Origin of the sequence: Actinokineospora bangkokensis (assembly GCF_001940455.1) — a bacterium.
In the GTDB taxonomy this organism is placed as follows: domain Bacteria; phylum Actinomycetota; class Actinomycetes; order Mycobacteriales; family Pseudonocardiaceae; genus Actinokineospora; species Actinokineospora bangkokensis.
In genome coordinates, this window is the sequence record NZ_MKQR01000013.1 from 112,767 (window position 1) to 169,476 (window position 56,710).

51 protein-coding genes (2 of these 51 only partly in view) are annotated in these 56,710 nt (G+C 74.7%); 27 read left to right on the plus strand and 24 right to left on the minus strand.

Annotation, left to right across the window (positions count from 1 at the left end; translation table 11 throughout):
* The 3 genes in view from BJP25_RS13375 to BJP25_RS13385 are tightly spaced (each overlapping or abutting the next) and all read right to left on the minus strand, a layout consistent with a single transcriptional unit that may run on beyond the window.
* Positions 1–746, minus strand: partial view of a carbohydrate ABC transporter permease gene (locus tag BJP25_RS13375; protein WP_075975227.1) — the 5' portion only. The gene continues 82 nt to the left of window position 1, outside the view; the window shows 746 of its 828 coding nt (coding positions 1–746); its start codon is at positions 744–746; the stop codon falls past the left edge of the window.
* Positions 743–1,705 (minus strand): carbohydrate ABC transporter permease, encoded by a 963-nt coding sequence (locus BJP25_RS13380; RefSeq protein WP_084793973.1) that lies wholly within the window; start codon positions 1,703–1,705, stop codon positions 743–745. The genes BJP25_RS13375 and BJP25_RS13380 overlap by 4 nt, the downstream gene beginning before the upstream one ends.
* Complete coding sequence (locus BJP25_RS13385; protein WP_075975228.1) at positions 1,706–3,037, minus strand: extracellular solute-binding protein; 1,332 nt, start codon at positions 3,035–3,037, stop codon at positions 1,706–1,708.
* A gap of 141 nt (positions 3,038–3,178) precedes the next feature.
* Here BJP25_RS13385 and BJP25_RS13390 point away from each other — a divergent pair, with 141 nt between their 5' ends.
* From BJP25_RS13390 to BJP25_RS13420, 7 genes are all read left to right on the plus strand, one after another.
* Positions 3,179–4,726 (plus strand): RecQ family ATP-dependent DNA helicase, encoded by a 1,548-nt coding sequence (locus tag BJP25_RS13390; RefSeq protein WP_233158063.1) that lies wholly within the window; start codon positions 3,179–3,181, stop codon positions 4,724–4,726.
* A 155-nt stretch (positions 4,727–4,881) separates the two neighbouring features.
* Positions 4,882–5,814: an esterase/lipase family protein gene (locus BJP25_RS13395; protein WP_143219055.1), complete on the plus strand. Its 933-nt coding sequence runs from the start codon at positions 4,882–4,884 to the stop codon at positions 5,812–5,814.
* A 180-nt stretch (positions 5,815–5,994) separates the two neighbouring features.
* A complete protein-coding gene (locus BJP25_RS13400) occupies positions 5,995–6,399 on the plus strand; it encodes an STAS domain-containing protein (protein ID WP_075975230.1) in 405 nt (134 codons plus the stop codon).
* A gap of 123 nt (positions 6,400–6,522) precedes the next feature.
* The gene (locus BJP25_RS13405) at positions 6,523–7,431 is read left to right on the plus strand and encodes an acyl-CoA dehydrogenase middle domain-containing protein (protein WP_143219056.1); all 909 of its coding nucleotides are present in this window, start codon (positions 6,523–6,525) and stop codon (positions 7,429–7,431) included.
* Positions 7,428–8,141 (plus strand): PIG-L deacetylase family protein, encoded by a 714-nt coding sequence (locus BJP25_RS13410; RefSeq protein WP_075975232.1) that lies wholly within the window; start codon positions 7,428–7,430, stop codon positions 8,139–8,141. Before BJP25_RS13405 ends, BJP25_RS13410 begins: the two co-directional genes overlap by 4 nt.
* Entirely contained in the window at positions 8,138–8,731 is a 594-nt protein-coding gene (locus BJP25_RS13415; RefSeq protein ID WP_075975233.1) for an SAM-dependent methyltransferase, read from the plus strand. The genes BJP25_RS13410 and BJP25_RS13415 overlap by 4 nt, the downstream gene beginning before the upstream one ends.
* Positions 8,725–9,378: a glycosyltransferase gene (locus BJP25_RS13420; RefSeq protein WP_075975234.1), complete on the plus strand. Its 654-nt coding sequence runs from the start codon at positions 8,725–8,727 to the stop codon at positions 9,376–9,378. The genes BJP25_RS13415 and BJP25_RS13420 overlap by 7 nt, the downstream gene beginning before the upstream one ends.
* On the opposite strand, the gene BJP25_RS13425 is transcribed toward BJP25_RS13420, so the two are convergent.
* A complete protein-coding gene (locus BJP25_RS13425) occupies positions 9,368–10,117 on the minus strand; it encodes a GNAT family N-acetyltransferase (RefSeq protein WP_075975362.1) in 750 nt (249 codons plus the stop codon). The two genes, BJP25_RS13420 and BJP25_RS13425, sit on opposite strands and share 11 nt — an antisense overlap.
* A 179-nt stretch (positions 10,118–10,296) precedes the next feature.
* Here BJP25_RS13425 and BJP25_RS13430 point away from each other — a divergent pair, with 179 nt between their 5' ends.
* The 4 genes from BJP25_RS13430 to BJP25_RS13445 all read left to right on the plus strand — a co-directional run bounded on the left by BJP25_RS13430 (position 10,297) and on the right by BJP25_RS13445 (position 13,504).
* Entirely contained in the window at positions 10,297–11,256 is a 960-nt protein-coding gene (locus tag BJP25_RS13430; protein ID WP_408607149.1) for an amino acid ABC transporter permease, read from the plus strand.
* Positions 11,253–12,017, plus strand: a complete 765-nt coding sequence (locus BJP25_RS13435; protein WP_075975235.1) for an amino acid ABC transporter ATP-binding protein — start codon at positions 11,253–11,255, stop codon at positions 12,015–12,017. Before BJP25_RS13430 ends, BJP25_RS13435 begins: the two co-directional genes overlap by 4 nt.
* 66 nt (positions 12,018–12,083) lie before the next feature.
* Positions 12,084–13,103, plus strand: coding sequence for a transporter substrate-binding domain-containing protein (locus BJP25_RS13440; RefSeq protein WP_075975236.1), 1,020 nt, complete (start codon positions 12,084–12,086; stop codon positions 13,101–13,103).
* Positions 13,104–13,228: 125 nt separating this feature from the next.
* Entirely contained in the window at positions 13,229–13,504 is a 276-nt protein-coding gene (locus BJP25_RS13445; protein ID WP_075975237.1) for a YggT family protein, read from the plus strand.
* Here the strand turns inward: BJP25_RS13445 and BJP25_RS13450 are convergent.
* The 3 genes from BJP25_RS13450 to BJP25_RS13460 form a co-directional block, all read right to left on the minus strand.
* Positions 13,449–14,507, minus strand: a complete 1,059-nt coding sequence (locus BJP25_RS13450; protein ID WP_143219057.1) for an FUSC family protein — start codon at positions 14,505–14,507, stop codon at positions 13,449–13,451. The two genes, BJP25_RS13445 and BJP25_RS13450, sit on opposite strands and share 56 nt — an antisense overlap.
* A 75-nt stretch (positions 14,508–14,582) precedes the next feature.
* Complete coding sequence (locus tag BJP25_RS13455; protein ID WP_075975239.1) at positions 14,583–15,410, minus strand: NmrA/HSCARG family protein; 828 nt, start codon at positions 15,408–15,410, stop codon at positions 14,583–14,585.
* 51 nt (positions 15,411–15,461) lie between these two features.
* On the minus strand, positions 15,462–16,394 hold the full coding sequence (locus BJP25_RS13460) for a LysR family transcriptional regulator (protein ID WP_075975240.1): 933 nt from the start codon (positions 16,392–16,394) through the stop codon (positions 15,462–15,464).
* Between the two features lie 90 nt (positions 16,395–16,484).
* Between BJP25_RS13460 and BJP25_RS13465 the strand changes: the two genes are divergently transcribed.
* Both BJP25_RS13465 and BJP25_RS13470 read left to right on the plus strand, forming a co-directional pair.
* On the plus strand, positions 16,485–17,318 hold the full coding sequence (locus tag BJP25_RS13465; RefSeq protein WP_075975241.1) for an alpha/beta fold hydrolase: 834 nt from the start codon (positions 16,485–16,487) through the stop codon (positions 17,316–17,318).
* Positions 17,319–17,323: 5 nt separating this feature from the next.
* The gene (locus BJP25_RS13470) at positions 17,324–18,676 is read left to right on the plus strand and encodes an MFS transporter (RefSeq protein WP_233158064.1); all 1,353 of its coding nucleotides are present in this window, start codon (positions 17,324–17,326) and stop codon (positions 18,674–18,676) included.
* A gap of 30 nt (positions 18,677–18,706) precedes the next feature.
* Here the strand turns inward: BJP25_RS13470 and BJP25_RS13475 are convergent, their stop codons facing one another.
* On the minus strand, positions 18,707–19,756 hold the full coding sequence (locus tag BJP25_RS13475) for a YihY/virulence factor BrkB family protein (protein WP_075975242.1): 1,050 nt from the start codon (positions 19,754–19,756) through the stop codon (positions 18,707–18,709).
* A 168-nt stretch (positions 19,757–19,924) separates the two neighbouring features.
* On the opposite strand from BJP25_RS13475, the gene BJP25_RS13480 reads away from it, so the two are divergent.
* The 4 genes from BJP25_RS13480 to BJP25_RS13495 all read left to right on the plus strand — a co-directional run bounded on the left by BJP25_RS13480 (position 19,925) and on the right by BJP25_RS13495 (position 23,400).
* Positions 19,925–20,317, plus strand: a complete 393-nt coding sequence (locus BJP25_RS13480; RefSeq protein ID WP_075975243.1) for an STAS domain-containing protein — start codon at positions 19,925–19,927, stop codon at positions 20,315–20,317.
* Between the two features lie 48 nt (positions 20,318–20,365).
* On the plus strand, positions 20,366–20,953 hold the full coding sequence (locus BJP25_RS13485) for a QsdR family transcriptional regulator (RefSeq protein WP_075975244.1): 588 nt from the start codon (positions 20,366–20,368) through the stop codon (positions 20,951–20,953).
* 183 nt (positions 20,954–21,136) lie between these two features.
* Complete coding sequence (bdeA, locus tag BJP25_RS13490; RefSeq protein WP_075975245.1) at positions 21,137–22,060, plus strand: bis(hydroxyethyl) terephthalate hydrolase; 924 nt, start codon at positions 21,137–21,139, stop codon at positions 22,058–22,060.
* A 101-nt stretch (positions 22,061–22,161) separates the two neighbouring features.
* Positions 22,162–23,400: an alpha-hydroxy acid oxidase gene (locus BJP25_RS13495; RefSeq protein ID WP_075975246.1), complete on the plus strand. Its 1,239-nt coding sequence runs from the start codon at positions 22,162–22,164 to the stop codon at positions 23,398–23,400.
* A gap of 6 nt (positions 23,401–23,406) precedes the next feature.
* On the opposite strand, the gene BJP25_RS13500 is transcribed toward BJP25_RS13495, so the two are convergent.
* Positions 23,407–24,132 (minus strand): SDR family oxidoreductase, encoded by a 726-nt coding sequence (locus BJP25_RS13500; RefSeq protein WP_075975247.1) that lies wholly within the window; start codon positions 24,130–24,132, stop codon positions 23,407–23,409.
* Between the two features lie 82 nt (positions 24,133–24,214).
* On the opposite strand from BJP25_RS13500, the gene BJP25_RS13505 reads away from it, so the two are divergent.
* Positions 24,215–25,099 (plus strand): LysR family transcriptional regulator, encoded by an 885-nt coding sequence (locus tag BJP25_RS13505; RefSeq protein ID WP_075975248.1) that lies wholly within the window; start codon positions 24,215–24,217, stop codon positions 25,097–25,099.
* Here BJP25_RS13505 and BJP25_RS13510 read toward each other — a convergent pair.
* A complete protein-coding gene (locus BJP25_RS13510) occupies positions 25,086–27,338 on the minus strand; it encodes an exo-beta-d-1,3/1,6-glucosidase (protein ID WP_075975249.1) in 2,253 nt (750 codons plus the stop codon). The two genes, BJP25_RS13505 and BJP25_RS13510, sit on opposite strands and share 14 nt — an antisense overlap.
* A 529-nt stretch (positions 27,339–27,867) precedes the next feature.
* Here BJP25_RS13510 and BJP25_RS13515 point away from each other — a divergent pair.
* A complete protein-coding gene (locus tag BJP25_RS13515; protein ID WP_075975250.1) occupies positions 27,868–28,713 on the plus strand; it encodes a poly(ethylene terephthalate) hydrolase family protein in 846 nt (281 codons plus the stop codon).
* Positions 28,714–28,821: 108 nt separating this feature from the next.
* Here the strand turns inward: BJP25_RS13515 and BJP25_RS13520 are convergent, their stop codons facing one another.
* The 6 genes from BJP25_RS13520 to BJP25_RS13545 are packed head-to-tail and all read right to left on the minus strand — an operon-like array spanning position 28,822 to position 34,052.
* Positions 28,822–29,397: a TetR/AcrR family transcriptional regulator gene (locus BJP25_RS13520; protein WP_075975251.1), complete on the minus strand. Its 576-nt coding sequence runs from the start codon at positions 29,395–29,397 to the stop codon at positions 28,822–28,824.
* A 1-nt stretch (position 29,398) separates the two neighbouring features.
* Entirely contained in the window at positions 29,399–30,697 is a 1,299-nt protein-coding gene (locus BJP25_RS13525) for an ABC transporter substrate-binding protein (protein ID WP_075975252.1), read from the minus strand.
* Positions 30,694–31,734 carry a branched-chain amino acid ABC transporter permease gene (locus BJP25_RS13530; RefSeq protein ID WP_075975253.1) on the minus strand — a complete coding sequence of 347 codons (1,041 nt, stop codon included), beginning with the start codon at positions 31,732–31,734 and terminating at the stop codon, positions 30,694–30,696. The genes BJP25_RS13525 and BJP25_RS13530 overlap by 4 nt, the downstream gene beginning before the upstream one ends.
* Positions 31,734–32,585, minus strand: a complete 852-nt coding sequence (locus BJP25_RS13535) for a branched-chain amino acid ABC transporter permease (protein ID WP_075975254.1) — start codon at positions 32,583–32,585, stop codon at positions 31,734–31,736. Before BJP25_RS13535 ends, BJP25_RS13530 begins: the two co-directional genes overlap by 1 nt.
* Entirely contained in the window at positions 32,585–33,277 is a 693-nt protein-coding gene (locus BJP25_RS13540) for an ABC transporter ATP-binding protein (RefSeq protein ID WP_075975255.1), read from the minus strand. Before BJP25_RS13540 ends, BJP25_RS13535 begins: the two co-directional genes overlap by 1 nt.
* 1 nt (position 33,278) lies before the next feature.
* Positions 33,279–34,052, minus strand: a complete 774-nt coding sequence (locus BJP25_RS13545) for an ABC transporter ATP-binding protein (RefSeq protein WP_143219059.1) — start codon at positions 34,050–34,052, stop codon at positions 33,279–33,281.
* A 282-nt stretch (positions 34,053–34,334) separates the two neighbouring features.
* Here BJP25_RS13545 and BJP25_RS13550 point away from each other — a divergent pair, with 282 nt between their 5' ends.
* The 5 genes from BJP25_RS13550 (at position 34,335) to BJP25_RS13570 (ending at position 37,704) form a co-directional block, all read left to right on the plus strand.
* Positions 34,335–35,555, plus strand: a complete 1,221-nt coding sequence (locus BJP25_RS13550) for a helix-turn-helix domain-containing protein (RefSeq protein WP_075975257.1) — start codon at positions 34,335–34,337, stop codon at positions 35,553–35,555.
* 171 nt (positions 35,556–35,726) lie between these two features.
* Complete coding sequence (locus BJP25_RS13555; protein WP_143219060.1) at positions 35,727–36,203, plus strand: Scr1 family TA system antitoxin-like transcriptional regulator; 477 nt, start codon at positions 35,727–35,729, stop codon at positions 36,201–36,203.
* Positions 36,204–36,332: 129 nt separating this feature from the next.
* Complete coding sequence (locus tag BJP25_RS13560; protein ID WP_075975259.1) at positions 36,333–36,566, plus strand: hypothetical protein; 234 nt, start codon at positions 36,333–36,335, stop codon at positions 36,564–36,566.
* Positions 36,563–37,072, plus strand: coding sequence for an HAD domain-containing protein (locus BJP25_RS13565; protein WP_075975260.1), 510 nt, complete (start codon positions 36,563–36,565; stop codon positions 37,070–37,072). Before BJP25_RS13560 ends, BJP25_RS13565 begins: the two co-directional genes overlap by 4 nt.
* A gap of 44 nt (positions 37,073–37,116) precedes the next feature.
* The gene (locus BJP25_RS13570; protein WP_233158065.1) at positions 37,117–37,704 is read left to right on the plus strand and encodes an MOSC domain-containing protein; all 588 of its coding nucleotides are present in this window, start codon (positions 37,117–37,119) and stop codon (positions 37,702–37,704) included.
* Between the two features lie 27 nt (positions 37,705–37,731).
* On the opposite strand, the gene BJP25_RS13575 is transcribed toward BJP25_RS13570, so the two are convergent.
* Both BJP25_RS13575 and BJP25_RS13580 read right to left on the minus strand, forming a co-directional pair.
* Positions 37,732–38,412, minus strand: coding sequence for a response regulator (locus BJP25_RS13575; protein WP_075975262.1), 681 nt, complete (start codon positions 38,410–38,412; stop codon positions 37,732–37,734).
* On the minus strand, positions 38,409–40,028 hold the full coding sequence (locus BJP25_RS13580) for a sensor histidine kinase (RefSeq protein ID WP_075975263.1): 1,620 nt from the start codon (positions 40,026–40,028) through the stop codon (positions 38,409–38,411). Before BJP25_RS13580 ends, BJP25_RS13575 begins: the two co-directional genes overlap by 4 nt.
* A gap of 174 nt (positions 40,029–40,202) precedes the next feature.
* Here BJP25_RS13580 and BJP25_RS13585 point away from each other — a divergent pair, with 174 nt between their 5' ends.
* The 3 genes from BJP25_RS13585 to BJP25_RS13595 are packed head-to-tail and all read left to right on the plus strand — an operon-like array spanning position 40,203 to position 43,236.
* Positions 40,203–41,189 carry a Bug family tripartite tricarboxylate transporter substrate binding protein gene (locus tag BJP25_RS13585; RefSeq protein ID WP_075975264.1) on the plus strand — a complete coding sequence of 329 codons (987 nt, stop codon included), beginning with the start codon at positions 40,203–40,205 and terminating at the stop codon, positions 41,187–41,189.
* Complete coding sequence (locus BJP25_RS13590) at positions 41,186–41,722, plus strand: tripartite tricarboxylate transporter TctB family protein (RefSeq protein WP_075975265.1); 537 nt, start codon at positions 41,186–41,188, stop codon at positions 41,720–41,722. The genes BJP25_RS13585 and BJP25_RS13590 overlap by 4 nt, the downstream gene beginning before the upstream one ends.
* Positions 41,722–43,236 carry a tripartite tricarboxylate transporter permease gene (locus BJP25_RS13595; RefSeq protein ID WP_075975266.1) on the plus strand — a complete coding sequence of 505 codons (1,515 nt, stop codon included), beginning with the start codon at positions 41,722–41,724 and terminating at the stop codon, positions 43,234–43,236. The genes BJP25_RS13590 and BJP25_RS13595 overlap by 1 nt, the downstream gene beginning before the upstream one ends.
* A 142-nt stretch (positions 43,237–43,378) precedes the next feature.
* On the opposite strand, the gene BJP25_RS13600 is transcribed toward BJP25_RS13595, so the two are convergent.
* The 6 genes from BJP25_RS13600 to BJP25_RS13625 form a co-directional block, all read right to left on the minus strand.
* Positions 43,379–45,178 carry a hypothetical protein gene (locus BJP25_RS13600; protein WP_075975267.1) on the minus strand — a complete coding sequence of 600 codons (1,800 nt, stop codon included), beginning with the start codon at positions 45,176–45,178 and terminating at the stop codon, positions 43,379–43,381.
* 46 nt (positions 45,179–45,224) lie between these two features.
* Entirely contained in the window at positions 45,225–48,665 is a 3,441-nt protein-coding gene (locus BJP25_RS13605) for a DUF5682 family protein (RefSeq protein ID WP_075975268.1), read from the minus strand.
* Positions 48,649–49,809 carry an ATP-binding protein gene (locus BJP25_RS13610; protein ID WP_075975269.1) on the minus strand — a complete coding sequence of 387 codons (1,161 nt, stop codon included), beginning with the start codon at positions 49,807–49,809 and terminating at the stop codon, positions 48,649–48,651. The genes BJP25_RS13605 and BJP25_RS13610 overlap by 17 nt, the downstream gene beginning before the upstream one ends.
* The gene (locus BJP25_RS13615) at positions 49,806–54,662 is read right to left on the minus strand and encodes a hypothetical protein (RefSeq protein WP_075975270.1); all 4,857 of its coding nucleotides are present in this window, start codon (positions 54,660–54,662) and stop codon (positions 49,806–49,808) included. Before BJP25_RS13615 ends, BJP25_RS13610 begins: the two co-directional genes overlap by 4 nt.
* Positions 54,659–55,513 (minus strand): DUF4132 domain-containing protein, encoded by an 855-nt coding sequence (locus BJP25_RS13620; protein ID WP_075975271.1) that lies wholly within the window; start codon positions 55,511–55,513, stop codon positions 54,659–54,661. Before BJP25_RS13620 ends, BJP25_RS13615 begins: the two co-directional genes overlap by 4 nt.
* A 342-nt stretch (positions 55,514–55,855) precedes the next feature.
* On the minus strand, positions 55,856–56,710 hold the 3' portion of the coding sequence (locus BJP25_RS13625) for a LysR family transcriptional regulator (protein ID WP_075975272.1). The gene runs 42 nt beyond the window's last position; 855 of the gene's 897 nt are visible here — the last part of the coding sequence; its start codon lies beyond the right edge, outside the window; it ends in the stop codon at positions 55,856–55,858.

The window sequence follows — 56,710 nt, forward strand, 5'->3', positions numbered from 1 at the left end:
GTGGCGATGAGGCTGGCGGCGAGGACGAGCTCCCACTGCGACTCCCCCGCCTGGCCGAACCGGTCCAGCACCACCTTGAGGCCGCGCGGCAGGGTGTAGAACTGCGGTTCGCGCAGGTAGATCAGCGGCTTCACCAGGTCCGTCCACGCGGCGCGCAGCTCGAAGACGAACACCACGACCAGCGCGGGCCGGGCCAGCGGGAGCGCGATCGAGGTGAACGCGCGCAGCGCGCTCGCGCCGTCCACCCTGGCCGCGTCGAACACCTCCGAGGGCAGGCCGAGGAAGAACTGGCGCAGCAGGAAGATGTAGAACGCCGACCCGAACAGGTTCTGCGCCCACAGGGGGACCTGGGTGGTGGCTAGCCCCGCGGCGTGCCACTCCAGGTACACCGGCACCATCGTCACCGCGCCCGGCAGCATCATCGTGGCCAGCACGAGCCCGAACAGCAGGTTGCGCCCGCGGAAGCGGTACCTGGCGAAGCCGTAGGCCACCAGGGAGCTGGAGATGGTGGCGGCGGCCGCCGCGGCCACCCCGACCGCTACGCTGTTGCCGATCCAGGTGAGCAGGGGCACGGCCCGCCACACCTCGACGAGGTTCTGCGGGGAGAACGGCGTGGGCCACAGGTTGTTGTCGAAGACGTGCGAGCGGTCCTTGAAGGCCGCGCTCAGCAACCAGGCGAACGGGTAGCCGAAGGCCCCCGCCAGCACCACCAGCCCGGCCAGTGCCCCGATCCGACGCGCGTTCACCGCGGTTCCCCCTCGTAGTGCACGAGCCGCCTGCTCACCCGCACCTGCACGGCGGTGATGACGGCGATGACCAGGAACAGCACCCACGCCAGCGCCGAGGCGTAGCCCATCCGCAGCGAGCCGAACGCCTGCTGGAACAGGTAGACGACGTAGAACAGCGCGGAGTCGTCGCGCGCGGCCTCGGTCTGGGCGTTGCCGTAGAACATCACGTACGCCTCGGTGAAGACCTGCAACGAGGCGATCGTGTTCACCAGGACGACGAAGTACAGCGTGCCGCTGATCTGCGGCAGGGTCACGTGCCAGAACCGCCGCCACGGGCCCGCGCCGTCGAGCGCCGCGGCCTCCAGCAGCTCCGGTGGCACCCGGCTCAGCGCGGCGAGCAGGATGACGGCGGTGCTGCCGACCGTCCACAGGCTCATCAGCACCAGCCCGGGCTTGACCCAGTCCGGGTCGGTGGTCCAGTTCGGGCCGGTGAACCCGAACCAGCCGAGCACGTCGTTGATGGCGCCGGTCTGCCCGTTGAGCAGCAGCAGGAACATCGCCGCCAGCGCCACGGGCGGGGTCATCACCGGCAGGTAGAGCACGGTGCGGAAGAACCCGGCCGCGCGCCCCGCCTTGCGCACCAGGCCCGCCAGCCCGAGCGCGAGCACGATCTGGGCGGGCACGTGCAGCACGGTGAAGAACGCCGTGTTCCACAGCGCGGTGGCGACCTTGGGGTCGCCCAGCAGCTCAGCGTAGTTGTCGGCGCCCACGTACTCGGGGGAGGTGAGCATGTCGTAGCGGGTGAACGACAACCACAGGCTGATCGCCATGGGGGCGATGGTGAACACGACGACGCCGACAAGCCACGGCGACAGGAACCACCACGCGGCCCGGTTCTCCTTGCCGGGCTTGTTCCTCCTGGGCGTCGGGGCGGTGACCGCGGGGGCGGTGGCGGCGGGGTTGTCCGTGAGCGCCATCTAGTCCCCCATCACCCGGGCCAGGGCGGCGTCCGCCTCGCGCTGCGCCTGGCCGAGCGCCTCGGCCGGGGTTTGCGCACCGGTCAGCGCCCGCGTCGCCGCGGACTGCCAGGCCCGGATCAGGTCGGGCCCCGCCGGGCTGGGCGGCAGGGCGAATGCGGTGTCCTGGAGGGATCGGACCACAGGTACCCCCTGTTCGAGGATGCGATTGCCGCCGGGCCGGTAGACCCGGCTGAAGATCAGCTCGTCGGCGGCGCGGTTGGCGGTGAAGGTGCCGCCGTAGGGGCGGCCCTTGGCCGCGAGCGCGTCGCGGCGGGCGGTCGCGGCGGTGACCCAGGTGTCCGCGGCGGTCATGGTGGTGATGAAGTCGCAGGCCCGGTCGGGGTGGCGGGCGCCGGTCGGGATGGCCCACGCCTGGCCGCCGAGCTCGCTGGTCGGGGTGCCCGCGCGGTCGGTGACGGGGACGACGGTGACGTCGACGTCGGGTGAGTTGGTGGCCAGGGTGTTGAGGTAGAACGAGTCCATCGGCATCGCCGCGAGCTGGCCCGCGGCGTACTCGTTGTCGGCGCCGAACTCGTTGAAGCCGTCCTTGAACGCCTTGAACGCGGCCCAGCCGCCCTGGGCGCGCACCAGGTCGGTGGTGAAGGTCAGCGCCTCGACCACCCGCGGGTCGTCCAGGCGCGCGTGCCGCCCGTCCGGGTCCACCAGCTCGACGCCGTTGAGCTTGGCCCACAGCGGCAGGAAGTCGGGGACCTTGGGGTCGAACCCGATGCGCCGCACGCCGTCGGCGGTGTCGGCCAGCCGCGGGGCCAGCCGCGCCAGGGCGCCCCAGTCGGTCGTGGTCAGCTGGGCCGGGTCGACGCCCGCCGCGCGCAGCAGGGGGTTGTTGATGATGAGCACGCGGACGGTGGCGAAGTCGGGGATGCCGTAGGGCACGCCGTCGTAGGTGATCTGCCGGACGGCGGCAGGCCGGAAGTCGGACAGGTCGACGCCGCGGGCGCGCAGGCAGTCGGTGATGGGTTGGACGGCGCCGCGCGCGGCGTAGGCGCCGAGCTTGGCGCGGTCGGCGTACACCACGTCCGGTGGTTCGCCGGAGACGACGGCGGAGAGGAACTGCTGCTCGTCGAAGGCGCCCTCGTTGACGTGCAGGTCGGTGTCCGGGAAGCGCTCGCGGAACACCGCGACCCGCGCGGTGGCGTGCTCGTCGGGCAGGCCGAAGCCCATGGTGCTCAGCGCGTTGGGCGCGTCCTCCGGCGAGTCCCCGAGGCCCCCGCACGCCGTGCTCCCCAGCAGCACCAGCGCGGCCACCACCGCGCGGAGCCCAGACCCCATGTGCTACCTCCTCGTCGAGACCCGAAAGCTGCCGCCGTGTTCCCCGGCCATGCGGCTTCAAACATCCTTTTCGGGGGAATGCCGCCGTTTGGCGCAGCGGGCCGGTGGTAGTCCCGCCGGGTGGCAGACCACTCTGGACGGTTGAGCGGGATCGCGCGCGAGCGCTTCGGCTGGGAGTTGACCGACGAGCAGCAGCGCGCCGCCGGGGCGGTGCTCGACGGGCGGGACGTGCTGGCGGTGCTGCCCACGGGGGCGGGCAAGTCCGCGATCTACCAGGTGCCGGGCCTGGCGCTGGACGGGTTGACGGTGGTGGTGTCACCGCTGGTGGCCCTGCAGCACGACCAGGCGGCGGCATTGGGCGAGGCGGGGGTGTGCGCGGTCGTGGTGAACGCCGACCGCTCCGCCGCGGCGGCGTGGGAGGCGGTCGAGTCTGGCGAGGCCCGGTTCCTGCTGCTCGCCCCGGAGCAGCTGGCCAAGCCCGAGGTGGTGGAGCGGCTGCGCGGCGCCGGGGTGGTGCTGTTCGCCGTGGACGAGGCGCACTGCGTGTCGGCGTGGGGGCACGACTTCCGCCCCGACTACCTGCGGTTGGCCGCCGCCGTCGAGCGGCTGGGCCGCCCGCCGGTGCTGGCGCTGACGGCCACCGCGGCTCCCCCGGTGCGCGACGACGTGGTGGAGCGGTTGGGGATGCGCGACCCGCTGCGGGTGTGCACCGGGTTCGACCGCCCCAACATCCACCTCGCCGCGCACCGCCACCCCTCCGAGCGCGACCGCCGCGCCGCCGTGCTGGAGCGGGTGCGCGAGCTGCGGGGGACCGGGCTGGTGTACGCGCCCACCCGCGCCGCCACCGAGGAGATCGCCGCCGAGCTGGGCGCGCGGGCCCGGTGCTTCCACGCCGGGATGCCCGCGGGCGAGAAGGAGCGGGTGCACGAGGCGTTCACCGCGGGCGAGGTGGAGGTGGTGGTCGCGACCTCGGCGTTCGGCATGGGCATCGACAAGCCGGATGTCCGGTTCGTCCTGCACGCGGGCTGCCCGGACTCGCTGGACTCCTACCACCAGCAGGTCGGGCGGGCGGGCCGCGACGGCGACCCGGCCACCGCCGAGCTGCACCACCGGCCCGAGGACCTGGCCAAGCAGCGGTTCCTCACCGCCACCGGCGTGCCGGAGGACGCCATCCGCGCCGTGGCGAAGGCGGTGCGCGCCGGGCGCGGGCCCCAGGACGTCGACCTGCCCAGGGCGCGGCGGACGCGGGCGGTGAACCTCCTGGTCGGGGCGGGGGCGGTCGACGGCGACCTGACCTGGGTGGGGCGCGACCTCGACGAGGCCGTCGCCGAGGCGGTGCGGCTGGCCGAGGTGCACAAGCGGGCGGTGCGGTCGCGGGTCGAGATGGTGCGCGCCTACGCCGAGGCCCCGGGGTGCCGCAGGCAGGAGCTGCTGGCCTACTTCGGGGAGGAGCTGCCCGAGCCGTGCGGCAACTGCGACGGGTGCGACGCCGGGCGGGCGGGCGAGCGGCGCACCAGCAGTGGCGGCTTCGACGTGCACGAGGGGGTGCGGCACGCGGAGTGGGGCCGGGGCGAGGTGATGTCGGTGGAGGACGACCGGGTGACGGTGCTGTTCGAGGACGAGGGGTACCGGACGCTGTCGCTGGCGGCGGTGCACGACCGCGACCTGCTGGTGCCCGACGCTTCTTGACACCTCGCCACAGCCCGCGCCCTCGGATCGCGCGCGTCCCGACAACGCAGGTCACGCGGGGTGCCCAACTTCCCCGGAAGCCACGATCACGCGTTTGGGTGCGCCCGTTCGGGGGAGACCTGCGTCACCAACCCCCCTCCCCCGAGAGGTCCCCCGTGCGCATCCGCCTTGCCTGCCTCACCGCCGCGGTCAGCGTCGCTGCGGCCCTGCTGCTGCCCGCCACCGCCGAGGCCCAGCCCACCCAGCCGCTCACCCCCGGCTTCGCCGTGACGTTCCTGCACAGCCAACTCGTCCCCGAGGCCAGCCCCGCCGGGGCGAACGACTGGTCGTGCGAGCCGACGGTCGCCCACCCGCGCCCGGTGGTGCTGGTGCACGGCACCTACGAGAACCGCTTCAACGACTTCGGGCGCATGGCACCCGCCCTGGTCCGCGCCGGGTTCTGCGTGTTCGCGCTCAACTACGGCGACGCCGAGGACAACCTCGCCGCCGTCCCGGAGGCGATCAAGGGCACGGGCGACATCCGCTACTCGGCGAAGGAACTGGCGGTGTTCGTCGACCGGGTGCTGGAGCGCACCGGCGCCGAGGAGGTGGACGTCGTGGGGCACTCGCAGGGCGGTCTCATGCCGCGCCAGTACCTCAAGGCCGAGGGCGGGGCGGACAAGGTGGCGAACCTGGTGACGCTGGGCGCGACCCACCACGGCACGTCGTTGATCGGCATCGCCTCCCTCGTCGACGCGCTGGGGCTGCTCGGGTTCACCCCGCCCGCGATCGGGGTCGCCGCCCAGCAGCAGGTGGTGGGCTCGGAGTTCCTGCAGGAGCTCAACTCCGGCGGCGACACCGTGCCCGGTGTGGCCTACACGGTGATCGCGACGGTGTTCGACGAGGTGACCACGCCCTACAAGTCCACCTACCTCAGCGCTGGACCCGGTGCCACCGTGCGGAACGTGACGCTCCAGGACGGGTGCGCGATCGACCTGTCCGACCACCTGTCGATGACGTACTCCCCGCGCGCCATCGGCATCGTGCGCAAGGCGCTGGACCCGGCCGCGCCGCAGCCGCCGTGCGAGCTGAACGCCCCTCTGCTCTGAGCCCCCGTTGCGCGCACAGCTGGTTACCCTCGGTGCGCGGTGGCAAACCCCAGCGGCGAAAAGGGCGGCGGGAGGGGCAGCGGAGGTGCGCGGCGCGTGAACGATCACTAGCCTGATCAGCACCCGGTCGGTGGCAGCAGACGCCGACGCTCCCCCACCCCCGCCGCTGGAGGCACCACCGTGCGCGCACCCCTGGCCGAGATCACCACGTCCCGTGACGGCGACCGCGCCGTGGTCCGCGTGCGGGGGGAGATCGACATGTCCAACGGCGACCAGTTCACCGCCGCCGTGCACGATGCCGCCGCCCAGGGCGCCGCCGCCCAGGATGCCGGTCCGCCCGCGAGAACCGTGGTGGTGGACCTCTCCAGCACCACCTACTTCGCCTCGGCGGGCTTGGCGGCGCTCGTCTCCGGGGCGAACCGCTGCGCGGCGGACGGGGTGGTGTTCCAGGTCGTCGCCCCGCCCCGCAGCGCGCCGCGGCGGGTCGTCGAGCTGACCAGGCTGCACGAGGTGTTCCCGGTCCTGGACGCCCTGCCCGACAGCACCACCGGCCCGCGCGCGGCCGCGGAGCACGGCCTGCGCTGATCGGCGCACGCGCAGTCCGGAACCATTCCGTTTCAGTGGATTGGAACCATCCCGGACAGGGAACTCGGTGACGGCGTGGGCGGCGGGCCCCGCTGTCGCGAGAGGACTGTGCAGATGGGGCGGATGGGCGCTGCCGAGCGGTTCCGGCACTGGGTGGACTCGGGCCGGGTGGACCTGCCACTGCCGGGAAGCGGGGACACGGGCAAGCGGTGGGCGGGCCTGGCCCAGCTCGGTTCCGCCGACCTCGCCGCGGCCCGGCTGGCCGAGGGCCACGCCGACGCCGCCGCGATCCTCGCTGAGCTGCACGCCCCTCCCCCTGCGCCCGGGGAACTGTGGGGGGTGTGGGCGGCTGTTCCGAAATCCCTCACGGCAGCGGAGGTGGACGGCGCCTGGCGCGTGTCCGGCGAACGCCCGTGGTGCTCCGGCGCGCACACGCTGACCCACGCGCTCGTGACCGCCGAAACCCCGGGCGGCAGCGCTCTGTTCCGCGTGCGGGTGGCCGACGCGACCCCGGTGGAGGGCACGTGGCCCGCGACCGGGATGGCCGACAGCGACAGCGGCGCGGTCCGCTTCGCCGAGACCCCGGCGGAACCGGTGGGCGAGCCGGGGGCCTACACCTCCCGCCCCGGCTTCTGGCACGGCGGGATCGGTGTGGCGGCGGTGTGGTTCGGCGCCGCCTGCGCGGTGGCCCAACCCCTCTACGACAAACGCGACCCGGACCCGCACGCGCTGGCGCACCTCGGGGCCGTCGAGGAACTGCTGGGCACCGGCGAGGCCCTGTTCTGCGACGCCGCGCGCGTCGTCGACGCCGACCCGGCCGCCGACGCCGAGCGGCTCGCCCTGCGGGTGCGCGCCGCCGTCGAGCGGATCGCGACCGGGGTGCTCGACCACGTGGGCCGCGCGCTCGGCGCCGGTCCGCTGTGCGCCGACGAGGCGCACGGGCGGCGGGTGGCCGACCTGACCGTGTACCTGCGGCAGAGCCACGCCGAGCGCGACCTGGCCCGGCTCGGGCAGCTGGCGGTGCGGTCGTGACCGCGATCGAGGGCCTGGGCACCAGCGAGGAGCTGTGGCGGGCCTGGCCCGCGCTGGACGCGCTGCCCCGCTTCACCTTCCCCGGCGGTCCGCTGGTGGTGGTCGCCCCGCACCCGGACGACGAGGTACTGGGCGCCGGTGGCCTCATGGCGCTCGCGGGGTCGGTGCACCTCGTGGCCGTCACCGACGGCGAGGCGTCCCACCCCGGTTCCACCGTGCTCGCGCCGCGGGAGTTGGCGGCCGTGCGGGCGCGGGAATCCGAGGCGGCGCTGGACGTGCTGGGCGTGGACGCGCGGGTCGACCGCCTGGGGATGCCCGATGGCGGCATCGACGAGGACGCGCTGGCGGCGGCCCTGGTCGAGCGGCTGCCCGCGGGCGGCTGGTGCGCGGCGACCTGGCGCGGGGACGGCCACCCCGACCACGAGGCCGTGGGCCGGGCGGCGGCCCGCGCCTGCGCCGAGGTGGGCGCGCGGCTGCTGGAGTTCCCGGTGTGGGCCTGGCACTGGTCACGCCCCGACGACCACCGGGTGCCGTGGTCGGCGGGCCTGCGCGTGGACCTGCCGCCCGCGGTGGCCGAGGCCAAGCGGCGGGCGGTCCGCGAGTTCGCCACCCAGGTCGAGCCGCTGGGTCCGGACGCCGCCGACGCGGCGATCCTGCCGCCCCCGGTGCTGGCCCGGCTCACCCGCGGGTTCGAGGTGGTGTTCGGGTGAGCCTGGGCGCCGACCACTTCCACGCGCTCTACGCCACCGACCCGGACCCGTGGGGCTTCCGCACGCGGTGGTACGAGCAGCGCAAGTACGCCGCGACCCTCGCGGCCCTCACCCGCCCCCGCTACCGCCGGGCGTTCGAGCCGGGCTGCTCGGTGGGCGTGCTCACCGCCGCCCTCGCGGCCCGCTGCGACGAGGTCGTCGCCTGGGACGTCGACCCCACGGCCCGCGCGGCCGCGGCGGCGGAGTGCCCCCCGCACGTGCGGGTGGCGGCGGGCGCGGTGCCCGGCCAGTGGCCGGAGGGGGAGTTCGACCTGCTGGTGGTCTCGGAGGTCGCCTACTACCTCGACCGCGACGACCTCGACGCGCTGATCGACCGGGCGGTGGGGTGCCTGGCCGACGACGGCGACCTGGTGCTGGCGCACTGGCGCCACCGCACCCCGGACTGCCCCCTCACCGGCGACGACGTGCACGCCGCCTTCACCGGGCGCACCGGCCTGCACGGCCAGGTGTCGCACGTCGAACCGGACTTCCGCTTGGACGTGCTCAGCAAGCGGGTCGAGTCGGTGGCGGCCAGGGAGGGCCTGTGCTGAACGGGATCGAGGTCGTGGTGCCCGCGCACGACGAAGCCGCCGAGCTGCCGACCTGCCTGGCCGCGTTGGCGGTCGCGGCCGGACGCAGCCCGCTGCCGGTGCGCGTCACCGTGGTGGCCGACGCCTGCACCGACGCCACCGCGCGGATCGCGCGCTCGGCGGGCGCGCGGGTGCTGGAGGTCGACGTCCGCAACGTGGGAGCCGCCCGCGCCGTGGGATTCGCGGGTGTGGACCGCGCAGACCTGTGGTTCGCCACCACCGACGCCGACAGCCGGGTCCCCGCGTCCTGGTTCGCCGACCAGCTCGCCGCGGACGCGGACGCCGTGGCGGGCGCGGTCGACGTGCTGGACTGGTCGGAGTGGCCGCCGCACCTGCCGCACCACTACCGCGCGCTGTACTCCCGCGAGGAAGGGCACGTGCACGGCGCCAACCTCGGGGTGTCCTCCTGGGCCTACCGGACCGTCGGCGGCTTCACCGCGCTCACCGACGGCGAGGACGTCGACCTGGTGGACCGCTTGCGGGCGCGGGGTTTCACGGTAACGCACCCCGCGACAGCGCCGGTGGTCACCAGCGCTCGCCGCACCGGCCGCTGCCACGCCGGGTTCTCCGACCACCTGCGCGGCCTCGAAGCGGAGGTCACACCCTAGGAGTCGCGATCCCCGGCGTGGTGGGGATCGCGACGCGCAGGAACCTGCGCCGCCTGCGCAAGCGGAACCCGAGCTGCTGGTAGAGCCGGATCGCGGGCGCGTTCTCCTCGACGGCGTGGATCACCGGTTGCTCCCCGCGCGCCCGGATGCCGTGCACCACGGCCAGGACCAGCGCCCCCGCGAGGCCACGCCCCCGGTGCTCCTGGTCGGTGCACACCGCGCTGACCTCGGTCCACCCCGGCGGGTGCAACCGCTCCCCCGCCATCGCCACGAGCCACCCACCGCGCCGGATGCCGAGGTAGGTGCCCATCTCGATCGTGCCGGGCAGGAACGGCCCGGGTTTGGTGCGCGCCACCAGGTCCAGCACCTCCGGCACGTCCGCGCGGGTGAGCACCACGGCCTCGGGACACCGCTCGCCCGCCAGGCCCGCGCCTTCGAGCTGCACCCCGCCGAGCGTGGCCAGCACCGGCCAGTCCGCGGGCGGCGGGGTGGGCGGGTCGGTGAGCACGACGTCGTTGCCCGGCCCGACCAGCGCGGCCAGCTCCGGCCACACCCGCTCGTCCGGCTCGTCGGGAATGCCGACGAACCCCGCCACGTCGGCCCGGTAGCGCAGCGCCCGCGCGGTGCCCTCGGCGAAGCGGGCGTGCGCACCGGTGAGCGAGGCCCAGATGGCGTTGTCCAGCACGGCTTCCCCAGCCTTGACCGGCGGGACGACCGGCCGCGCGGTGTCTGTCGTCATCTGCTGCACACCCTCCACTCAAGCGCGTCCAGGAGTACCAGCCGGGGTGGCGGGTGGTCCACGGCCGCCAGATGGTGGGACGCGTCCGGATCGTGGGAGGGCGGTCGCACCCCTCGACACGCGGCCGTGCGCCGGGGAACGCTTCCGGCCGAGATCCCCGCCCTCCCGGAGCGTCCCCCGTGCACCCACCACAGCTGTCGCCGTCCACCGAGCCCGCGCCGGGCCCGCCGGACGAGCTCGACGCGTTGGCGTCGAAGAAGGTCGTGCCACTGCGCCACCCCTGGCGCTGGTTCGCCAGCGCGGTCGTGCTGGTGCTGCTGGCGCAGCTCGCGCACGCGCTCATCACCAACCCGGTGTTCCAGTGGGACGCCTTCGCCTACTGGTTCTTCCGGCCCGTCGTGCTGGAGGGGCTGCTGCTCACCCTGGAGCTGACCGGGTTGAGCGCGCTGTTCGGCCTGCTCGGCGGGATCGTGCTGGCGCTCATGCGGTTGTCGCGCAGCCCGCTGCTGCAAGCGGTGTCGTGGGCCTACGTCTGGGTGTTCCGGTCCATCCCGCTCATCGTGCTGCTGCTGTTCCTGGCCAACGTCACCGCGCTGTACAGCACGCTGAGCCTCGGCGTGCCGTTCGGGCCGTCGTTCGTGGAGTTCCGCGCCACGGACCTGCTGAGCTTCTTCGTCGTCGCCGTGCTGGGGCTGAGCCTCAACGAGGCCGCGTACGCCGCGGAGATCGTGCGCGCCGGGATCATCTCGGTCGACCAGGGGCAACTGGAGGCGGCCGCGGCGCTGGGGCTGCCCAAGTCGCGGCAGTACCGGCGGGTGATCCTGCCGCAGGCCACCCGCTCCATCATCCCGTCCTACGTCAACCAGCTGATCGGCCTGCTGAAGGGGACGTCGGTCGTCTACATCACCTCCCTGCTGGAGCTGTTCGGCGTCGTGCAGACGCAGGCGAGCACCAACAGCGGGCAGATCATCCCGCTGCTCGTGGTGGGCACCGTCTGGTACGTGATCCTCACCAGCGTGCTGTCGGTGGCGCAGTTCTACGTCGAGCGCCACTTCTCCCGGGGCGCGCTGCGCACGGTGCCGCCCACGCCCATCCAGCGCTTCCGCGGGAAGCTGCGCGCCCTGGGGGTGGCGCGATGACCCCGGCGGTGCAGGTGCGGCGCGCGGTGAAGTCCTTCGACGGCGTGCGCGTGCTCGACGAGGTCGACTTGACCGTCCACCCCGGACAGGTCGTCGCGCTGATCGGGCCGTCCGGCTCCGGCAAGTCCACGCTGCTGCGCGCCATCAACCACCTGGAGCGGTTGGACACCGGGGTCGTGAGCGTGCACGGCGAGCTGATCGGGGTGCGCGCCCACGGCGACCGGCTCAAGGAGCTGGGCGAGCGGGAGATCCTGCGGCAGCGGTCCCGCATCGGCTTCGTGTTCCAGGGCTTCAACCTGTTCCCGCACCTGACCGTGCTGGACAACATCACCGAGGCACCGGTGGTGACCCAGCGCAGGCCCAAGGCCAGGGCCCGGGAGGAAGCGCGCGAGCTGCTGGCCAGGGTCGGCCTGGCCGACAAGGCGGCGGCGTACCCGCGGCAGCTGTCCGGCGGGCAGCAGCAGCGGGTGGCCATCGCCCGCGCGCTCGCCCTGCGCCCCGAGGTCGTGCTCTTCGACGAACCCACCTCCGCGCTGGACCCCGAACTGGTCGGGGAGGTGCTGGGGGTGATCCGCGACCTCGCCGCCGCCGGCACCACGATGGTCGTGGTCACCCACGAGATCGCCTTCGCCCGCGAGGTCGCCGACGCCGTGGTGTTCCTCGACCGGGGCCGCGTCGTCGAGCAGGGCCCCGCCTGGCAGGTCATCGACCACCCCGAGCACGAGCGCACCAGGGAGTTCCTGCGCCGCGTCTCGTCCTGACGCCAGACCGGCTCAGCTTCCCGTCCCATCCCGATCCCCCTCACCACCCCATCCCTGAGGAGAAGCATGTCCCCCTGGAGAACCCGGCTGCGCCGCGCGGCCGCGACCCTCACCCTCGCCGCCACCGCGTCGACGGCGCTGACCGCCTGCGGCGGTGAGCCCAGCGCGGCGACGTCGACCAAGGACGCCGCGGGCAACACCGTGGTCACCATCGCGGCGAACACCGACCTGGCGCCGGTGCGGCTGACCGTGCCGACCGTGGAATCCATCCGCGCGTCGCTGCCGCAGTCGGTGCGCGACCGCGGCACGCTGGTCATCGGCGTCGGCGCGCTGCCGGACGGCTTCCCGCCGCTGGCCTTCGTCGGCACCGACCAGCGCACCCTCACCGGCGCCGAGCCCGACCTCGGCCGCCTGGTGGCCGCCGTGCTCGGCCTGGAGCCGGACGTGCAGAACGCCTCGTGGCAGAACCTGTTCGTGCGCCTGCAGAGCGGGCAGTTCGACGCGGGCTTCTCCAACATCACCGACACCGAGCAGCGCAAGCAGCAGGGCTTCGACTTCGCGGCCTACCGCAAGGACAACCTGGGCTTGGAGACGCTGGCCTCCGCCGACTGGAAGTTCGACGGCGACTACCACGTGCTCGCGGGCAAGGCCGTCGCGGTGGACACCGGCACCAACCAGGAGAAGATCCTCAAGGAGTGGCAGGCCAAGCTCCAGGCCGAGGGCAAGACGCTGGACGTGCGCACCTTCGGCGACAAGAACAGCACCTTCCTGGCGCTGCAATCGGGCCGCATCGACGCCTACTTCGCCCCGAACCCCGGCATCGCCCACCACGTGCAGCAGACGGCCAAGACCCCCCACCCGACCCGCAGCGCGGGGTCGTACTCGGGCGCGGGTGAGACCCTGCAGGGCCTCATCGCGGCCACGACCAAGAAGGACAACGGACTGGTCAAGCCGCTGTCGGAGGCGATCAACTACCTGATCCAGAACGGTCAGTACGCCCAGTGGCTGGCCGCCTACAACCTCGCGGACGAGGCCGTGCCCACCTCCGAGGTCAACCCGCCGGGGCTGCCGCTCGACAACTCCTGACCGGCAGCGGGCCCGCACCCGGGTGACCGGTTTCCTGAGGATCGGATGAGGAAACCGGTCACCCGGCCACTTTCCGGGCGGCCCGGGCGTTGGACCGGGTGCAGCACGACTCGGGAGGAGTGGCGATGGGAGTGCTCGGCGTCCTGCTCGGCTACGCGATCACGGCGTTCATCCTGGTGATGGTGGCCCGCATGGTGTTCGACTGGGTCACCGCGGTGGGGCGCGGCCCGTACTGGGTGGTGCGCGCCCGCGGGGTCAGCCACACGCTGACCGAACCGGTGATCGCGCCGGTGCGACGCCTGCTGCCCCCGCTGCGCGCGGGCGCCATCGGCATCGACCTGGCGTTCACCGTGGTGTTCGTGCTGGCCCTCGTCCTGCGCTCGGTCGCGTTCTCGCTCTGAGCCCGCCCAGCAGCGGCGGCACGGCCAGGACGACGACGGCCACCGCGACACCGACCGCGGTGGCCACGAGCCGGTCGACCAGCAGCGGGCCCACGGGCGTCGGGTGCGCCGCAGCGCCCACCAGCAGCGACATCGGCGTGATGAGCACGACCGCGACGGCGTAGTGCCGCAGGACCAGCAGCTCGATCAGGCCTTGCAGCACCACGACCGCCAGCGCCACCGCCCACACCGGCAGGTGCGCCCACAGCAGCAGCGCGGCGAGCCCCAGCCCCGCCGTCGTGCCCGCGACCCGGTGCACCCCCCGCACCACCTGCTTGCGCAACGTCGCCACCGACAACGGGATCACGGCCGACAGCAGCGCCCAGTACAGGTGCTCCACATCCACCAGCTCAGCGAACGGCGCCGCCACCACGCACGCCAGCAGCACCTGCCCCACCAACCGGGCGCGCAGCGCCGCCGCCACCGGGGTCAGCGGCGTGAGCGGCGCCCACGGGTGGTCACGGCGCACCACCCCCGCACTGCCCACGGCGATCGCGAACACGGCCGTGACGCCGACCGCCACGAGCACCCCGAGCGCGGCGCTCCAGGCCAACGGCGGTGACGCGGACAACGCACCCGCCGTCATCAGCGGGAACAGCGGCCCACTCGGCCGCCACCGCACCACCTCACCCAACGCGGTGGCCGCCACGGCGATCACCACCAGCACCCCGAGCACCGACCACGGCGCGCCCGGCAGGTGCGCGGCGAGCAACCCAGCGGCGGCACCGACCACCAAGGCCACGGCGGCGGCACCCTGCACCCGCGTCCGCGCCGGCACCGTGACGTCGCGCCCGTAGATGGCGGTGAACGCGCCGAAGGTCACCGCCCCGAGCAGGTCATCGCGCCCCAGCACCAGGACGACCAGCAGCGGCACCCCCACCGACACCGCGCACCGCAACGCGGGCCGGTGCGCCCCGTCGTGCGGGCCGACCCCCACCAACTCCCTGCTCAACGTCGCGGTCACGTCGTCCCAGGTTACGCCGGGTGCCGCTGTTGCCCAGCGCACACCACCGCCGGCCGGTTCTGCCGGCGCGGTCTGTCAGCGGCGGGCCCACGTGGCGAAGTCCGCCACGTCCGGCACCAGGTCCCGGGTCAGGTCGAAGTCCGCGCGGTAGGCCGGGAGCCGCCGGAACCAGGTGAACATCGCGCGCATGTCCTCGTCCAGCCCGTCCACCGGGACCTCCTCGAACCGGCCCGGCACGCCGTCGCGCTCGCCGAGCAGCTGGGCCATCCGCGCCGGGGTCAGCTCGTCGCCGCCGACCTCGACCGCGCCCCCGGGGACGCGGGCGGGGTCGAGCGCCACGGCCGCGCACGCGGTGCCGATGTCGGCCACCGCGATGACCTGGAGCGGCACGTCGGCGGGCATCGGCAGCCGCAGCACCACGCCGCCGTCCTCGCGCGAGGGCGACAGGTTCTCCATGAAGAACACCGGCCGCACGAACGTCGTCGGCACGCCCTCGCGCAGGAACGCCTCCTCGATGCGGCGCTTGCTCTCGAAGTGCGGGATGCCGGTGGCGCGCTCGGCGCCGCCGACCGAGCTGTGCACGACGTGCGGCACGCCCGCCTCGGCCGCCACCTCGGCGATGGTGACGCCGTCGTGGACCTCGCCCTCGGGGCCGCGCGCGGTGGCGAAGGTCGTCATCGCGAAGACGCCCGCCACGTCCTCGAACGCCTCCCGCAGCGACGCGCGGTCGGTGAGGTCGGCGCGGACGAGGCTCGCACCGGCCTCGGCCAGTGCGCGCGCCTTCGCCGCCTGCGGGTCGCGGACCAGCGCCCGCACGGGCGCGCCCGCGGCGAGCAGGGCGCGGGCGGTGGCACCCCCCTGCTGGCCGGTCGCTCCGATCACCGCGTGCGGACGGGTGCTCATGGGTCCTCCTGCCTCCGGGCCCGCGCGGGCCGCCGTGGGGTGCGGGCAACCCTATCCAGACCTGGCGATGGCGGCGTCGAGGCGGGCGCCGACCTCGGCGCACTCGTGGCGCACCGACCCGAGGAACGCCGCCAGCACCGGGGAGCGGTCGTCGGCGCGGAAGGACATCCGCAGGTCCGGCAGCGCCACCCGGGGCGCGACGTCGCAGAACCACACGTCCGGGCGGGCCGCGCGGCGGGCGCTGTCGGGGAGCAGCCCGACGCCCAGGCCGCACGCCGCCAAGCCGGTGATGGTGTGCACGTCCCTGGCGTAGGTGGCGCCGTCGAGGGCCGCGCGGTGGTGCTCGAACACCGCGCCCAGCATGGCCGCCGTCGCGGGTTCCTCCTCCGGTGGGCTGATGATCAACCGCTGCTGGGCGAGCTGGGCGACCTCGACGGTGGCGCGGCCCGCGAACGGGTGGCTGGTGGCCACGGCGGCGATGAGGTGGTCGGTGCCGATGGCGACGGTGGTGAGGTCGGCGACCCGGGGGCCGCGGGGCGCGCCGCGGCCGACGGCGACGTCGAGCTCCCCGGCGAGCAGCGCCGCCGTCCCGGCCGGGGTGCTGCTCTCCCGCAGGTCCAGGCGCACCTGCGGGCGGTCGCGGCGGAACCGGCCGAGCACCACGGGCAGGGGTTCGAGCAGGGCGGAGCCGATGAACCCGATGCGCAGGCGACCGGTCTGCCCGCGCCCGGCGCGGGCGGCGTCGATCGCGGCGAGCTCCATCTCCCGCAGGGCGCAGCGGGCGCGGGCCAGGAACGCCTCCCCCGCCGCGGTGGGGAAGACGCCGCGCGGGGTGCGGTCGAACAGCCGCTCACCGACTTCCCGCTCCAGCGCGCCGATCTGGGCGGACAGCGGTGGTTGGGCGATGCCGAGCGAGGCGGCGGCCCGGCCGAAGTGCTGGTGCTCGTGCAGGGCCAGCGCGTACCGCAGGTGACGGGCTTCCACGCCGGTCCACGATACACAGGATGTATCACGCCACCCTTTCTCAGACATAGCGGTGGATAGCGGGTCGTGGACCCGGCTTCACTCGCGGCCATGGAGAACACCCTGGTCGTCCTGCTGCACGGTGCGTGGCACTCCTCGGCCCACTGGGCGGCGACGCAGCGCGAACTGGCGGCGTTGGGCGTGGCGAGCGCGGCCGTCGACCTCCCCGGCCACGGTGTCGACGCGCCCGTCCCGAGCGGCTACTTCGCCCCGGGCCAGCCCGGCCTGGACTCGGAGAAGTCGGCGCTGGCCGACCTCACCCTGGGCGAGGCCGCCGACACCGTGCTGGACCTGCTGGCCGCCGCCCGACCCCGCTTCCCCCGCGTGGTCCTGGTCGCGCACAGCGCGGGCGGCGCCACGGCCTCCGCGGCGGTGGAGCGGGCGCCGGAGCTGGTCGACCACCTCGTCTACCTCTCGGCCTTCGTCCCCGCCGGGCGCCCCCGCTTCCTCGACTACATCACCGCCCCCGAGAACGCCGACGCGATCATCATCCCGAGCGCGGGCGACCCCGAGGTCCTGGGCGCCGTCCGGATCAACCCGCTGTCGCCCGACCCCGACCACGTCGCCACCATCCGCCGCGCCCTGCTGGACGACCTGCCCGCGGACGCCCCCGACGGCTGGCGGGCGCTGCTGCACCCCGACCTGCCGCTGGCCATCCCGAGCACGCCGGTGGAGGTCACCCCGCAGCGGTGGGGCCGGGTGCGGCGCACCTACGTCCGCCTGCTCGACGACCTCGCCCTGCCCCTGGTCACCCAGGACCTGATGATCGCCGAGAGCGACGCGCGCACGCCGGACGACCCGTTCGAGGTGCGGACCCTGCCCGGCGGGCACTCCCCGTTCGCGGTGCGCCCGCGCGCGCTCGCCGCGCTGCTGGCGCAGCTGTGACGGCGGTGCGCACCAGGGGCACCGGCACGGGGAGGCTGGTGCTCGCCGTGCTGCTGTCCGGGACGTTCGTGCAGCTCACGAGCGTGACCGTGCTCCAGGTGGCGATCCCCGACGTGCAGCGCGACCTGCACGCCGGGCCCGCGGCGGCGCAGCTCGTCCTCGCCGGGTACACCCTCACCTACGCCTGCACGCTGATCACGTCCGCGCGCGTGGGCGACCGCTGGGGGCCGCGCCGGACCTTCGCCGCGGGCATGGCCGTGTTCACCCTCGCGACGGTCGTGGCGGGTGCCGCGCCGGGGGTGGGCGTGCTCGTCGCGGGCAGGCTCGCCCAGGGGCTCGGCAGCGGTCTGATGGCCCCGCAGGTCCTCACCCTCATCCAGCGCGTCGTGCCCGCCGAGCGCAGGCCGCGGGCGCTGGGCGCGTACGGGGCGACGATGGCGCTGGCGTCCATCGCGGGTCCGCTGCTGGCGGGCGCACTGCTCCAGCTCGACCCGTTCGGCCTGGGGTGGCGGGCGGCGGTGCTGGTGACGGTCCCCGTGGGCCTGGTGCTGCTGCTGGTCCCGGCGCTGCCGCCGGACGAGCCGGGCCGCGACGCCCGCGTGGACCCGGCCGGGGCGGTGCTGAGCCTGGCCGGGGTGGCGCTGCTGGTGCTGCCCCTGACGGTCGGGCGCGAGGCGGGCAGGCCCGCGTGGAGCGTGGCGAGCCTCGTGGCCGCCGTGATGCTGCTCGGCGCGTTCGCCGCCGTGCAGCGCCGCGTCGCGCACCCGCTGGTGCCGCCCCAGGTCCTCGCGGACGCGGGCACGCGGTGGGGCATCGGGTTGGTGTTCCTGTTCAACACCGGGGTGCCCTCGTTCACGCTGCTGCTGTCGCTGCACTCGCAGCAGGCGCAGGGGGTGGGGCCGTTGGCGACCGCGTTCACCGTCGCGCCGTACGCGATCGGGGCCCTGGTCGGCAGTTCGGTGTCCGAGCACCTGGGCCGGTCCGTGCTGACGGGGTCCGCCTCGGCACTGGTCGGCGCGTCCCTGCTGGTCGCGGTGACGATCGGGATGCCTGAACCGCGCTGGGCGCTGTGGTTGGTGCTCGCGGGGGGCGGCTTCGGCTTCGGCGCCTTCACCGCGGCGGTGTTCACGCGGGTGCTCGCCCGGGCGGAGCCGTCTGCCGCCAGTGCCCTGTCCGGGCTGTTGCCCACGGCGCAGCAGCTCGGCGGCACCTTCAGCGTCGCGCTGGCGGGGAGCGTGTACTACGGCGCGACGGGCGGGCCCGGCACCGCGCTGTGGCACGCGATGGTCTACGAGGCCGTGGTGTTCGCCCTCGCGGCGGGTGCCGCGTCAGTGCTGGCACGCCGCCGCCCCGGGTGAGCGGCACCCGGGGCGGCAGGACCAACGGCGTCAGCGCGAGGAGTGCTGCGCGCGGGCGTGCTCCAGGTCCGCGCGGTCGGCGTCGTCGAACGCCCTGGTGTCGCGCGGGGGCAGCACCGGGTCGTCGTCGTGGGCGGGCTTGAGCGAACCGTCGCCCTCCGCGACGGCCTTGCCCCTGGCCAGCTCGGCGTCCAGCTCGGCGCCGAGCAGCACCGCGGTGTTGGAGATCCACAGCCAGACCAGGAAGGCGATGATGCCGCCCAGCGACCCGTAGGTCTTGTTGTAGGAGCCGAAGTTCGCGACGTAGAAGCCGAAGGCCGCCGAGGCAACGACCCAGAGCAGCACGGCCAGGACGCCGCCGGGGCTCAGCCACCGGAAGCTCGGGTGGCGCACGTTCGGCGAGGCCCAGTACAGCACCGCGAAGACCAGGCTGACGATCAGCGCGATCACCGGCCACTTGGCGATCTCCCACACCGTCACGCCCACCGAGCCGATGCCCAGCGCCGAGCCGACCCGGTCGGCGATGGTGCCCGACACCGCGATGCCCAGCGCGCACAGCGACAGCAGCACCACGACCGCGGCGGTGAGGCCCACGCGCAGCGGGATCGTCTTCCACACCGGGCGCCCCTCGGGCATCTCGTAGATGGAGTTGGACGCGCGCATGAACGCCCCGATGTACCCGCTGGCCGTCCACAGCGCGCCGAGCAGGCCGATGACGGCCAGCGGCCCGGCGACGCCGGAGCTCTGCTGCAAGCCGCCGATGGCGTCGGTGACGATGCGCGCGGAGTCCTCCGGCAGGATCTGGTTGACGTTGTCGACCAGGGTCCGCGTCGCGGACGGTCCGAGCATGGCCAGCAGCGACGTGATGACGATGATCGCCGGGAACAGCGACAGCACCCCGTAGTAGGTCAGCGCCGCGGCCCAGTCGGTGAGGCCGTCGCGGTTGAACTGCCGGACCGTGCTCTTGGCGATCTCCAACCAGGACCGCTTGGGCAGGTCCGTGGGCGAGTCCGCGCCCTCGTCCGCCACCCGCCCGTCGCCCACCGCCTTCTCCGTCTTCTCCGCCTTCTCCGCGCCCATGACCACCTCCGCGTCGCTCCGTCCCGGACCTGGTACCCACAACCCGCCCGGGTAATCCCACCCGCGCGGCAACACCGCCGATCGGCGGACATGTCCACTGTGGACCGGTGCGCCACGCCGGGGCCGCCGCGCCCGGTGGGATCCGGGCACCGGTGGTTCACTGGGGTCATGAGCGACGGGCAGGAGCGGGTGGGTCACGCCGTCGACGTGGTGGCGCAGGGCCGCGCGGTGGTCGTGGCCCTCACCGGCGACGTGGACATGAACACCGCCGACGACGCGAAGGCGGCGTTGGACGAGGCGGCGGCGGCGGCCGAGCGGGCAGGCGCCGACGTCCTCGTGGTCGACCTGCGCCAGGTCGGCTTCCTCGCCTCGGTGGGGGTGTCGGCGCTGCTGATGACCAGCGCCGCGGGCAAGCTGCGCGGCGTCGACGTGGTGCTGTGCCTCGACCCCGACCAGCCCGTGCGCCGCAACTTGCAGGTCGCCGGGGTGCTGGGGTCGTCCCTGCCCGCGGTGGCGAGCGTGGACGAGGCGTTGGAGCGCACACCGCTCAACCCGGCGTAGCGCCCGGAACGCCCACGCGGCGGGCGGGCACCCCCTAAGGTGTCCGCCGTGAACCCGTCAGCCCAGGACATCGTCCGGCACGCGGCCAGGACTCTGCACCGCGGGGCGCGCCTGGACATGACCCGGTTGTGCGGGGAGCTCGGGGTGTCCCGCGCGACCCTGTTCCGGCGGGTCGGCAACCGCGAGGAGCTGATGGGGGCCGCCCTGTCGCTGATGTCCGAGCGCACGTTGGTGGAGGCCAACCTCGACTGGCGGCGCGAGCACGGCACGGGCCCGCGCGACGCGCAGGGGCGGCTGCGCTGCCTGGGGGTCATGGAGACCTACCGGCGCGAGGTGGCCGCGGACGCGGGGCTGCGCAAGCTCATGGACAACGAGCCGGTGGTGGCGCTGCGGGTGCTCACCGACCCGGTCGGGCAGGTGCAGCCGGTGGTGGTGCGGGCGCACGCGGAGCTGTTCCGCGCCGACGTCGAGGCCGCCGGGCTGCGGCCGCTGGTGGGGGTCGAGGACCTGAGCTTCGCGGTGGTCCGGTTGGGCGAGTCGTTCCTCTACGCCGACGCGCTGGCCGCCCGCACCGTGGACCTCGACGTGGCGACCACGCTGCTGGACGCGCTGGTCGTGGGGGCGCTCGGCCGCTGATCGGCCCGGTTGCCGAGCAACGAAGTGGGACGGGTGCCCGGGGACCGCTCACCCGTTCGGCCGCTGGTGAAACACTTGGACGAAGTGTTTCATTGGGTCCTCGGTGGCGCGGGTCACACCCGCCGCCTGCCCCCTGCGGCAGGCCACGGCCGCCGCCCCGTCCCGACGAGGGAGAGGTCGACGATGACCGCACTCGGCACTGCCCCAACCCCGACCCGCCGACCGCGCCGCCTGGCGCGGTTCGGCGCGCCGCTGGCCGTCGCGCTGGCGGTGGTCGCCGGGGTCACCACAGCGAACGCGGCGCCCGCGGCGCAGGCGGCGGACAACCCGTACCAGCGCGGCCCGAACCCGACCGCGTCCAGCATCGAGGCCAGCACCGGCAGCTTCGCCATCGCCAGCACCACGGTGTCGCGGGTCGCGGTGAGCGGCTTCGGCGGCGGCACGATCTACTACCCGACCAGCACCGCGGAGGGCACCTTCGGCGCCGTCGCGATCTCCCCCGGGTTCACCGCCCTGCAGTCGAGCATCCAGTGGCTCGGCCCGCGCCTGGCCTCGCAGGGCTTCGTGGTGTTCACCATCGACACCCTGACCACCTACGACCAGCCCGACAGCCGCGGCAGGCAGCTGCTCGCGGCGCTGGACTACCTCACCACCAGCAGCTCGGTGCGCTCGCGCATCGACAGCGGCCGCCTGGGCGTCATCGGGCACTCGATGGGCGGCGGCGGCACCCTGGAGGCGGCCCGCTCCCGCCCCACCCTGCAGGCCGCGGTGCCGCTGACCGGCTGGAACCTGACGACCAACTGGTCGTCGCTGCGGGTGCCCACCCTGGTCGTCGGCGCGCAGTCCGACACCATCGCCCCGGTGGCCCAGCACTCCATCCCGTTCTACAACAGCCTGCCCACCAGCCTGGACCGGGCGTACCTGGAGCTGCGCGGCGCGAGCCACTTCGCGCCGAACACCGCCAACACCACCATCGCCAAGTACACCCTGTCGTGGCTCAAGCGGTTCATCGACGACGACACCCGCTACGAGCAGTTCCTCTGCCCGCTACCCAGCACCAACCTGTCCATCTCCGCCTTCCGGGGCAACTGCCCGCACCTGGGCTGACCAGGCGGGTGGGCCACCGGCGGCCTCCCGCCGGTGGCCCACCCCACCCCCGCGTGGCAGGGTCGGGTGTCCCCGTCCCGCGCACCCCGGCAGGTCACCCCATGGTCAAGCGGCACCTCCCCAGGCCCGCCGAGCTCCGCGAGCTGGTGCGGTTCCGGAAACCGGAACCCGACGCCCGCGCGCGCAGGCTCCGGCGGGCGTTGACGATCGAGGACCTGCGCGCGATCGCCCGGCGGCGCACCCCGGCCGCCGCCTTCGACTACACCGACGGCGCCGCGGAGGGGGAGGTCTCCCTCGCCCGCGCCCGCCAGGCCTTCCAGGACGTGGAGTTCCACCCGTCGATCCTCACCGACGTGTCCAGGGTGGACCCGTCCACCACCGTCTTCGGCGGCCCCTCCGCGCTGCCGTTCGGCATCGCCCCCACCGGCTTCACCCGCCTCATGCAGACCGAGGGCGAGGTCGCCGGGGCCGGGGCGGCGGGCGCGGCGGGCATCCCGTTCAGCCTCTCCACGCTGGGCACCACCTCGATCGAGGACGTGCGCGCGGCCAACCCGCACGGGCGCAACTGGTTCCAGCTCTACGTGCTGCGCGAGCGCGAGGTGTCCTACGACCTCGTCGAGCGCGCCGCCCGCGCGGGGTTCGACACGCTGCTGTTCACCGTCGACACCCCCGTCGCCGGGGCGCGGCTGCGCGACCAGCGCAACGGGTTCTCCATCCCGCCGCAGCTGACCGCGCGCACCGTCCTCGACGCGCTGCCCCGCCCCTGGTGGTGGTGGGACTTCCTGACCACGCCCAAGCTGGAGTTCGCGTCGCTGACCGCCACCGGCGGCACGGTCGGCGAGTTGATCAACTCCGCGTTCGACCCCACCCTGTCCTGGGCCGACCTCGCCACCGTGCGCGGGCTGTGGCCGGGCAAGCTCGTGGTCAAGGGCGTGCAGACCACCGCGGACGCCAAGGAGCTGACCGACCTGGGCGTGGACGGCATCGTGCTGTCCAACCACGGCGGCCGCCAGCTCGACCGCGCCCCGGTGCCCTTCCACCTGCTTCCCGAGGTGGTGCGCGAGGTGGGCGCGCACACCGAGGTCGCGATCGACACCGGCATCATGAACGGCGCCGACGTCGTCGCCGCGCTCGCCCTCGGCGCCCGGTTCACCCTCGTCGGCCGCGCCTACCTCTACGGGCTCATGGCGGGCGGGCGCGCGGGCGTCGACCGGGCCATCGCGATCCTGGCCGACCAGGTGGTCCGCACGATGCAGCTGCTCCAGGTGTCGGAGGTGGCCGAGCTGGGCCCGCGGCACGTCACGCAGCTGCGGCGGCTGGCCCCCTACCGGGTCGGCTGAGCCGGCTCACCAGGCGAGGGTGCCCTCGTCGTCGAAGTAGCCGCCGCGGGGCCCGTCGTCGGGCAGGGTGGCGAGCCGGACGGCGATGGCGGCGCCCTGCTCGGGCGTGCGCGGGGCGGCGTGGCGGTTGAAGTCGGTGGCGACCCACCCCGGGCAGCAGGCGTTGATGATGACGGGCGTGCCCTCCAGCACTCGGGCGTACTGCACGGTGATGGCGTTGAGCATCGTCTTCGAGGGCGCGTAGGCGGCCATCACCGGACCCCGCCGCAGTGCCAGCGAGCCCATGCTGCTCGACACGTTCACCACCCGGGGTGCCCGCGCCGCGCGCAGCAGCGGCAGGAAGGCGTTGGTCACCCGCACGACACCGAAGACGTTGGTGTCGAGCACGGTGCGCACCACGTCGAGGTCGAGCGTCGTGGGGTCCTGCGCTCCCCCGTCGAGCGGGCCGGAGATGCCCGCGTTGTTGACGAGCACGTCCAGCCCCCCGGCTTCCCGCTCGACGGCCGCCGCCGCGGCGGTGGCGCTGTCGTCGGAGGTCACGTCCAGCGCGACCCCGAACGCCTCGACCCCCTCGGCGCGCAGCCGCCCCACCGCCTCCTCCCGCCGCGCGTCGTCGCGCGCGCCCACCGCCACCCGGAAACCCTCAGCGCCCAACGCCTGGGCGATGGCGAAACCGATCCCCTTGTTCGCGCCGGTCACCAGCGCGGTCTTCTGCTGTTCCACGCCACCCATGCTCGGCGCGCGGGCCCGGGGTTGTCCAAGACCGCCTCGGCACGCTGTGATACCCGCGGGGTATCAGGAGTAGCGTGGCCCCGTGCCCGACCTGGAGACCCGCGAACTGCGCTACTTCGTCGCCGTGGCCGAGGAGCTGCACTTCGGGCGGGCGGCGGTGCGGCTGGGGATCGCCCAGCCGCCGCTGTCGCGGGCGATCCGCCAGCTGGAGAAGCGGCTCGGGGTCCAACTACTCGACCGCGACCGCCGCGGCGTCGCGCTGACCGACGCGGGCAAGGTGCTGCTGCGCGAGGCCGGGCCCGCGCTCGACGCCGTCGCCGCCGCGGCCCGCCGCACCCGCCGGGCCGCGGTGCCCCAGCGGTCGCTGGTGCTGACCACCAAGGCCGGGGCGGCGCACGACCTGCTGCGGGCGCTGCTCGACGCCTACGCCCGCGAGCCCGGCGCGGTCCCGGTGGAGGTGCTGCCCTGCGAGATCGGCGAGCAGGCCAAGCTGCTGCGCGACGGGCGGGCCGACCTGGCGTTCATGCACAAGCCGTTCGACGACCTCGTGGGCTTCGACGTCGAGGACCTGCTCACCGAGGGCCAGGTGGCGCTGCTGCCCGCCCGGCACCCGCTGTCCGCGCGCCGCTCGCTCACCCTGGCCGAGGCCTCCGCGGTGCCCGACCTGCCGATCGCCCGCTGGCCCCGGCTCGACGGCACCTACCCCGACGGCCCCGGGCCCCAGGTGCGCACCCAGTCGCAGCTGGCCCACCTCGTCGCGCTCGGCCGGACCCTGCTGGTGATCCCGGCCTCCAGCCGCGCCTGGCAGTGGCCGGACCACGTGGCGGTGCCGGTCGTCGACGCCGCCGAGGTCACCACCGTGCTGGCCTGGCAGCCCGGCCGCCGCTCCCCGGCCCTGGCCGCGCTCGTCCGCTGCGCCACGGACCTGCGCGACGGGAGGCTGACCGACCCGGTCAGGCCTGCTTGACGGTGAAGCCCGCGCGCAGCAGGTCGGCGTCGCGCGAGGACGGGCCCACCAGCAGGGTGAACTCGCCCGGCTCGACCACCCGCCGCCCCGCCGCGTCGACGATCGCGCAGTCGCCCACGGGGATGGCCAAGCGCACCACCGCCGACTCCCCCGGCGCCAAGTCGACCTGGGTGAACGCCTTGAGCTCCTTGTCCGCCCAGCTCACCGACGTTACGTTGTCGCTGACGTAGGCCTGCACGGTCTCCCTGGTCGGCCGGGCGCCGGTGTTGCGGACGGTCACCCTGGCCTCGACCCGGTCGTCCTGGCCGACGACCGGCGCGTCCACGGCCAGGTCGGCGTACTCGACGGTCGTGTAGGACAGGCCCTCGCCGAAGGCGAAGGCGGGCTCCTGGGTGAGGTCGGCGTAGCGGTTGCCGTGCTGGCCGCGCACCTGGTTGTAGTAGGTGGGCTGCTGGCCGGCGTGCCGGGCGAAGGAGATCGGCAGCCGCCCGGTGGGCTCGACCGCGCCGAGCAGCACCTCCGCGATCGCCTGCCCGCCGCGCATCCCGGGGTTGGCCACCCACAGCAGGGCGGCGGCGTCCCCGGCCGAGCGGGGCAGCACCAGCGGCTTGGACGCCAGCAGCACCACCACGACCGGCGTCCCGGTGGCCACCAGCGCGTCCAGCAGGGCGTTCTGCCCGCCGACCAGTTCCAGGGTGGCCGTGGACCGACCCTCCCCCACCAGCTCGATGCGGTCGCCCACCACCGCGACCACCCAGTCCGCGGCCCGGGCGGCCGCCACCGCCGCGGCGATCAGCTCGGGGTCGGGCTCGCACGGCAGCACGACCGGTGGGCGGGGCTGGCCGTCGGGGAAGGTCGCGCCCTCCGGGTCGGGCACGAGGTCGAGGATGTCGGCGCCGCGCTCGTGCACGACCTCCCACCCGGCGGGCACCAGCGCGCGCAGGCCGTCGAGCACGGTGGTGATCATCTCGCGGGGTTGGCCGTCGGGCAGCCAGTCGGCCTGCCCCGAGGAGCCCGCCCAGTCCCCGAGCTGGGTCTGGGCGTCGTCGGCCAGCGGCCCGACGACCGCGATCCGCCCGGTGGCCCGGTCGCCGTCGAGGGGCAGGGTGCCGTCGTTGCGCAGCAGCACCAGCGAGCGGCGGGCGACCCGCAGGTTGAGCGCGGCGTGCTCGGCGCTGCCGATCACCGCGGCCTGCCGCGCGGCGTCGGGCAGCCGGGGGTCCTCGAACAGGCCCAGCTCGAACTTCAGGGTGAGCACCCTGGCCACCGCGCGGTCGAGGTCGCCCTCGGCGAGCAGGCCGTCGGCCACCGCCTCCAGCGCGCCCTCGAAGAACAGCGGGGTCGCCATCACCATGTCGTTGCCCGCGCGCACGGCGGCCGCGGCGGCGTGGGCGTGGTCGGGCTGCACGCGCTGCTCCCACACCATGCGCCCGACGTTGTCCCAGTCGGTGACCAGCGTGCCGGTGTAGCCCCACTCGCCGCGCAGCACCTCGTCCAGCAGCCAGGAGTTCACCGTGATCGGCACGCCGTCGGTGGTCTGGTAGCCGAGCATGAACGTGCGGCACCCCTCGCGGGCGACGCGCTCGAACGGCGGCAGGAACCACGACCGCAGCTTGCGCCGGGACAGGTCGGCCTCGCTGGCGTCGCGGCCGCCCTGGGTTTCGGAGTACCCGGCGAAGTGCTTGGCGGTGGCCAGCACCGCGGTGGTGTCGGTGAGCCCGCCGCCCTGGTAGCCGCGCACCATCGCCGAGGCCAGTTCCCCGATGAGCACCGGGTCCTCGCCGAAGGTCTCGTCGACCCGCCCCCACCGCAGGTCCCGGGCGATGCACAGCACCGGGGAGAAGGTCCAGTGCACGCCGGTCGCCGCGGCCTCCACGGCGGTGGCCCTGGCGACCGCGGCGAGCAGCTCGGCGTCCCAGGAGGCGGCCATGCCCAGCTGCGTCGGGAAGATCGTGGCACCGACGTGGAAGGAGTGGCCGTGGATGCAGTCCTCGGCCACCAGCAGCGGGATGCGCAGCCGGGTGCGGGCGGTCAGCGCGTGCGCGCGCACCACCCGCTCCGGCGAGGTGTGCAGGATCGACCCGGTGTTGCGGCGCAGCACGTGGTCGTCGAGGTCGTCGCGGGCGTCGAGCTGGAGCAGCTGCCCGACCTTCTCCGGCAGGGTCATGCGCCCGAGCAGGTCGGCCACGCGGTGCCCGATCGGCAGGGCGGGGTCGCGGAAGGGCAGGTCGTGGTCCATCGCGCACTCCAGGGACGTCCGGGCACGGCAACGGTCGCGCCGCGGGGGTCCGCGGCGCGACCGCTCGCACCGATCGTACACACGGGTTGGGAGCGTTCCCAGCACTTGTCCAGACCATTGCGCTACTGCGGAAGACCCGCGCGGACCAGGCTGGGTCGGTGGCGCAGAAGGGCTTGCGGAGCGGCCCGTCGCAGGCGGTCGCGTTTGCCCGCCTCCCGCCGTCAACGCGGCCACCGCAAGCACCGGAACCACGCACACGCGCCGCGCCCCCACCCGAACTTGTCAACAATTCACATCAGATGTAGCAAATTCAGTGAACTATCGACAAGACCCGCGCGGGCGAGTGGTCACGACGTGCCAGCGCCCACACCGGGTACCGTCCACAGTGGTCCTTGTCATCCACCGCCAAAGCGCGGACGAAGGTTCATCCCTTTGCCAGGAACAGGTGCGCGGCACCGCGGGCGCGGGGTAAGACGGGGTGTCGGCGCAGGGCGGGGGACGGGGTCGACCCGTCCCGGAGGAGGGTCGGATGCGGGGCAAGCGCAAGGGCGTGCTCGGGGTCGCGCTCGTGGTGGCAGGGCTCGCGGTCGCGCCGAGCGCGCACGCGGCCGCGGCGCCGTCCGTCGAGTCGGCGTTCAGCGCCCCGGGTCCCGCCGGGGTCACCCAGCGGCGCGTGACCTCCGGCGCCGGGCTGTCCTACACCCTGTTCCTGCCCGCCGACCTGACCACCGACGGCTTCCGCAACCCCGTCATCACCTGGGGCAACGGCAGCGAGACCAGCTGCGCGACCTACTCCGGCCTGCTCGGGCACCTGGCGTCCTGGGGCTTCGCGGTGGTGTGCGCCGACAGCAACCAGGTGGGCTACGGCTTCGAGCTGTGGGAAGGCGCCCTGACCATGATCGCCGCCAACGCCAACCCCGCCGACCCCCTGCACGACCAGCTCGACACGGACCACATCGGCGCCGCTGGCCACTCCCAGGGCGCCACCGGCGCCCTCAACGCCACCGTGCTCGGCGAAGGCACCATCACCTCGACCCTCGCCCTGGCCTTCGTCGACCCGTTCTGGCACAAGCCCCAGGACCAGCTGCCCGACCTCACCCGCGTCACCACCCCCGTCCTGCTCCTCAGCGGCAAGTCCGACCCCCTCACCAGCCAACAGGCCGCCTACCTCAAGCAACTGCGCGTCCCGGCGGCCAAAGCGGCCCGGGTCGGCGCCGACCACGAACACGTCCCCGCCACCGCCACCGGCTACGCGACGGCCTGGTTCCTGCACACCCTCCGCGGCGACCCCCGCGCGGCCGCGGCCTTCACCGGCCCGACCCCGGAGATCGCCCGCAACCCCGACTGGACCGACTGGTCCTCCACCCTCGGCTGACCCGCGATCCCGCTGAGGGGTTCCTGGCGCTGCGCCTGACCTCCTTGTGGTGCTCGTCTGCTGCGCAGCGCGGGGACCGGCGGTCCGGGGCGCCGGTCCCCGGCTGCGTCAGGTGGGTGGTGCCAGGCTCGCCAGCGTCATGTCGGCGAAGTGGAGGCCGAGCTCCTCCGGGCTCAGCGGTCCGTCCGGGCGGTACCAGAGGCCGAGGCGGTGGACGGCGCCGAAGTGGTAGTTGACCACCACGGTGGCGGGGATGTCGGCGCGGAAGACGCCTGCCCGCTGGCCTTCCTCCACCAGGGCCTTCACCCGGTCGTGGTAGGCGCGGCGCTCGGCCCGGACCAGGTTCTGGTGGGTGGGGTCGAGCAGGTGGAAGGACTGGAAGAAGACCACCGCCTCGTCGAGGTCGGCGATGGTGGTCTCGACGACGTCGGCGATGATCGTGTGCAGCCGGGTGGGCAGGTCCAGGTCGCTGTCGGCGATGGCCTCCATGCGCCTGCGCTGGGCCGTCTGCATCGTGCGGTACACCTCGACCAGGAGGTCTTCCTTGGAGTCGAAGTAGTGGTAGAGCGCGCCCTTGGTCACCCCGGCCTCGGCGACGACCTCGCGGACGGTCGTGGCCTCGAACCCCTTGCGGGCGAAGAGGGTGACCGCGGCGCGCACCACCCGGTCCCGGACTTCCGGCACGTCACCCGACCAGGGCTACGTCGGCGGGGGTGCGCCGCTCGGTGGGGGCGGGGGTCACCGGGCCGGTGCCCCGGTCGGTCACCATCGGCGCCCACACCTGCTGAACCTTGGCTTGGGCGTCGACGGTGAAGACGTAGGCGCCGGTGAGGCCCGCGTGCGAGTCCGCCGAGAAGGCGAAGGGGGTCAGGCCCGGCCCGGAGATGCGGCCCGACTCCATGGCCTTGATCAGCCCGGACCTGGTCAGGTCGCGGCCCGCCTCCTTCAGCGCCTGGGCGAAGGTGAAGGCCGTGGCCATGCCGGAGATGACGGTGTCGGTCAGCGGGACCTCCGGGATGTACTTGGCGTGGATCTGCTTGAACAGGGCGATCCAGGGGTCGTCGGAGTCCATGTTCGGCAGGTACCCCGCGCCGGTGAAGCCCTCCAGCAGGGCCGGGACGGACACCTGGGCGCCCGCGCGCTTGCCGAACTCCGACAACAGGCCGCTGAGGGTGCGCACGTCGGCGCCGATGCTGTTGGCCACGAACTTCGGCTTGTAGCCCACGCGCGCCGAGGTCAGGATGGTCAGCGCGGTGAAGGCGGGCACGCACTCGCACACCACGACCTCCGCGCCCGCGGCCTTGAGCGCGGTCACCTGCGGCAGCACGTCGGTGTTGGCCGGGTCGTAGGGCTGGCGGGAGACGATGGCGTCCTTGACGAACTGGTCGAGGCCCGCCTGCGCGTCGCGGCCCACGTCGTCGTTCTGGTAGAGCACGCCGACCTTCTTGCCCGCCAGCTCCTCGGCGATGTACTTGCCCAGGATCTTCGACTCGCGGGTGTAGTCGACCTGGAAGCCGAAGGTCATCGGGCTCGTCGCGGGCTCGTCCCAGGCCAGCGCGCCGGAGGCCACCAGCAGGTCCGGCACGCCCTCGGTGGTGAGGAAGTCGGTCACCTTCGTGTGGGTGGGGGTGCCCAGGCCGCCGACCACGGCGAACACCTTGTCCTGGAGCACCAGCTTCTTCACCACCTCGACCGTGCGCGTCGGGTTGTACCCGTCGTCCTCCACACGGTACTCGATGGTGCGGCCGTTGATGCCACCGTTGTCGTTGACGTAGGAGTACACCGCGCGGGCACCCGCCGAGATGGTCGAGTAGCCGGGGGCGGCGGGCCCGGTGAGGGGCTGGTGGGTTCCGATCAGGACGGTGGTGTCGGTGACCCCGGCCCGCTCGTCCTTGACCGCGGGCCCCCCGGTCGGGGTCTCCCCCGCGCCCCCGCAGGCGGAGACGACCAGGAGGAGGGTGAGTGCGAGTGCTCTGCGTTTCACGGTGTGCCTTCCGACGCGGGAACGGGGGTGGGGGACTTCTGGGCGGGGGTGGGCGTGCGGCGCCCGGGCAGGGGGAGCTTGCTGATCAGCCCGTGGACCCCCTGCGGGAGCACGAGCACGACGAGGACGAGCACCAGGCCCAGCACGGCGTGCGGCAGGTTGTTGGCGACGTCGGTGGGCAGGCCCAGGCCGTGCGCGAGGTCCTCGGTGCCCGCTTGCACGAGCACGAGGGCGAGCGCCCCCCAGAGCGCGCCCCACAGGCTGCCGACCCCGCCGAGCACGACGGCGGCCAACAGGGTCAGCGACAGCGCGGGGGTGAACGACCCGGGTGCGGCGGTGCCCAGCAGGAAGGCTTGCAACCCGCCCGCCAGCCCGCCGCAGACGGCGCTGACCAGGAACGCGAGCACCTTGGTGCGCCCGACGCGGATGCCCGCCAGGGCGGCGGAGACCTCGTCGTCGCGCACGGCGCGCATCTGCCTGCCGATGCGGCCGGTGGTGATGTTGGCCAGCACGACCAGCGCCAGCAGCACCGTCGCCCACACCACCCACGCCTGCCAGCGGGTGCTCGGCACGACGCCCGCCAGCGCGGGCGGCAGGCTGTTCACGGTGAAGCTCAGGCCGTTGCTGCCGCCGAGCAGGTCCGGGAACCGCTGGGTCAGCGCGGGCAGCCCGACCGCCAGGGCCAGGGTGGCCCCGGCCAGGTAGGGCCCGTGCAGGCGGGCCGCAGCCGCCCCGGTGAGCAGCCCGGCGCCCCCGCTGACGGCGGCGGCGATGGCGAGGTCCAGCCAGAACGGCAGCCCCGGCGCGTTGACCACGAGCAGGCCCACGGTGTACGCCCCGACCAGCAGGAACGCGCCGTGGCCGAGCGACACCTGCCCGGTCAGGCCGGTGAGCACGCTCAGCCCCGCGGTGGCCAGCAGCAGGTAGCCGAGGGTGGCCAGCCGGACGTTGGTGAACGGGTCCACCACCAGCGACACGGCCACGACGACGGCCAGGCCGAGCAGCGCCCACCCGAGGTGGCGCAGCAGCGGGGGCATCAGACCCTCCTCGCCGCGGTGCGCCCGAACAACCCGTTGGGGCGGAAGGTGAGCACCACGACCAGGATCGCCAGCGACGCCAGGGTCACCAGCTCCGGCCCGAGGTACCCGGAGACGCAGGACAGCACCACGCCGAGGCCGAACCCGCCGACGACCGTGCCCAGCGGGTTGTCCAGCCCGCCCAGCACCGCGGCGGTCAGCGCGTAGACGAAGACGGTGTCGAGCACGCCGGGGTGCAGGAACGGCGGCGCGGCCAGCACCCCGGCCAGCGCGCCGACCGAGGTGGCCAGCGCCCAGCCCGCGGTGAGCATCAGCCCCACCTTGACCCCGACCAGGCTCGCGACCTCGGGGTGGAAGGCGGCGGCGCGCATCCGCAGCCCGAGCGAGGTGGTGCCGAACAGCAGCAGCAACCCGCCCGCGACGACGAGCACCACGGCGATGACGAACGCGGAGTTGGCGGAGAAGGCGCCGCGGAAGTCCAGCGCGTAGGGGAACGAGCGCGGCTCGGCGGTCCAGATCATCCCGCACACGGCCTGGAGCACCATGAGCAGCCCCAGGGTGGCGATCACCGGGGCGAGCTCGCCCGCGCGGCTGAGCCTGCGCATGAGCACCCGTTCGGTGAGCGCCCCCAGCACCGCCCCCGCGACGAGGGCGACCACGAGGCCGAGCCAGTAGCCGCCGGTGGCGCGGTTGACCGAGTAGGCCAGGTAGGCGCAGACCAGCGCGAGGGCGGGTTGGGCGAAGTTGACGACGCGGGTGGCGCGGTAGATCACCACCAGGGCCAGCCCCAGCGCGGCGTAGACGGCCCCGTTGGTCAGGCCGCCGAGCGCCAAGGCGAACAGGTCGGACATCAGAACCCCAGGTAGGCGTGTCGGAGTCGGTCGTCGGCCAGCAGGTCGGCGGCGGGCGCGTCCGCCACGACCCGGCCCAGTTCGAGCACGTAGCCGCGGGTGGCGACCGACAGCGCGCCGCGGGCGTTCTGCTCGACCAGCAGCACGGTCATCCGCAGCTCGCGCAGCAGGTCGAGGATGCGCCGGGTGACCAGCGGGGCCAGCCCGAGCGACGGTTCGTCGAGCACCAGGGCGCGCGGCCCGGACATCAGCGCCCGGCCGATGGCGAGCATCTGCCGCTCGCCGCCGGAGAGCGTGTCCGCGCGGCGCCTGAGCCTGCTCGCCAGCGGCGGGAACAGCGCCAGCACGTGCTCGTGGGCCGCGCGCCGCTGCGCCGACGAGCGCCACAGCCCGCCCAGGCGCAGGTTCTCGGCCACGGTCAGCTCGGTGATGACGCCGCCGTTCTCCGGCACGTGCGCCAAGCCTCGGCGCACCACCCGGTCCGGCGGCCAGCCGGTGATGTCGTCGCCGTCGAAGTGGACGGTGCCGCCGCGCGGGGGCACTAGGCCGCTGATGGTGCGCAGCAGGGTGGTCTTGCCCGCCCCGTTGGCGCCGAGCACGGCGGTGATGGCGCCCGCCTCGACGGTCAGGTGCACGCCGTCGAGCGCGCGGACCGGCCCGTGCGCGGCCGAGAGGTCCTCCACGGTCAGCACCTCAGCCCACTCCCAGGTAGGCCTCGGTGACCTGGGGGTCGTCGCGCACCTCGTCGGGTGTGCCCGCCGCGATGACCCTGCCGAAGTCCAGGACGGTGATCCGGTCGCACACCCGCATGACCAGGTCCATGTGGTGCTCGACGAGCAGCACCGCCGTCCGCCCGGTGAGCCCGCGCAGCAGGTCCACCAGCTCCTCGCGCTCCAGTTCGGACAGCCCCGAGGCGGGTTCGTCGAGCATGAGCAGCGCGGGCTCGGCCACCAGCGCCCGCGCCAGGGCGACGCGCTTGCGCACGCCGTAGGGCAGGGTGGCGGGGTAGGCGTCGCGCCAGTTGTCGATGCGCAGCAGCGCGAGCAGTTCCTCGGCCTTGTCGCGCAACCGGCCCTCGTCCCGAGCGGCCCCGCCCAGCCCCAGCAGGGAGCTGAACGCGGATGCCTTGCGGTGCCGGTGCGCTCCCACCAGGACGTTGTCGATGACCGTGCACCCGGCGAACAGCCCGAGCCCCTGCACCGTCCGCGCGATCCCCAGCGCCGCCAGGTCGTGCGGTCTGTGGCGCCGCAACGGTTTCCCGTGCACGCGCACAGTTCCCTCGCGCGGTGCGACGAACCCGCAGAGCACGTTGAACAACGTCGTCTTGCCTGCCCCGTTGGGCCCGATGACCCCGTGCACCGATCCGGGCATCACGGCCAGCCGCACCCCGTCGAGAGCCGTCAGCCCCCCGAACCGGACCGTGACACCGGACGCCTCAAGCACAGGTTGACCAGGGGATTCCCGCATACCAGCTCCCGTCGGACCGCATCGTCCACCGCGCTGATCCCACATTTTGGGAGACTACATACCGCGCGGTATGACGCAGAATCATCCGATTCGCACGATGTGCCGTCAATCGACCTTTCGGGCTAACCCGTGCGGGTGAACACCCTGGACACACGGGCTCTCTACCAGGCAGTTCCGGAGCAGATACCGCGCGGCAGGGAATCCTTCGGCCGCGCCCAGCGCAGGCGACGTGCGGAAGCCGGGCCCTATCCTGGGATCAAGTCGGCACGGAAGGTGAGCGGGATGGGCGACCTGAAGGACGACGCGCGGGAGATCGGGGCACGGGCCCGCAGGATCCGGGTTCGTCGCGGCCTGAGCCTGGAGGTCGCCGCCGGACTGGTGGGGGTTTCCAAGGGCTATCTGTCCATGTTGGAACGCGGGGAGAGGGCGTTCAGCAGGCGCGGGTTGCTGGAGGACCTGGCTGCCGCGCTCGGCGCTTCGGTGGTCGACCTGACCGGACAGCCCTACCTCCCAGGGGACCGCGCGAGCGCGTTGGCTTTGGCGGCGCTCCCGGAGATCTCAGTGGCCTTGTTCGACGTGGGGTTCGACGACGTGCCGGACGGACCGGTGCGGGCGGTCGCTGAACTGGCCGCAGCGGCGAAACGGGCCAACGAGCAGGCAGCGGAGTCGCGGTATTCCTCCGCAGGGACCGGACTGGGTCAGTTGATCACGGAGTTGCACGTGCACGCGGTGGCGGCGCCCGGTGCCGAGCGCCGCGCAGCTCTCGCCGCGCTGGTGGAGGCCTGCGTCGTCGCTTCCTGCCTGGCGCGCAACCTGGGCAACGCGGATCTCGCCGTGATCGCTTCGGTGCGGGCCCAGGAGGCCGCGCTGCGGCTCGGCGATCCCGGGGTGGGCGGCCTCGCCGCGATGGCGTCAACCTCCGCGCTGAGCCGCTTGGGCGCGCGCAACCGCGCGGCGCGCGTGGCCGCTGCGGCGTTGCGGGAGGTGGAGTCGGGCTCCGGGGACACGGTTCGACTGGAGGCGGCGGGGATGCTCCACCTCACCAGCGCCCAGATGGCGGCCAAGGACGGCCGCCGCGACGAGGCGTTCGCCCACCTCGACGCCGCGCGGGACCTGGCGGGGCGCACCGGCGAGCGCAACACCCTGCAGTTCTCCTTCGGCCCCGCGAACGTCCGCGCCTGGTCGCTGAGCATCGCGGTCGAACTGGGCGAAGGGCCGGGCATGGCCGACCGCGTGACCTCCCGCCCGGACTACGACCGCGGTCTGTCCACTGCGGACAGGCGCGGCGCGCTGCACTTCGACCTCGCCCGCGCGAACGGCCAGTCCGGCGGGGAGAGGGACCTCCGGGCCATCCATCACTTGGACACGGCCGACCGCATCGCACCCCAGCGCCTCCGCAACGACCCCCTGGCCCGCGACCTCGTCCGACAGCTGCACCGCCGCTCCCCCAAGCCCTCCTGGGAGCTCGACAGCCTGCGCCGCCGCCTCGGCGTGGAAGCCTGACGGAACGTTTACACTCTGTGAACCGTCCTCGAAAACTCCCCGAGTAGCGTTGATCCCGAGGACAGCAAGCCCCCTATGACGGGCGGGCGCAAGAAATCCTGGGGATCGACCATGAGCAAAGCGGCTACTGATGGGGACGGGCGCGCGCGGACCGTGCGAGAGCCCACGTGGGTGCTGGACGGGGCCGAGCGGGCGGTGGTCGACGAGGTGGTGGCGGCGGCCGGGCGGGTCGTCGTCTACGACCCACATGCGGTTCCGGCTGCCCTGAGAACCGAGGCCTACGCGGCCGCTGTCTCCGGTTCGGTGCGTGACCTCACGGGGAACCAGCTCGCCCTGATCCCGGAGCACTGTCTGACGCGGCCCGACATACCGGTCGAGGTCGCGGGGGAGCAACTGGCACGGCTGCTGGACAACCCGGGCGCGTGGCGGGTGGTGCCCGCGAGCCACCCCACCTCGCCAGGCTTCACGGTGCTGGAAGTCGAGCACTTCCACCCCATAGTCCACATCGAACTCCTGGGGAGGCAGGTCATCCTGGAGGACCGCGGCACGACCACCCGCTACCTGGAGCTGGCCCAAGAACTTGAGCGAGCGTGCTTGCCGGCCGACGAGGGCGTTGCGCTCGTCGAGGCGGTGCTGCGCAGCGGATAGGACGCATCCCCTCACGAGCAATGCTTGAGACCTGTGGATCGGCCGGGGTGGGGTATACCTTCCCTGTGATTGTCTGTAGGTCTCACGCATGGCCGACGCGCCACCGTCAGTCGGGAAAGGTACACATCCATGCCTACCGTGGTCCCCGATCCGTCCGACGGTGATGGGCTGAGGTTGATGCCCGCGCTCGGCGCGAAGGAGCACCTGGCCGAGATGGGGAACGCCGAGGACGAGACCCACGCCCTTCAGGCGGTGAAGGCGTTCGAGGCCGCCTACGGCGCCACGTACCCCAAGGCGGCCCGCTTCGAACGCGGCCATCTGGTCGAGCGGGGCATCGAGCGCGAGCAGGGCGCCACAGCATGACGGGCCACGGTGACGGGACCAGGGAACGCCCCCTGCTCTTCCTCGATGTCGACGGCCCGCTCCTGCCGTTCGGTGACGGCACCCGGCGCGAGCAGGCGGGCACGGCCGCCAGCGCGCACCTGGCGCGGCTCGACCCGCAACTCGGGCCTCGGCTGGCAGCACTCCCGTGCGACCTGGTCTGGGCCACGACCTGGGAAGACGAAGCCAACACCGAGATCGCGCCCCGGCTCGGGCTGCCACCGCTCCCGGTCGTGACCTGGCCTGACCCCTCCGACGAGGATGCGCACCAAGACCGGTGGTTCGGGCTGTGCTGGAAGACCCGAACCCTCGTGGCGTGGGCCGATGGACGCCCGTTCGCCTGGGTCGACGACGAGATCACCGACGCCGACCGGGACTGGGTGGCCGCCCACCACCCCGGACCAGCCCTCCTCCACCACATCGCACCAGCACGAGGCCTCAACAACGACGACCTCGCAACCCTCGACCACTGGCTACGAGCCCCCTGAGGAACCAAAGATCAAGAGGTCTGGCGGGTGATCGGTTGTGGGCCGTGCGGGACGCGGCGGGCAAGTTCGGTTCTGGTAAGAACACCCGCCGGTTCCGTCTCATGCCCGGACTGCTGCGACTTGGTTCGCGTTATCCCCACGGGCTTGGCCAGCCGCAACTGCTTGCCCCGGACGGGTGGCCGGTGGCCGACAGCGATGCCTATCTCCGGGCGCACCTCCGCCGTGACGACGTGGAGTTGGTCCCTGAGGGTGAGGTGTCGCACTTCGACCAACTGCCCGTGAGCGTGCTGACCACGGCGACCCTCGACTGGGTCCAGCAGTCGCTCCCCGGCGTGCCTGTCGATGAGCGTCGATTCCGGCCGAACATCGTGGTGCGCACCCCGCCGGGTACCGCGCCTTTCGTCGAGGACAACTGGCTCGGCAGGACCGCTGTGATCGGGGAGGGAACGCGGATCGAGTTCGTCCGCTCCAGCGAACGCTGTGTGATGGTCAACGAGGCGCAGGCCGACTTGCCGCAGTCCTCCCTGGTGCTCAAGACGATCTCCGCCGCGCACGACAACCGTCTTGACGCGCTGGCCCGTGTCCTCATCCCGGGCAACATCGCGCTTGGTGATCCTGTGGTGTTTGCCTGAGGGGTGTCTCGCGATGCAAGACACCCTCTAACCAATCCAGTGGTACTGGCGCTCGGGCCTGCCCGCGCCGTAGCGGAGGCGGACCTCGGACTTGCCGATCTCGGCGAAGTGCTCCAGGTAGCGGCGCGCGCTCGGGCGGGACAGGTTGGTCGTCTGGGCGCACTCGGTCGCCGACAGGCCGTCGGGGTGGGCGCGCAGGGCCTGCTCCACCAGGTCCGCGGTCTGCTGGGACAACCCCTTGGGCAGCACCACGGAACCGCGCGGGCGGGCGGCGAAGACCTCGTCCACGTCCTCCTGGTTGGACACCTCGCGGGCGGACAGGCGGGCGAGCTTGGCCTGGAGGGCGGCGAAGTGCAGGAGCTGGTCGCGCAGCGCCGCGGCGGAGAAGGGTTTGATGAGGTAGTGCAGGACGCCGCCGCGCATGGCGTTGCGGACGGTGTCGACGTCGCGGGCGGCGCTGATGACGATGACGTCGGTGTCCACCGTGGTCGGGTCGGCGCGCAGCGCGCGCAGCACGGTGATGCCGTCCGCGTCGGGCAGGTAGATGTCGAGCAGCACGAGGTCGGGGCGCAGGGTGCGCACGGCCGCCAGGGCGTCGGCACCGGTGTGGGCGACGCCGACGACCTCGAAGCCCTCGACGCGGGCGACGTAGCCGCTGTGGACCTTGGCGACCATGAAGTCGTCGTCGACCACCAGGACGCGGATCACCGGGCCACCTCCGCGGCGAAGGGCAGCACGGCGGTGAACACCGCGCCACCGGCGTTGTGCACGTCCACCGACCCGCCCCGGCGCACGCAGGTCTGGCGGGTCAGGGCCAGGCCCAGGCCGCGGTTGCCGTGCTCGGCGGCCTTGGTGGTGAAGCCGTGGGTGAAGACCTCGGTGGCGATCGCCGGGGCCACCCCGGGGCCGGAGTCGCGCACGACGACCTCGACGCGGGTGTCGTCCTGGCGCAGGGCGATCTCCACCCAGTCGCCCGGGGTGGGGCCCGCGGCGCGCAGCGCGTCGAGCGCGTTGTCGACCAGGTTGCCCACGACCGTCACCAGGTCGCCGGTCAGGCGCTCGTCGACCGGGCGCAACCCGCTGTCGTCGGTGAGGCGCAGGCCCGCGCCTTGCTCGGCGGCGAGGCTGGCCTTGGCGATGAGCAGCGCCGAGACCGCGATGTCCGACACCCGGCTGGTCACCTGCTCCTGCCACTCGCCCTGTTCGCGGGCCACCAGGTCGACGTAGTCGCGCACCTCGTCGTACTCGCCCAGCTCGATCAGGCCCGCGATGGTGTGCAGGCGGTTGCTGAACTCGTGCGCCTGCGCCCGCAGGGTGTCGGTGGCGCGCGAGCTGGCGGCCAGCTCCTCGCGCAGCTCCACCAGCTCGGTGCGGTCGCGCAGGGTCGCCACCGCGCCGAGCCCGGCGATGGGCAGCCGGTTGATCACCAGCACCCGGCCCGCGCGCAGCACGATCTGGTCCTGCCCCGGCGCGCGGCCGGTGAGCACGTCGATGATGCGCTCGTTGAGCCCGAAGGCGCCCACGTCCGCGCCCACGCACTCCCCCGGCAGCGCCAGCAGGTCGCGGGCGCGGGCGTTGACCAGGGTGATCCGGTGCTGCTGGTCCAGGCCCAGCACACCCTCGCGGATGCCGTGCAGCAGCGCCTCGCGGTGCTCGGCCAGGCCCGCGATCTCCCACGGCTCCAGGCCCAGGGTCTGCCGCTTGACCCGCCAGGCCAGCAGCACCGACCCGGCGATGCCCAGGGCCGTCGCGATGCCCAGCAGCGCCAGGGCGTCCTGGGCGGAGTCCCCGATGCCCGCGAAGAAGCCCGGGGTCGCCTTGCCCGCGGCCACCAGGCCCACGACCGCGCCGTCGTCGGCGATCACGGGGACGTGCGCCACCAGCGACCCGCCCACCTCGCCCACCCAGGAGCGGCCCGCGCCGATGGTGCTGGCGCCCACGTCCAGGGTCGTGCCGACCTGCCCCGGGTCGGGCGAGGTGAGCACCCGGCGCGCGCTGTCGGTGATGAGGACGAAATCGGCGCCGGACAGGCTGCGGGCGCCCTCGGCGAACACCGGCAGCGGGTCGCGGCGCAGCGGGTCCGCGACGTTCTCCCGCACCCCCGGGGTCGCGGCCACGTTCTCCGCCACCGACAGCAGCCTGCGCCCCTCGACGTCGGCGAACGACTTGCGGGACTGGACCACCGAGAACAGCGCCACGCAGGCCAGCAGGGCGAACACCACCACCAACTGCCAGCCGAGCAGGCCGCGCGCGAGCGACCCCCGCCACCCCGCGCGCCCACCGGTGCCACCGCCGGTGGTGGCCCCGCGCCTGTGCCCGACCATGCGCCCACTATCGCACCCGCGGGGCCCGGACCGGCCGTGAGCACAACGAACACAAGTACCGATAGGTCCGCAGGCGAGACAGCGCCCGACCGCCACGGCACCATGACCTGCGGGACGGCCCCGTGACCGGGGTCACCCCCGCCCCACCCGCCGTCCGGCCCGATGGAGTGCCCGATGAAGAACCCGAAGACCTGGCTGTCGGTGCTCCTGGCCGCCGCCCTGGTCCTGCTGATACCCCCGCTGGTGTCCTCCGGCGAGGACGACACCGGCGACCGCATCCGCAACTTCCGGCTGATGGTGCCCAACTCGCCCGGCGGCGGCTACGACATCACCGCGCGCACGGCGGTCAAGGCGATCGAGGACGCCGACCTCAACGGCGCCACCGAGGTGTTCAACCTCCCCGGCGCCGGGGGCACGGTGGGCCTGGGCAGGCTGGTCAGCGAGCGCGGCAACGGCAGGCTGGCGATGTCGATGGGCCTGGGCGTGGTCGGCGCGGTCTACACCAACAAGTCGCCGTCCTCGCTCACCGACACCACCCCGATCGCCAAGCTCACCGAGGAGTCCGACGTGGTGGTCGTCGGCAAGGACTCCCCCTACCGCACCGTCGGCGAGCTGATCGCCGCGTGGCGGGCCGACCCCGGCGGGGTGCCGGTCGGCGGCGGGTCCGCCCCGGGCGGCCCGGACCACCTGGCGCCGATGCTCATGGCCAAGGCGGCGGGCATCGCGCCGCGGACGGTGAACTACGTGCCGTTCGACGGCGGCGGCGAGCTGATGGCGTCGGTGCTCGGCGGCAAGGTCGGCTTCGGCGTGTCGGGCATCGGGGAGACCCGCGACCAGATCGAGGCGGGCGAGCTGCGGGCGCTGGCGGTCACCGCCCCGGAGCGGGTCCCCGGCATCGACGCCCCCACGCTGCGCGAGTCCGGGGTGGACGTCAGCTTCACCAACTGGCGGGGGATCGTCGCCCCGCCGGGGATCTCGGAGACCGACGAGCGCAAGCTCGTCGACCTGTTCACCCGGTTGCAGGACACCCGGCAGTGGCAGGAGGCGTTGCGGCTCAACGGCTGGACGAACGCGTTCAGCTCGGGCGCGGAGTTCGGCGCGTTCCTCCGGGCGGAGAGCGAGCGGGTGGCCTCGGTGCTGGGGGAGTTGGGGCTGGCATGAGCGCGCGGACCGAGACGGCGATCGACCAGCCGCAGCAGCGGCGGAGCTGGTGGCGGCAGCACTCCGAGCTGGGCGTGTGCGTCCTGCTGCTGGCCACCGGGGTCCTGGTGCTCGTCGACGCGCTGGGCATCCCCACCGACTTCACCCAGCGCGGCCCGGTCGGGCCCAAGGCCGTCCCCGTGCTGGTGGGCGGCGCGCTGGTGCTGGTGGCGGGGCTGCTGGCGCTGGACGTGCTGCGCGGCGGCCGGGGCGAGGCCGAGGCGGGCGAGGACGTCGACCTCGACGCCCCGACCGACTGGCGCACCGTGCTCCTGCTCGCGGGCGCCTTCCTGCTCAACGCGGCGCTGATCGACACCGTCGGCTTCCCGCTCTCCTCGGCGCTGATGTTCTGGGGCGCGGCCTACGCGCTGGGCAGCCGCAACCCGGTGCGCGACCCGCTCATCGCCGCGGGGGTGTCGGTGCTGACGTGGGTGGCGTTCAACGAACTGCTCGGGGTCCCGCTGCCCGGCGGCCCGCTGATGGGGGTGCTGTGATGGACGCGCTGAACAACCTGGTGGCGGGCTTCGGCACCGCGCTGACCCCCGAGCACCTGCTCTTCGCCGCGATCGGCGTCCTGCTCGGCACCGCCATCGGCGTGCTGCCCGGCATCGGCCCGGCGATGGCGGTGGCGCTGCTGCTGCCGGTGACCTACGGGCTGGAGCCCACCGCCGCGTTCATCATGTTCGCGGGCATCTACTACGGCGGCATGTTCGGCGGCTCGACCACCTCCATCCTGCTCAACACCCCCGGCGAGAGCGCGGCGGTGGTGGCGGCCATCGAGGGCAACCCGATGGCCCGGCGCGGCCGGGGCTCGCAGGCGCTGGCCGCGGCGGCCATCGGGCACTTCGTCGGCGGCATCATCGGCACCTCGCTGCTGGTGCTGCTGGCCCCGGTGGTGGCGTCGCTGGCGGTCGACATCGGCGCCCCGGACTACTTCGCCATCATGGTGCTGGCCTTCGTCGCGGTGACCTCGGTGCTCGGCTCCTCCCGCGTGCGCGGCTTCGCCTCGCTGCTCATCGGCCTGACCATCGGCCTGGTGGGCCTCGACGAGATGACCGGGCAGCAGCGGCTCACCTTCGGCTCGCTGCACCTGTCCGACGGCATCGACGTGGTGGTCGTGGCGGTGGGCCTGTTCGCCGTCGGCGAGTCGCTGTGGGTGGCCGCGCACCTGCGCCAGAAGCAGTCCACCCCGATCCCGGTCGGGCGGCCGTGGCTGTCCCGCGAGGACCTGCGCCGCACCTGGAAGCCGTGGCTGCGCGGCCCGCTGATCGGGTTCCCGTTCGGCGCGATCCCCGCCGGTGGCGCGGAGATCCCGACCTTCCTGTCCTACGCCACCGAGCGACGGCTGTCCCGGCACAAGGACGAGTTCGGCAAGGGCGCCATCGAGGGCGTGGCGGGGCCGGAGGCGACCGCGAGCGCGTCGGCGGCGGGCACCCTGGTGTCGATGCTGACCCTGGGCCTGCCCACCACGGCGGTCGCGGCGGTGATGCTCGCGGCGTTCCAGCAGTACGGCATCCAGCCCGGCCCGCTGCTGTTCGAGCGCGAGTCGGCGCTGGTGTGGGGGCTGATCGCGTCGCTGTTCGTCGGCACCGTGCTGCTGCTGGTGATCAACCTGCCGATGGCGCCGGTCTGGGCGAAGCTGCTGCGCATCCCCCGCCCCTACCTGTACGCGGGCATCCTGTTCTTCGCCAGCGTCGGCGCCTACGCGGTGGGCGGCGAGGTCGTGGACCTGGTCCTGCTGTTCATCATCGGGCTGATCGGGTTCGCCATGCGCCGCTACGGGCTGCCAGTGCTGCCCGCGGTGCTGGGCGTCATCCTCGGGCCGAGCGCCGAGCAGCAGATGCGCCGGGCGTTGCAGCTGTCCGACGGTTCGCTCACCGGGCTGGTGAACTCCCCGATGGCGGTGGTGGTGTACCTGGTCATCGCCGCTCTGCTCGCGTGGCCGCTGCTGCGCAAGCTGCGTTCGCCGCGGCAGGAGGCGCCGGAGCAGGAGCGCATCGACGCCTGACTGGCAATTGTCAGCCCGGTGAACGCCCTGACGCGCTGCGCACGAGTGGATACGCTGACGGGGAAGGCGGAATCGAGGGGTGTGGGCGGACGTTCGTGGCCGCCCACACCCCTCTTTCGTCCCAGCGCGCGGCGCGTCGTCCCTAGAGCACGCCGGTGGGCACCTCCTGGGGTTGGGCGGCGGCGACCCACTCCCGCCGGGTGACCGCCCGGGTCATCTCCCGGACGTGCAGCGCGGCCCGCAGCCACGCCAGCGGGAACGCGTCGGTGGTGTCCTCGCGGACCCGGCCGAAGGCGTCGCGCTCCCGGTCGCGCGCGGTCGCGGCGAGGTCCGCGAGGACCGCCGCCGTGGCCGACATCCCGAGGGCGTCGAGCCGTGCGGTGTCGCGGGCCGAGCCGGTGATCGCCGCGACGGAGCGCCCGCCGAAGGCCACCCGGTGCACGGCGTTGGCCACCGGGCGCAGCGGCGCGGGCACCCGGTCGCGCTCTCCCGCCTGCCGCGGTGCCGACACCTCCTGCCGCGCGTCCTCGGTGCCCAGGTGACCGCGCTGCACCTGGTCCAGGCCGAGGTCGACGCGCCCGGCCAGCGCCGCGGGGAGGGCCAGCCCACCGGACGCGGCGATCGCGACAGCGGTGCCGGGCTGGTCGGGGCGCAGCCGGGCGATGAACCGGGTGCGCAGCCCGGGGGCACCGGCCAGCACGCGCAGGTTGGCGCGGGCGCGCTCACCGAAGGCGATCAGGTCCACGTCGGCACCGTCGACGGTCACGCGCAGGGCGGGACCCGCGGGGCCGACGACCACCGCGTCGAGGAACAGCAGGTCGTCGCCGCTCGGGCGCAGCCCGTCCGGCAGTTCGGCGTTGCGCGCCGCGCGCTCCACCTGCTCCGGCAGCGGCCGCTCCCACAGCGCGGTCAGGGGCGGCGCCGTCCAGTCCACCCCGCTCGCCGCGACCGCCCGCACCGACTTCCCCGCCCCCAGCCTGCGGTCCGGGGACGCGGTGCCACCGGAGAGCAGCAGCCCACCGCGGCCCAGTTCCCGCTGGCTCAACCCCGACTCGCCCAAGGCGACCGCGCCGTCCGCGGCAGCCGCGACGCGGGCCGGACCTCCGGGCACCACGGCCTGCACCGTCCACAGGACACCGTCCTCAGTGACCACGTGCGTGACGACGCCCGCGTACCCGGAGGACGCCACCACCGCCTCCGTGCACAGGCCGTAGAGGCGCAGCGAGCCGATGGGCAGGTACTCCCTGCGGGCCGTGCCGCGCAGCAGCGCCGGGTCGCCGGTGCCGGTGCGCAGGTCGTGGCAGAGCAGCATCAGCTCCAGCAGGTCGGCGGCCAGGACCTCGCGGTCGAACGTCGCCGCGCCCGCGCGGGCGTCGGCCAGCGCGGACGCCACCCGCAGCCCGCCCGCCGACGCGCGGTGCAGCCCGGCCACGCGGGCCGTGTGCACCGCGCGCAGCAGCTCGGCCCGCACCACGGCACCGCTGCCCGCGGCGCCCGCGCGCAGCACGGTCGCGCAGGCGGCCCACAGCCCCGCCGCGGCGGCCCGTTCGTCGGCGCGCACCTCGACGACCGGCGCCTCGGGCGGTGTCTCGGCCGGGGCCGTGTCCGCCACCCCGTCCGCGGGCTCCCCGGCCTCGGGTGCCTGCCCTGCCTCGGGTGGCTGCCCGATCTCGGCCGCGGCGACGGCGATGCCGCGGTGCAGGCACTTCGGCGCGAGCAGGCACCCGCACTCCAGGTCGTCGGCCGAGGTCAGCACGCCGTCGTGCAACACCCAGCGCAGGGTGGTGTCCTCGTCGAGGGTCGCGGTCGCCGCCTCGCCGTCGACCCGCACCGCCCAGGTCGCCGCGCGGTCGACCGCGGAGTCGACCCGCTTGCGCAACCGGGGCGGCAGGGCGTCCAGCACGTCCGCGACCACCGCGGGTGCCACCGGGGGCACGGTCACTGCGCCACCTCCCATCCCACCAGCACGAGCCCTGTCGCCACACCGGTCACCCGCGCACCTTCTCCCCCACCCACCGGGCGAGCTCGGTCGGGCTGAGCGCCGCGACCGGCATCCCCGCCGCGACCAGCGCGCCCGCCACCGCCGCGGAGTACCGGGCGGCACCGGTGTCGTCGAGGCTCGCGCACCCGAGCACCGTCACCCCGGCGGTGACCAGCTCGCGGACCTGCGCGGTGAGCGCGGCGACCGGGCCGCCCTCCTCGAAGTCGCTGACCAGCACGACCATCGTCCGCTCGGGCACGGTGACCAGCGAGCGGGCGTGCCGCAGCGCGCCCGCGATGTGCGTGCCGCCGCCCACGCGCACCTCCAGCAGCAGCGACAGCGGGTCCCCGACGTGGTCGGACAGGTCGACGACCTCGGTGGAGAAGGCCAGGAAGTGCGTCGAGAGCGACGGCACCGCGGCGAAGACCGCCGCGGTGAGCGCCGACCACACCGTCGAGGCCTCCATCGACCCGGACACGTCGACCACCAGCACCAGCCGCCAGTCGCTCGCCGCGCGCCCGCGGGTCCGGAACACCGGGCGCTCCGGGACGACGACCACCCGGCCGTCCGCGCCGCGGCGGGCGGTGGCCAGGTTGGCGCGCAGGGTCCTGGGCAGGTCGAGCCGCCCGCCCGGACGCCGCGTGGGCGTGGGCAGCAGCAGCCCGGACAGCGCGGGGCGCACCCGGGTGGCCAACTGCGCGGTCAGCTCCCGCACCAGGCGCGCCACCAGCGGCCGCAGCCGGGCCAGCGCGGTCTCGGAGAGCCCACCGGCCAACGACAGCACCGTCCGCAGCAGCTCCACCGACGGGCGGACGCTGTCCGGGTCGATCTCCAGCGCCGCCTCGACCCGCCCGCCCTCGACCGCGGCGGCGAGGACTTCCTCGCGGACCCCGTCGCCGAACAGCTCGCGCAGCTCGTCGGACCACTCGCGCACGTCCGGGAACGGGCTCGACCGGTCGGCGCCGAGGTCGCCGCGCGCGGCGCCTTCCCCGCGCTCGCGGCCGTAGAGCTCGTCCAGCGCGGCCGCGTACCGGGCGCCGCCGGACGGGCGGTCGCCCCGGGTGCCGAGCACCAGCCGCCACCGGACCCCCGCAGGCAACCCGCCCGGGTTCCCCGCCGCAGCGGGCAGGGCCGCGGCACCGCCACCGCCCGCCGTCCACGCGCGGGGCGCGCCGAGTCCGTGCTCGGCGGCGACGGCGAGCGCGTCCTGCTCGGCGGCCAGCCACCCCGCCAGGTCGACGGGATCGGGCGCGCCCGCCACGTCGACCTTGCCGCCGGTGCGCTGCTCGACCACGTCGAGCACGCGGGCGCGCGCCGCCGGGCCGATGGTGGTGAACGCGCCGCGCAGGGCGGGCAGCCGTTCCAGGAAGTCCCCGTCCGGCAGCGCTTCCACGCGTTCGAGCAGCGGGCCGAGCGCGTCCGGGGCCTCCAGCAGCGACGACGCCGCGGCCAGCACGCCGGTGAGGCCGAGCCGGAGGGCGTCGCGGCGCTCGGGCGTGCTCGCGGAGTCCACCCAGGACGCCACCCGCCCACCCAGCTCGGCGGGCGGGGTGAGGCCGAGCAGCACCCTGGCCGCGCCCGCGGCACCGGCGACCAGCGGGCCGCCGCCCTCGACCAGCGCCCGCAGGGCGGCGGCGAGCCGGACGCCGGTGCCGCGGCTGTCGTGGCGCAGGCCCAGTTCGACGATCGCGCGGGCGTCGGCCGGGTCGGTCGAGCCCGCGAGCCCGTCGACCTGCGCGACCGCGGCGGCCTCCAGCTCCTCGACCAGCACGGGGTGCGCCGCCAGCACGTCCGCGCCCGTGCCGGGCAGGTGCCCGGCACGCAGCCGGTCGAGCAGGTCGAGCCCGGTGAGCAGCTGCGGCAGGGTGGCGGCCGACGGCAGCACGACCGCCGCGTCGTCGAGCAGGTGCCCCACCACGTCGGGCAGCGCGCACGCCGCGGCGACGTGCAGGTCGGCCAGCACGTCGGCGGGGGTGTGCCCGGCGCCGGTGGCGCGCTCGGAGCGGCGGGAGAGCAACCGCCCGCGCGCGGCCGCCTCCAGCGTCGTGCCCCACATCCCGGCCACCGGCAGGGTGGCGGCGGTGGCCGGTGTCCACCCCACCGTCCACCGGGTGCTGAGGGTGTCGCCGCCGCCGATGCCGGTGGTGCCGGTGTCCTCGCCGTAGGGGACGCCGAGGGCGTCCAGCCTGCGCAGCGCGACCTCCCGCCGCTGGTCGAGCGGCGAGCGCAGCGGGTCCAACCGCAGCTGCGCCCTCTCCCGCGAGGTCGGGCCCGGCAGGCGCAGGTCGTCGAGCAGGTCCTCCACCGCGGGGGCGAGCCCGGAGCGCGGGGTGCCCGGGGCGAGCACGCCCGTGCGGTGGCCCACCAGCACCTCCTGCGCCGCCCGCGCCACGACCCGGCCGCGGCCCAGCGGCTCAGCGTGGGTGAGCACGGTCTGCACCGCCTCGACGACCTCGCTGCGCCCCGGGGCGGGGATGCCGCGCAACCGGGCCAGGTCCACCGCCAGCCGCAGCGCTTCGAGCGCCTCGGCGGGCCCGGCCGGGTGGCCGAGGGCGCGCAACCGGGCGGACAGGGCGACGATGACCCGAGCGGCGGCGGCCTCCACCGCCGCCGGGTCCCCGCCGGCACCGAGCACCGCCTGCTGCCACTCGGGGTCGCGGATGCCCGCCGGGTACCCGGACCGCTCGTCGAGCAGCGCGAACCCGTAGGGCACCAACGACGTCACCACCTGCGCGGCGGGCACCTGCTCGCGCGGCGCGTCCGGTCCGCGCAGCAGCGCCGCGGCGTGGAACGCGCCGACGACCGCGGCGCACCGGCGGCCGCCGACCGCGGCCACGGCGTGCCGCATCCACTCCTCGCGCCGCAGGTCGTGCGCGTCGACCCCGGCGCCGTCCGGGCCCGCCGCGTCGGTCCGCAGCGCCCACCCGACGTACAGCGCCGCCCGGCGCACGGCCTCCGGCGCCTGCCCCGGCGCGGCCGCCTCCACGAGGCGGTCCCACAGGTCGTCGCCCGCGCGCCCGGACACCGTGGCGCGCAAGGCGTCCGCCAGCGGCGACCCGTGCTCGCGCCCGCCCCCGCGCTCCCCGCCGCGCATCGCCATCGGCAGGTCGCACGGCAGCACCTCGACACCGTTGCGCGCCGCCCAGCGCACCGCCGCCAGCTCCGGGGAGAAGTCGGCGAACGGGTAGAACGCCACCCCGCCACCGTCGCGGTGGGCACCGGAGAGCGCGACGGGCGCGGTGAGCGCCGGGTCGGCCAGGTGCGGCAGCCACCGACCCAGTTCCTCGGGCAGCTCCACGAGCAGCACCTCGGGGGCGGCGGCGTCGAGCAGGGCGGGCACCACCGCCGCCAGGGCGGGCGAGTGGTGCCGCACCCCGATCAGGTGCGGGGTGGTGTGGTGGACGAGGTCGTCCACCACACCGGTGCCGGTCTCACGCGTCGAGGACATCGCGCAGTTCCCACAGCCGCCGCCAGGCGCGGGCGCCGCCCTCGGCGCGCCTGCGCACCGCCCCGTCCCAGTACCCCAGCAGCCGGGCCGCGTCGGCGGGGTCGTCCTTGCGCACCACGCCGAGCAGGTGCCCGGGCAGCAGCGACAGCGGGTCGCGGTCGCCGGGGAAGTACGCGTCGGCCAGCCCGATCGCGGTCGCCACCGCGACCGCCTCGGCGGTGCTCATCACCGTGGAGGGTCGCTCGACCGCCCAGCCCTCCTCCGACACCCCGTTGCGCAGGTCGCGGAAGGCGGTCACCAGCGCCTCCAGCACCACGTCGTCGACGGCGAACGGGGCCTCGACCCGCTCCAGCGCCGCCGTGGCCTGCCTGCGCACCAGCTCGGTCTCGGCGGCCAGGTCACCGATCGGGCCGACCGCCTCGAAGTTGAACCGGCGCTTGAGCGCCGCGGACATCTCCGACACGCCCCGGTCGCGCAGGTTCGCGGTGGCGATGACGGTGAAGCCGGGGGCGGCGTGCACGGTGGCCTCCGGCGTCCCGGCCAGCTCCGGCACCGAGATCCGCCGGTCGGACAGGATCGACACCAGCGCGTCCTGCACCTCCGGCAGGCAGCGGGTGACCTCCTCGACCCGCACCACGGCACCGGTGCGCATGGCCTGGAGCACCGGCGAGGGCACCAGCGCGCGCGGGCTCGGCCCCTCGGCCAGCAGCAGCGCGTAGTTCCAGCCGTAGCGCAACTGGTCCTCGGTGGTGCCCGCGGTGCCCTGCACGGTGAGCTGGCTGCTGCCGGACACCGCGGCGGCCAGCAGCTCCGACAGCATCGACTTCGCCGTGCCCGGCTCACCGACGAGCAGCAGCCCGCGCTCCCCGGCCAGGGTCACCACGGCCCGCTCGACCAGGGCGCGGTCACCGACGAACTTCGGGGTGATCGCCAACCGCGACGGGAGGTCCGCCGCGGCCGCACCCTCGGGCAGGGGCAGGGCGTCGCCGCCGCTGCCCATGACGAAGGTGACCACCGCGCGCGGGGTCAGCCGCCAGCCGGGCGGGCGGCGGCCGGGGTCGAAGGCGGCCAGGAAGGCCAGTTCCCGGGCGTGGGCGTCCTCGGCGGGGTCGACCTGCCGGGCGGGGGTGGCGGTGGCGGTCACCGGCGTCCTCCGGTCGTGAGCTCCTCGTAGGCGGGGGCGTCGCCGTCGAGCACCCGCTGCCAGGCGCGGGTGAACAGCTCGGCGACGGTGCCGAGCGGGGCGATGACCCCGTCAGGGGTGTCGGTGAAGCCGAACAGCGGCGCCTTCCACCGCTCCAGCGGCAGGTGCGGGGCGCCCAGCGCCAGCCACCCGCCGGGCAGGAACAGCGACCGGCCCGCGCGGGCGCGCTTGGCCGAGAGCACCAGGTCGGTGGCCGCCAGCGCCGCCCGCGCCGCGCGCAGGCGGGCGGGCTTCCACCCGGTCCACCGCGCGGTGTTGGCGTCGGTGGGGTCGGCCAGGGCCAGCAGTTGCAGGTAGAGCACGGCCGCGTCGTCGTCGAGGCCGCAGCGCTGGGCGACCTCGGTGACCAGGTGCGGCACGGACACCGACGGGTCCTGGTGGAACGCGGTCGGGTCCCCGTCCGGCGCCGGGGCCGCCGCGCAGGCCCGGGTGAGCCCGTCGGAGCGGATCAGCTCCAGCGCCCGCACGACCTCCCGGTCGTAGGTGACCTCCATCAGCGCGGTCAGCAGCGGCAGGTCCGCCTCGCCCACGAGCCCGGGGTGCACCACGACCCGGCAGTAGACGTCGCTGTAGCCGATGACGTGCAACCACGGCCGCACCCGCAGCACGTCCCCGGCGGCGGGCGCGTCGATCCCGAGGACGCCGCACACCTCCGCGGCGCCGTTCCAGTGCCCGAGGTCGATCCCGAACTCCGGCGACGCGGTGCGGGCGCGCAGCAGCTCCAGCGCCTCCGGCAACCGCTCGCGCAGCGGCGACCCGGCGGGCAACCGCTGGGCCAGCCACAGCAGCACCCGGGGCAGGTCGAGGAACTCCCGGTGGCCGAACCCCTCCTGGTCGCGGACCTTCAGCTCGCCGCCGTCGAGGTGGGCGCGGGAGTCGCGGGTCAGCCACGGTGTCGCGGCCGGGTTGGCGATGCCCGCCAGGTACTGCCCGGAGCGGTCGGTGGCCAGCAGCTTCGCGCCGTCGACCAGCACGTCCTCGGGCACCGGGACGCGGCGGCCGTGCCGGGCCACCCACACCTCGGCCACCGCGGCCAGGTCCACCCCCGTCGTCCACAGCGCGGCCGGGTCGGTCGGCACGGCCGCGGCGAGCAGCGCGCGCCGGTCGTCGCCGCCCATCGCCTTGAACAGCTGCCGGGCGGCCTTGGCCGCGCCGCTGGACAGCCCGATCACCTTGCGCTCGGCCGCGGTGAGGTAGTTCGCGCCCCAGCTGTCCACCTCGGGCATGCCCGCCAGCAGCACGGCGGCGTCGGCGGTGCCCAGGCCGGTGGCCTCCGCCAGCTCCGCGGGGGCGCCGGGCACCCACGGCACCGGGCCGTGCTCGGCCAGCGCGGCGAGGAAGCGGTGCACGCCGGCGGCGTCCAGGCGCTCGCCGGGTTCGGCGGAGTCCACCAGCACCCACCCCTCGGGCAGCCGGAACTCGCCAGGGGTCACCGCGTACTGCACGCCGTGCAGGGCGTAGTGGTCACGCCGCCAGTGCTGCTCGAACACGGCCACGAACCCGCCGGGCACCGGGAAGACCCGGTCGATGTCCGCGCCCGACCGGTCCGGGGCGGTCACCGCGACGGTGCGCCAGTGCGCGGAGGTGTCCAGCAGCCCGCTGTCGGCCACGGCCCGGAGCACGGCGACGAGGGCGTCGCGCTCGTCGTCCGGGGTGAGCGGCGACGCGGCCCGGTACGCCACGGCGCCGAAGCGGCCCAGGAACCGGAACCAGTCGCGCACCCCCGACTCCGGCAGGCGCGTGGCGCGCTGCGGGTCCTGCGTCGCCGCGACCAGGGCAGCGGTCACCTCCGGCAGCGTTGTCCGGGCGCCCGCTCGGGAGTTGTGCGAGCGGTAGCCGCCGAACCAGCCCAGCGCGACCTCGACGGCGCCCTCGGTGACGACCGGGCCCGCGTCGAGCAGGGTGGCGGCGTCGACGGACCGGGCGGCCGCCGCGATCGGCCCGAACGCGGCGTAGCCCGCGACCAGCCGCTGCGCCCGGCGGACCACCTCGACGACACCGGCGACGAGCGCGGAGTGGGTGAGCCCCGGCAGCGCGGCGGTGACCGCGGCGGCCAGCACCCCCGGCTCGCCGCGCACCAGCGACTCGTGCTCGGCGCGGTGCCCGCGGTTGGCCTCCTCCGCCGGTTCCGCGGCCGCCGCGGCGAGCAGGGCGCGCACGGCGTCGTCAGACACCGCGCGCAGGGCGGCGGACCCGGCCTCGTCGCGCGGGCGCAGCACGTGCCACCAGGCCAGCGGTGGCACGAGCGGGGTGCCCGCGGCGAACTCCGGGTGCGCGTCGCCCGCGCTGATGGTGCCGTGCCGGGTGCCCTCCGCGTCGAGCAGGTTGAGGCCCCGGTAGCGCCGGGTCAGCACCAGCCGCGCGTCACCGGGCAGGGCGAGCACCCCGATGGGCTCGTCGCTGCCCTTGGGCAGCCGCGCCCGCCTGCCGTCGACGCCCTCGCCCAACCAGGACTCGTCCGGCTCCACCCGCACCCGCCAGCCGTGCAGGCCGTCGGCGGCGCCGAGCGGGCTCGCGGCCGTCGCCGGGGTGGCCGGGTGCAGGTAGCAGCCGGAGTGGTCCAAGCGGGCGCCGTCGGCGGCGAAGTCCTCCAGGAACCGCGGCAAGCTGGCCCGACCCCGCTCACCGGTGGCCGGGTCGACCTCCACCCACCGCCACTGCTCGCCGGTGTAGGCGCGGGTCCACAGGGTCGTGCCGTCGCTGTGCGCCTCCCCGCCGCTGGTGAACGCGGTGTCGCCCGGGTGCACCGCGCGCCCGCCCGACCACCGCGCGCCGCCCGGCAGCGCGAGGGAGGGCTCATCGATGTCGCGGTGGTACCCGTACCCGGACGTGCTCGTGGTGAAGACGTCCTCCGGGGCGTTGCTCCAGTAGGCGCGCTCGCCCTCGCGGCCGGGCCAGCGCACCAGCAGAACGCCGTCGTACCAGTGGGCGCTGGGCGAGAAGCCCCACCCCCTGCGGTCGTCGGCGGGGATGCGGGCGGTGTGCTCGGCGAGCACGCCGTCCGGCCCGACCACGACGAACTGCTCACCGCGGCGCAGCACGACCGCGGGCCAGCCCTCGCCGCAGAAGGACACGTCCTCGTCCCTCGGCCCCGCGCCCGCGCGCAACCGGGCCACCGCCTCGTCGAGCGCGGGCCAGCCCAGCTCGTCGACCAGGCCGGTGCGCAGCGTGGCGCGCAGCGCGCCCGCCACGTCGGTGGCGGCGATGGTGGCCGCCGCCTCGGGGGCGTCGACGAAGGACTCCGCGTTGCGCACCACCGACAGCTCGTCGAGCTGGGTGTCCAGCACCGGCAGCCCGGTGCTGGTGACCGAGGCCGCCCGCGCGGTGATCCAGTGGCGCAGCGCGGTGCGCAGCCCCGGCACGGACATCGCCGCCCGCACCGCCTCCGGGCCCATGCCCGCGTCCCCGGCGGTGCCGTTGGCGTAGGAGATGAAGCCCGCCGCCAGGCCGCCGACCACGTCCGGGGTGGCGGCCAGCGCCACCAGGTCGCGCCGACCCGGTTCCTCGTCGGCCAGCCAGGCGCGGATGTCGAGGTTGAGCCGCTGCCCGCTGTCGCGGCGCACGGGCACGCCCAGCGCCAGCAGCAGGTCCAGCAGGTCGACCTCGCTCTGCCGCCACCCGCGCAGCACCCGCACCTCGCGGCCGTCGGCGGCCAGCCGCGGGCCCATCCACTCGACCAGGGTGAGCAGCCGCTCAGACCGGGCCACCGCGCGCCAGCCGTTGGCCCGCGACTCCACCACCTGCGACAGCCACTCGGCGGGCAGGACGGTGTCGCCCTCGCGCGGCACCGGCGCGGTGAGGGCGTCGGTGGCGCCGCACTCCTCAAGGATCCCCAGCCACGTCTCGACCGCCGCGGCCGAGTCCGGGACGAAGGTGAGCAGGTGCGCCCGGACCTGCTCGTCCGCGGTGGCCAGGCGCACCAGGGACGCCCGGTAGGCCTTCCAGAACGCCGCGCCCGCGCGGTTGACCGCGGTGCTGTCGAGGATCGCGCGCAGCAGCCGCTCGTCCTCGGCGCCCAGGTCGAGCCCCGCGGCCTTGGCCAGCCTGCGCAGGTCCTCCGGCATGCCGGTGTAGGGGGCCAGCCCGCCGCGGGTGCGCTCGACGCACAGGGTGCGGAACAGCTCGTGGGCGGCGACCGGGTCGTGCTTGCGCGCCAACCCCTTCGCGTGCGCGGACAGCGCCTTGGCCGTCAGCGCGCCCGCGAAGGCGAACTCCAGGAACACCTCGCGGGTGCGGTCCGGGTCGACCCGCAGGTCGTGCACCTCCTCGGCCTCGCGGGCCTTGCCGAACATCGTCGCGGCGAAGGTGGTGTTGCCGTGGTCGAGGAACGCGCGCCCGGCCTGCTCGTAGAAGGTCGGCAGGAAGTGCGGCGCCGAGCGGCCCAGCATCTCGCCGAGGGCGGTGAACCCGTCCTTGGCCGCGCCCGCGCGGGAGCGGGCCGTCCTGGCCAGCCGCTCGACCTCCTTGACCAGGGCGAGCGCGTGGTGGGCGTTGGCCGGGTCGTGGATCAGCGCCCAGGCCGGGAAGCCCAGCGCGCTGCGCCGCCCGGTGCCGACCGGCTCGGCGCTCTCCGGCGCGGCGAACCCCAGGTACTCGCAGGTGAGGTCCTCCGCGGCGCCGAGCACCTCGGGCACCAGCCGCACCACGACGCGGTCGTCGAGGGCCGGGTGGCGGTAGCGGCGGGCGGTGATGGTGTCGCGGTCGTCGGCCGCGGCAGCCGCCCCCGGCAGCACCGCGCCCGCGGCGATGAGGGCCGCGGAGTCGTCCTGGTGGTCGCGCGTCGTCCTGCTCACTGCTCCGCCGCCTTGTCCTCGATCTCCCGGCCGTCGTGCACCGCGGCCGCCATGCGCATGCCCTCCGACCACGCCACCGGGCCCACCTCGGCCAGGGGCAGCGCGGTGCCGTCGGTGAGCGACCAGCGCAGGTCGCCGGTCCAGGTCTCCGCCTCCGGGTAGTCCCCGCCCAACCAGAAGCGCGCCTCGACCTCGCGCCCGCCCTCGAACGCGGTGTGCACCGCGTCGCCCCCGCGCACCGGGTAGCCCAGGCTGCGGCACCGGCTGAGCGCGTGGGTCAGCTGGGCGAACTTGCCGCCCGCGAAGTCCTTGACCGCGCTGGTGCCCGCCGGGAACGAGGCGGGCTTGGCGAACGTGCGCCGGAACAGCTGCTGCACCCGCTGCTCCACGCCCAGCTCGGCGCCGAACTCGCGCAGCTCGTCGAGGTCGTCGAGCAGGACCGGGTGCGGGATCGTCACCACGTCCGCCGTCAACCGCGCGGTGTCGCCGTCGAGGGTGACCACGCCGACGCCCCGGTCCTCGTCGGCCGCGCGCAGGAACCCGACCTCACCGCCCGCGGTGACGACGAGGTCGCGCAGCGCGCCCGACCACGCCGGGTCCGGCCACACCCGCACGAGCAGCGCGGTGGGCACCGGCAGCGAGCGCACCATCCAACCGTCCACGGCGGACAGGCACTCGGCGTCGTGGCGGTCGAGCCACTCCGCCAACTGGCGCAACCGCACCACCTGCGGGTCGTCCTTGAGCGACGCGGGGACCGAGGAGAGCTGCTTGCCCTTGCCGTTGCGGCACTGGACCTTCCGGTTCTCCCCGAGCCGCACCTGGTACCCGGTCCCGGCGTCGAGCCAGCCCACGGTTCCTCCTGCGGGTGTTGGTGTTGCGGGTGTTGGTGTTGCGGGGTTGGTGGTGCGGACACTAGCGGCGCCCACCGACAGTTCCGGAACCGGTCGGTCGATCTTGCTCGGCACAAGCTCGGCCGACCCCGCGCACGGCCGGGCGGTCGCGGCCTGCGATCCCGGCCGGGTCGAGGTGGTGGTCCCAGGCGACCACTGCGGACACCGCGTGCGGGTTGGCCACCTTGTCCAACAACGACAACCGCGGGGCGCGCGGCTTCGGCGCGGCAGGCGCTCGCGCGAGCACCCCTCCCCTCGCCACCGCTCAGGGTGGACAGCAGCCCTGGGGACCGACGGCCGCGGTCAGGCGAGCAGCGCCGCGCGGTCGTCCACCACGGACCAGGCCGCGCGGACGTAGGCGGCGACGGCGGGGTTCTTGGTGCCCACCGGGTAGGCCAGCGAGACCGTGCTGGGCAGCAGACCGTCGACGGGCCGGTAGGCGATGTCGGGGCGCGGGGTGTGCACGGCGGTGGAGGCGGGCACGAACGCCACCGCCCGGGTCAGCGCCACCAGTTCGAGCAGCTGGGACAGGTCGGCGGCCTCGGGCCCGGTCGGCAGCGGCCGGGTGGTGCCGTCGAGGCCGAGGGTGTGCCGCAGGCTGGTCGCGTCGCCCGCGGCCCACCGGGCGATCGGCTCACCGTCGAGGTCGGCGCGGACCAGCCGCACCCGCGCGGCGAGCCGGTGGTCGGCGGGCAGGGCGGCCACCCTCGGCTCGGTCAGCAGGTCCTCGAACTCGAACTCGGCGTCGTCGTCGACCGGGCGGCGCAGGAACGCCACGTCGGCGTCCCCGGCGCGCAGCCGCTGCGCCTGCTCCCCGCACCCGACCACCGAGACCTCCGGCGGCGGGAACCCGGCGTAGGCGGCGTGCACCGCGCGCAGCAGGGCGCCGTCGCTGCCCGGCTTCACCACCACCCGCAGCGGCCGGGTGGGCGCCGCGGCGGCGGCGACCCGCGTCTCCGCCACCCGCACCGCCGCCAACGCGGCCCGCGCGTCGGCCAGGAACACCGCGCCCGCCGGGGTGAGGGCGACCGCGCGCGTCGTGCGCTCCAGCAGGGTCACCCCGAGCCGGTCCTCCAGCTGCCGGATGGCCCGCGACAGGGCGGGCTGGGCCAGGTTGAGCCGCCGCGCGGCCCTGGTGAAGTTCAGGTCCTCGGCCAC

Coding starts and splice junctions, on each gene's coding strand:
- BJP25_RS13380 (WP_084793973.1), bottom strand. CDS start 1,705: ATGGCGCTCACGGACAACCCCGCCGCCACCGCCCCCGCGGTCACCGCC.
- BJP25_RS13385 (WP_075975228.1), bottom strand. CDS start 3,037: ATGGGGTCTGGGCTCCGCGCGGTGGTGGCCGCGCTGGTGCTGCTGGGG.
- BJP25_RS13405 (WP_143219056.1), top strand. CDS start 6,523: ATGGGCGCTGCCGAGCGGTTCCGGCACTGGGTGGACTCGGGCCGGGTG.
- BJP25_RS13425 (WP_075975362.1), bottom strand. CDS start 10,117: ATGACGACAGACACCGCGCGGCCGGTCGTCCCGCCGGTCAAGGCTGGG.
- BJP25_RS13435 (WP_075975235.1), top strand. CDS start 11,253: ATGACCCCGGCGGTGCAGGTGCGGCGCGCGGTGAAGTCCTTCGACGGC.
- BJP25_RS13440 (WP_075975236.1), top strand. CDS start 12,084: ATGTCCCCCTGGAGAACCCGGCTGCGCCGCGCGGCCGCGACCCTCACC.
- BJP25_RS13445 (WP_075975237.1), top strand. CDS start 13,229: ATGGGAGTGCTCGGCGTCCTGCTCGGCTACGCGATCACGGCGTTCATC.
- BJP25_RS13455 (WP_075975239.1), bottom strand. CDS start 15,410: ATGAGCACCCGTCCGCACGCGGTGATCGGAGCGACCGGCCAGCAGGGG.
- BJP25_RS13465 (WP_075975241.1), top strand. CDS start 16,485: ATGGAGAACACCCTGGTCGTCCTGCTGCACGGTGCGTGGCACTCCTCG.
- BJP25_RS13475 (WP_075975242.1), bottom strand. CDS start 19,756: ATGGGCGCGGAGAAGGCGGAGAAGACGGAGAAGGCGGTGGGCGACGGG.
- BJP25_RS13480 (WP_075975243.1), top strand. CDS start 19,925: ATGAGCGACGGGCAGGAGCGGGTGGGTCACGCCGTCGACGTGGTGGCG.
- bdeA (WP_075975245.1), top strand. CDS start 21,137: ATGACCGCACTCGGCACTGCCCCAACCCCGACCCGCCGACCGCGCCGC.
- BJP25_RS13495 (WP_075975246.1), top strand. CDS start 22,162: ATGGTCAAGCGGCACCTCCCCAGGCCCGCCGAGCTCCGCGAGCTGGTG.
- BJP25_RS13500 (WP_075975247.1), bottom strand. CDS start 24,132: ATGGGTGGCGTGGAACAGCAGAAGACCGCGCTGGTGACCGGCGCGAAC.
- BJP25_RS13510 (WP_075975249.1), bottom strand. CDS start 27,338: ATGGACCACGACCTGCCCTTCCGCGACCCCGCCCTGCCGATCGGGCAC.
- BJP25_RS13515 (WP_075975250.1), top strand. CDS start 27,868: ATGCGGGGCAAGCGCAAGGGCGTGCTCGGGGTCGCGCTCGTGGTGGCA.
- BJP25_RS13530 (WP_075975253.1), bottom strand. CDS start 31,734: ATGCCCCCGCTGCTGCGCCACCTCGGGTGGGCGCTGCTCGGCCTGGCC.
- BJP25_RS13535 (WP_075975254.1), bottom strand. CDS start 32,585: ATGTCCGACCTGTTCGCCTTGGCGCTCGGCGGCCTGACCAACGGGGCC.
- BJP25_RS13545 (WP_143219059.1), bottom strand. CDS start 34,052: ATGCGGGAATCCCCTGGTCAACCTGTGCTTGAGGCGTCCGGTGTCACG.
- BJP25_RS13550 (WP_075975257.1), top strand. CDS start 34,335: ATGGGCGACCTGAAGGACGACGCGCGGGAGATCGGGGCACGGGCCCGC.
- BJP25_RS13560 (WP_075975259.1), top strand. CDS start 36,333: ATGCCTACCGTGGTCCCCGATCCGTCCGACGGTGATGGGCTGAGGTTG.
- BJP25_RS13565 (WP_075975260.1), top strand. CDS start 36,563: ATGACGGGCCACGGTGACGGGACCAGGGAACGCCCCCTGCTCTTCCTC.
- BJP25_RS13580 (WP_075975263.1), bottom strand. CDS start 40,028: ATGGTCGGGCACAGGCGCGGGGCCACCACCGGCGGTGGCACCGGTGGG.
- BJP25_RS13585 (WP_075975264.1), top strand. CDS start 40,203: ATGAAGAACCCGAAGACCTGGCTGTCGGTGCTCCTGGCCGCCGCCCTG.
- BJP25_RS13590 (WP_075975265.1), top strand. CDS start 41,186: ATGAGCGCGCGGACCGAGACGGCGATCGACCAGCCGCAGCAGCGGCGG.
- BJP25_RS13595 (WP_075975266.1), top strand. CDS start 41,722: ATGGACGCGCTGAACAACCTGGTGGCGGGCTTCGGCACCGCGCTGACC.
- BJP25_RS13605 (WP_075975268.1), bottom strand. CDS start 48,665: ATGTCCTCGACGCGTGAGACCGGCACCGGTGTGGTGGACGACCTCGTC.